Origin of the sequence: Arsenicicoccus piscis (genome assembly GCF_022568835.1) — a bacterium.
Lineage (GTDB): Bacteria > Actinomycetota > Actinomycetes > Actinomycetales > Dermatophilaceae > Arsenicicoccus > Arsenicicoccus piscis.
This window is the reverse complement of sequence record NZ_JAKZHV010000001.1, coordinates 167,758-224,046: the sequence shown is the minus strand read 5'-3', so window position 1 is coordinate 224,046 and position 56,289 is coordinate 167,758. Positions and strand designations below refer to the sequence as shown.

Here is a 56,289-nt window from a genome sequence, read left to right as displayed (position 1 = left end):
CCGCTCCATGGCCGCCGACAACACCTACGCCTTCTCCTGTCGTCGGGTCACCGGCAACCCGCTGTCGATGTCGCCGCACTCCTACGGTCAGTCGATCGACGTGAACACGGTCGAGAATCCCTACCGTCAGCCCAACGGCGTCTGGGTCCCCGCCAACGGTCGCGCGTACGTGAACCGATCGTGGGTGCGTCCGGGGATGCTGGTGCCCGGCGGCACGGTGCCGAAAGCGTTCGCCGCCAACGGTTTCCGCTGGTTGACCGGCTTCGACTGGCAGCACTTCCAGCTGTGAGGCCAACAGCCTGGGGTAGCCCGCTCGCTGAAGTGGCCGCGTCTGTCGCCGTGAGTCTCGCGCTGGTCGCGTGCTCGGCCGGCGACGCTGCGGTGGTCCCCACGGCTGCGGCATCCGGTGGCGGCGGGTCGGGTGGGCCGGTCGGTGCCGCCGCGACTTCGGCCGGGGTGGGTGCAGGGGCGGGTGCAGGGGGAGCGGCCCCCTCCGCCGACATGACCGCTCCGGAGTCGGTGGCCACCCCCGTGCCGGAGTTCACCGCGCCGACGACGGTCGCCGCCACCACCGCAGGACCGTTGTCCGCCAAGGACTTCCCCACCTTCCCGGGGTGGTCACGGGGGATCGGTGAGGGCGACGACGGCCGCTACCTGCCGAACGGCACCTGGGTGCACGACGTCGTCCCGCGTCTCGCCGTGGCCGACCTGATGGCGCAGGGTTGCGCCGAGCGCCCGGCTGACGTGCCCACGCCCACCGCCGCCCTCGGTGCCACCTACGTCGGTCCGAAGCAGCAACCCGGCACGGCCCTGGCGCTGGCGTTCGGGACGGCGGCCGAGGCACAGTCGTTCGCTGCGCTCTACCGATCTCGCGCGCAGGGGTGTGCGCGGAACCCGGCAGCGGGGCTGCCGACCACGGTGCTGTCCACCGCACCACGGCTGGTCGATCGCAAGGACCTCGGCACCGACGGGATGTGGGTGGAGCTCGCCCAGCCGCAGGGAGCACGCTTCGTCGTCGCGATGCTCGCCGACCCGGACGGGTCGCTCTGGCGTCGGGGCGCGGGCCTGGCGTCCTGGGGTGCCTGGTGACCTGGGGCGACTGGTGTGCCGCTTGATGCGATCCTGATGAGCTGCACTGCCTGGTGAGCGGTCTGTGCAGTGGCGTGGTGAACATCGTTGCGGCCGAACGCCTGCGGTTGACGCTCGGACGCTGCTGGTCGACCGTGACCACATGATCGCCCCCGCTCTGCCCGCCTCGCAGCGGCCACGTGTCGCCATCTGCGGCGCCGGGCTCATCGGCCGCGCCCACGCTCGCCTCGCCGCTGACTCCTCGACCGTGGACCTCGTCGCGATCGTCGACCCGACCCCAGCCGGCGTGGAGCTGGCCGCCGAGCACGGGGTCACGTCGTTCGTGAGCCTGGCCGAGCTGTTGGCCGCGGAGCAGACACCAGGACTCGGGGTCGTCCTCGCGACCCCCAACCACCTGCACGTCGACCAGGCCATCGAGTGCCTGGCCGCCGGCGTACCCGCGATCGTCGAGAAGCCGGTCGCCCACACGATCGAGGACGGCGAACGACTCGTCGCTGCCGCCTCCGCCGTCGGCCCCCACGTCCCCCTGCTCGTCGGTCACCACCGCCGGCACAGCCCGCTGGTCGCCGCCGCCCGCGAGACCGTAGCCAGCGGGGTGCTGGGTCGGATCGTCGCGGTCAACGGGATGGCCACGTTCTACAAGCCGGACGACTACTTCGACGTCGCCCCGTGGCGCACCCAGCCGGGTGGCGGGCCCATCCTTATCAACATGATTCACGAGGTGGACGACCTGCGCGCCATCTGCGGCGACGTCGTCGCGGTGCAGGCTGTCACGTCGAACGTCACCCGTGGCTTCGCCGTCGAGGACACCGCCGCCATCATCTTGACCTTCGCGTCCGGCGCGCTCGGGACCTTCCTCATCTCGGACGCCGCCGCCGGGCCGCGCTCGTGGGAGCAGACGTCGGGCGAGAACCCATCCTACGACCACGCCGACGACGAGGACTGCTACGTCATCACCGGCACTCGAGGCTCCCTCGGCGTGCCGACGATGCGGCTGCGCACGTACGCCGAGGGCGTCGTCCCCTCGTGGTGGAACCCGTTGACCCGCAGCGTGATCCCGGTCGAGCGCGTCGACCCGCTCGCCGCCCAGATGGAGCACTTCGGTGCCGTCGTCGCTGGACGCGCTGAGCCTTTGGTCACCGTCACCGAGGGCTTCGCCACCCTGCGCGTCACCGACGCCATCGCCCGTTCGGCTGCCACCGGAACGCCGGTCACCCTCGGCTGACGTCAGCGGGGCCGCGTGGTGTCAGCGAGTCCGGGTGACGTCCGGCTTCCGTGAGCGCGTCCCGGCCTCCGCGTGCGGCGCCGGCCGCCCCACCGCCGTCATGGTCATCACCTGCCAGTGCGGCGGAACCTGCAGCAGCTCCCTCACCGCGTCCCGGTCGAACGCCGCGAACTGCCGGCACGCCAACCCCATCGAGTGCGCCTGGATGGTGAGGTGCGCCACCGCCTGCCCGAGATCGTAGGCCGCGAACTCGCTGTAGTCCCAGTCCGTCTCCTCGACGAACCGGTGGCAGATGTTCACCACGATCAGGCTCGCGGCCGGCGCCCAACGCCGCGAGCTGGCGGCAAGCAGCGGCGCCATCTCGGAATGCTCGGCGCTGCCCCGTCGCGCTGCGTGAAACGCCCACGGCTGGGAGTTGCCCGCAGACGGGGCCCAGCGCGCTGCCTCGAGGAGGACGTCCACCTGGCTGCGCGTCAGCTCGTGGCTTGGGTCCCACTCGCGTGGGCTCCAGCGCCGGCGGAGCACCGGGAGCAGCTCGTCGGCTGGCTCTCCGTCTGTTGCGGCGCCTCCCGCGCGGTCGGCTGGGGTGTCCTCGGCCGGGTCGCTAAGCGAGGCGCCACCCGAACTTCCGGTCGCGTCACCACGGGCGGTGCTACCTGCGCCGCCGGCCGCGCCGGCGGTTGTTCGTTCGTCCGCGGCCGGTTCCGCGTCCGCCCGCCCACGCGCGTCGCGGGCTGGGTGGTCGGCGTCAGGCGGGTGCGGGCGCGCACTCGGGTCGGTGGGATTGGTGGCTGCTGGTCGTGGGGTCATGGCTCGGTTCCTGTCAGCCGGCGCGGGCGTCAGGCGGCGGCTGTCGTGGTGGTGGGGGGTGTGGTGGGTTGCCAGCCGGTCAGGGTGCGGGTGGTGTGCCAGGTGACATGGTCGGGGGTAGTGGTGGCGGTGATGCCGCGTTGGTGGACCAGGCGGTGGTGGTGGTCGCAGAGCAGGGCAAGGTTGTCCAGGCTCGCAGAGCGCCGGCTGGATGAGCGGATCCTGCTGGGTTCGCCTCCACGGTAAACATGACGCGGGTGCCGGCACCCCCGCCCAGCCTTACCTAGGCGGATCGAGCAGCGTTGCAGCGGAGGTGGATTCGCTGAGCCGAAGGAACGCACCCAGCTCAAGGAGCCCGGAGGCGCTGGCGGGGAGCGCGTCGGTGAGGGTGGTCGAGCGCACGATGATCGCCCGCCACTGGGCTCGGGAGAGGGCGACGTTGAGCCGGTTGCGGTTGAGCAGGAAGCCTGCGCCGCGCGGGGTCTCGCTCAGCCGTGACGCGGTCATGGACACGATGGCGACCGCAGCCTCCTGCCCCTGGTAGCGATCTACGGTGCCGACCCGCACACGGGGGAGGTCGGCCTCGTCGAGGGTGCGCCGGAGGAGGTCGACCTGGGCGTTGTAGGGCGCCACCACGATGATGTCGGCCTCGTCCAGCGGTCGAGTGGGCTCGTCTGCGCCGGGGCGCCAGGGGAGGCCCAGGTGGGACTGCACGAGCTCCAGGACAGCAGCGGCCTCCTCCGGTGACTGCCCACTGTTGCCCTCGTGCTCCACCCGGACGGTGGCCACCCCGGCCGGCACGCCGGTCAGGCTCCGGGACCCCGCGACCGCGGTGTGCGCGTGCAGCCGACCGTCGTAGGACAGCTGCGAGACCACCTCGCAGATCGCCGGGTGCAAGCGCCAGCTGGTGGGGAGGAAGTAGCCGAGCTCGGCCGGCAGGGCGTGGGCACCGTCGGCCAGCCAGCTCAGGGCGGACTGGTCCACCGGGGCAGGGTGGATGCCCTGGCTGACCTGGGGGAGCTGCTGCGGATCGCCCAGCAGCAGAAGCCGATTGGCCGCCCGTGCCGACGCCACCGTGTTGGCGAGGCTGAACTGGCCCGCCTCGTCCACCACCAGCAGGTCGAGCTCGGCATCGGCGAACTTCTTCGTGCTGCTGAAGTCCCAGGCCGTGCCGCCCACGACGCAGCCGACGTCGGCGCTGCGGTCGAGGAGGTCCCGCAGGTCACGCTCCTTGGCGAGGGCGGTCCAGGTGGGTGACTCGGACCTCGCCTTGAGCTTCCCCACGACCGCCGGGTCGACGCCGGCGCGGACGCAGGCGTCGAGGAGGTGCTCGACGGCGGCATGTCCCTGGGACACCACCCCCACGCGCCACCCCTGCTCCACCAGTCGCTTGATGACGTGCGAGGCGACGTAGGTCTTGCCGGTGCCGGGTGGGCCCTGGACGGCGAGGTAGGACCGGTCGAGCCCCAGCACCGCCGTCGTGATCGCCGTGATCAGGTCGTCGCCGTCCGGCTGGGGGAGCACTGCCGCTCCGGTCGCGCCCTGAGGGGCGCGTCGGGCGAGCACGTCGACCGCTGCCTCGCGCGGCAGCTCGGGCCAGCTGGCGTGCACCCGCTCGGCGAAGGCCAGGAGCGCGTCGTCGAGCGCGACGGCAGCGGGCGGCGCCCCCGGGGCTACGGCGCTCGGGAGCTCCGCGTAGGTGCGGCGATCCTTCGTGGTGCGCTCGTGCACGGTGAGAGCCACCCGGCCGTGCCGATCGCCCGATACGTCCTCGACGAGGGTGACGCTCGCCCTGCTGTGCCAGGCGCGCTCGCCCGGGCCGGTCGGGGCCAGCTCGGCCGGACCGGGGTGCTCGTAGAGCAGGTGCACGCTCGCGTCGCCCGCGCGCAGGATGCTCGACCCCGACTCGACGCGACCCTGCAGACGCAGGACACGGGTGAGCGTGAGGGCGCGACCGGACGCCGCCTCCCAGTCGGACACCACCTCGGCGCGCTCGACCACCAGCGCGGAGCGGTCGGCCCAGTCCTCGGGCTCACCGACCAACCGATCGAAGTGGCCCCACCAGAAGGGCTTGTGCTCGCGTACGTTGTAGCCCACCCCGGCAGCCGCCATGGCCGCGACCGTCTGCTCGGGGGTGCGCAGCTCGTCGCGCCCCACCTCGGCCCGCTCCATCAGCTCACGGACCACCCGATCCCGGTGTGCGGCAACGGGATCGATCTCGGCCTCCGAGTCGGCCGAGTCGCCCCCACCCGCGACATCAGCCTCCATGACGCTGCCATCCACAACCTGGTCACCGACAACGCCGCCATCGAGAGCCTCGCCGGCAGGCACCGGCTCCACGGCCGCCAGCCCCAGCAGCCAGTCGCGCAGCCGCAACGTGGACAGGCAGTCGTAGCGGTTGTAGTCGGCGATGGCGGTCAGCAGGGCGGCCGCGTCGTCGTGGCGGTCGGCGACGACGGCCTCGGTGAAGCGGTGGTACTCGACGATGGACTCGCCGGCCGTGGTGACGTCGCCGCCACGCAGCTGGTCGCCCATGTAGAGGGGCTCGAGCTTCTTGATGCTGTAGGAGGCCTGGCTGATGCGCACCGAGCGCTTCACCACGGAGTAGAGGTCGACGAACACGTGCTCGCGCACCAGCGTGTCGACCCGCTCCTCGCCGACGCCGTGTCGACCGGCGAGCCGCTTGAGGGCGCTCGTCTCGTAGGGCGCGTAGTGGTAGATGTGCATGCCGGGGTGCTGACGGCGGCGGGCCTCGACGTGGTCCAGGAAGTCGAGCAGCGCCTGCCGCTCCTGCGCCCGGTCGTGCGCCCAGAGCGGGGTGAAGGTCTCGTCGGTGTCCAGCAGCCCGAAGAGGTACTCCAGGCCGCGGGCGGACGATCCGGCCTCCTGCCACAGCGGATCGCCCTCGAAGTCGAAGAAGATGTCACCCGGATCGGGAGCGGGCAGCGCGTGCAGCATGCTCGCGTCGACCACCTCGTGCAGGACCCTGCCGGGAGTGGCCGCCACCTGCAGCCGGGCCTGGTGCCGGATCTTGTCGTAGGTGCGCGTGGACAGACCCTCGGGACGCTCGGACAGCGCGGCCAGCGCGTCGATGGTGTCGACCCCCGCCTCGTGCAGCACGGCGCGGTGGCGCGCTCGCACCCCGGCGACCATGAGCACGTCACGCGTCGCGGCCACCTGCTCGGCGCACTCGGCACACCGCCCGCAGGCCACGAGGTCCGGCTCACCCCACCGGATCGGCGACCCGGCCTCCTGGCGGCGACGGACGAGCGTCCGGAGGCGCCCGCGGCGCTCGCGATAGACGGGGAGGATCTCGGCGAGCGGGAAGCGCGGACGCGTCTGGTCACCCAGCACCAGGACCACGTCGTCACCCGGGTCGACCCCCATGGCCATCAGCTGGTCGGCGTAGGCCGCCAGCTGCAGCAGAGCGGTGACGCGCACGTGGTGGGCCAGCTTCGTGTCGTGGACGGTGTAGACCGGCCGGTCGCCCGACCAGCGCGGGTCCCGGACCAGGAAGTCGGCGAAGCCCACCAGCTCGCCGTCGAAGAAGGCCCCCTGACACACGACGTCGACGCCGTCCCGCAGCGCCTGCAGGGTGCGGTCCCGGGCGGCCGTGAGCGCGCCGGTCGTCCAGGGGGAGGGGCGGTCGATCGTGAGCACCCGACCCGTGCCGTGCTCGGCCCGCAGCCGGCGCAGCTCGGCCTGCTCGTGCGCATCCCCCAGCCGGGCCAGCTGGGCGAGCAGCGGGTCGGGATCCGCCGGCGCGCCCTCCAGGTGGCCGAGCTGCACGTCGAGGCCACGCATCGCGGCGAACTCGCACACCGACACCTGGGCCAGGTCGCTCGCGCTCCACACGACCGACCCGCCCGTCTCGTCGTCCCCCAGCAGGATCATCACGCCACCTCTCACCGTTGCGCCGAACGTAGCAGCGCCCTCCGACAGACCCCCTCTCGCGTGCAAGGATCGGGATCATGACGACGCCTGAGCAGCGGCTCCACCTGCGGCTTCGTCCTGCGACCCGGAGCGGCACGGGGGTCCTGCTCGTGGCCGGGTCCAGCGGCCGCATCGACGAGGGCCGGGCCCGGCTGCTCGCGGCGCACGGTGCCGACGTGCTCGTGCTGCGGTGGTTCGGCGCCCCGGGCCTGCAGCCGGGCCCGTTCGAGGTCCCGCTGGAGCTGTTCGTGGAGGCGCTCGACGACCTGGCGGTGGACAACGAGCGGCTCGCCGTCGTGGGGCTGTCGTTCGGTGCGGAGGCGGCGTTGCTCCTGGCGTCGAAGGACGCGCGGGTGGAGACGGTGGTCGCGTTCGCGCCTAGTGCCTACGTGTGGGCGGGCGTCCCCGACTCGGCACCCGGCCAGACCTCGCACTGGACCTGGGCGGGTCTACCGGTGCCGTTCGTGCCGTTCGTCGAGGAATGGGAGCCGACGAGGACCCACCGGCCTACACCCCGTTCTACGAGGCCTGTCTGGCCGCCGCAGACGCGCAGACGCTGGCCGCTGCGACGATCCCGGTCGACGGCCTCGCAGAGCTGGTGCTGGTCGCAGGCGGCGACGACCAGGTCTGGCCCGCAACGACTTTCGCGCGCGACATCACCGGCCGCCGCGCCGCTGCGGGTCTGCCGACGAGGCTCGTGGAGCACCCTGCTGCCGGTCATCGCGCCATCCTGCCCGGGGAGGCGCCGGTGGCCGCGGGCCGAGCGATGGCGCGCGGAGGCACCGAGACCGCCGATCGCGAGCTGGGCGCGAGGGCCTGGCCGCACCTGGTCCGCGTCCTTCGCCTGCACGGCTGAGCGCCGGCACGGCTGAGCAGCTGCACGGCTGAGCGCGGTCAGCCCGACCTCAGCAGCGGTCCGGTGCGATAGGGGATGACCCGCCGCAGGTAGATCGACGTCCGCGTGCGCACGATCCCGGGGCAGAGCCGGATCTCCTCGGAGACGCGGTAGAGGTCGTCGGGGGAGCGCGCGACGACCCGGCACAGCAGGTCGGTCTCGCCGGCGGGTGCGAAGCACTCGAGCACCTCGGGGATCCGCTCCAGCGCCTTCACGGCGTTGCGCAGCTGGTGCTGGTCCAGCTCCGCGGCGACCATCGCGCTGAGCTCTCGGCCGAGGCTCTGCGGCTCGACCCGGACGCTGTTGAGCCGCAGGATGCCCTCGGTGCGATAGCGCTCCAGCCGGGCGTGCACCGTCCCCCGCGCCAGCCCGCACCGCTCAGCCAGTGCCATGACCGTCATGCGCGGGTCCTCGTCGAGGGCCAGCAGGATCCGCCGGTCGGTCTCGTCCAGCTGATAGCTCATCCGCGTCGTCCCCTCGGTCAGGCTGCCGTCGTCGTGCCCCGAGCGCCGGTCAGCGTGATCACCCGTCACGGCGCTCGGCGGCCTTGGTTGATCATTCTGATCATCCTAGACGGTGCCACTTGCAGATGCTGTAGAGCATCTGGATAGATGATGATCACATCGCTCGACGACCTCACGAGGGAAGTCGGCCCGGCAGCTCGTTCGGCGCACACCACCGACCGGAGGAGCAGGTCGTCATCGCACCCGATGACATCGCGCCTGACACCTACGGAGCCCCCGTCCTGACCCACCGGTCAGCGGGGGCTCCGGCCTACCCGGCCAAGCCGCCGCACCGACGCCGGGACCTCGACCGTGTCCGCGAGCCAGGGCGCCGGCTCGGGCTCGCCGAAGGTGCGGTGCAGCGGCACCACCCCCTGCCAGGGCACGCCGCCGTCACCCTCTGCGGAGACACCGTCTGCGCCGGCACCGTCTGCGGAGGCAGCGTCCGCAGAAGACCCCTCGTCGGACGGAGCACTGGGCGGTCCGCTGCGCGCCTTCATGATCCAGCTGCCGTCGGTGATGGGCAGGGCGACGGCCAACGTGGCGGCGCGCTCCTTTGCGGTCATCTCCCGCACCTCGCTCACCCGGCCGGGAATCATCTTGTCGCTCAACAGGTTCAGCGCGTCCCAGCCATCCCGCGCGTCTAGCTGCTCGAGGCGACCGCGGATCACTGCCGAGCGGTAGTTGGCCGACGAGTCGAAGGTCGACGACGCGACCACGATGGCGTCCAGGGCGGTGACGCAGAGCGCCGCCGGGGCCCCCGCAGCCACCTGCCGCAACGCTCCCGCACCGGTCGACCCGTGCAAGATGATCCGGTCACCGTCGCGAGCGAAAAGCATGGGCACGACGAGAGGTTCGCCGTCGACGACGGTGCTGAGGGTGCCGGCCAGCTCGCCGTCGAGCAGCTGGTCGAGGGCGGCGCGGTCCGTCTGCTGACGGTCGGCGAGCCGGTGCAGGGCGTGGGTCTGGGGCGAGCGGGCCATGCCCGCAGCATGGCACGCCAGCACCGGCCCGGGTCCACCGCAATTCCGCGGCAGCCCCGGGCCGGCTCGAGCGCGAGGTCTCGGGATCGAGACCTCAGCCGTCGATCGCCTCGCTCAGGCGTCGGCGTTGTCCGGGTTCTGCGCCCACAGGTCGGGGCCGAACACCTCGTAGTTGATGTTCTCGGACGGGATCCCCTTGGCCATCAACACCTTCCGGGTGAGGCGCATGAACTCGAGCGGGCCGCACATGAACACGGTGGCGTCCGCCGGCACGTCGATGTCCGACAGGTCCATGAAGCCGGGGCGGGCGGGGTGCAGGGTCGGGGCGCTCTCGGCGTCCTGCTCGTACCAGTTCTGCGCCTTCGCGTCGTCCATGGCGAGGACCTGCCGGCGCAGGTGGGCGTAGAGCGCGTGGTTGGAGTGGGAGGTGTCGGCGTGGAAGATCCGCACCGTCCGAGCCGGCGCGCGCCGGGACAGGTCCTCCACGATCGCGGCGATCGGCGTGATGCCGATGCCCGCCGAGACCAGCACGAGCGGTCCGTCGGACTCGTCGTCGAGCACCAGGTCACCGGCCGGCTGCGAGACGTCGAGCACGGTGCCCGGCTTCGCGTTCTCGTGCAGCCAGGTGGACACCTGACCGTCCGGGTGCCCGTCGACGCCGTGAACTCGCTTGATGGTCACGCGGATCGAGTCGCCGCGCGGCCCGGACGAGATCGTGTACTGCCGGGGCTGACGCTCACCGTTGGGGAGGTCTACGGCGATGGCGACGTACTGGCCCGTGGTGTGGCTCGGCACGACACCGCTCACCGGCGCGAGGATCAGCGAGAAGATGTCGTCGGACTCCTCGAACCGCTCCACGACGCGGTACTTGCGCCACGGGTGCGCCGGGTCCGTCCCCGCCAGCGCGTAGAGCTTGCCCTCCTCCGCGATCAGCGCCGTCCCGAACAGCCAGTAGACCTCGTCCCAGGCCGCTGCGACCTCGGGGGTGACGGCGTCGCCGAGCACCGTTTTGACGGCCTTGAGCAGGTGGTGGCCGACGATGGTGTACTCCTGCGCCGCGATGCCGAGCGACACGTGCTTGTGCGCGATGCGCTTCAGGACCGGCGTGAAGTCCGGGGCGTCCGGGTCGATCAGGTTGACGGCGTAGGCGACGACCGAGGCCGCGAGGGCCTTGGGCTGCTCACCGATCGCCTGGTTGGCCTTGTTGAACACCCGCATCAGCTCGGGGTGCGCGGCGAACATGTCCGGGTAGAACGTCTTGGTGATGGCCTCGGCGTGCTCGGCCACGACCCCGGCTGTCGCCTTGACGATGGCCTCGGACTCGGGGGACAGCTTCATGCGCAGTGCCTTTCGTGGGGATCTTCGAGGGGGTCTTGCGAGGGATTTCGAGGGGGCAGGGGTTGACTGCGGCGCTCTTTTAGAGGACTACCGTGGCGAGTTTAGAGGACGAGCGGAGGCTTGTCATCGCCGGGACCCCCGGCAACGATCCGCGAGCGACCCAGCCACCATGTGACAAGGTGGGGGCATGGCTGGCTGGGTCGATCACGCAATCTTCTGGCACGTCTTCCCGCTGGGGTTCGTGGGTGCGGAGCACGAGCGCACGCAGGTCCCGGCGGGCGAGGTGCGGCACCGACTGCACCACCTGACGCGGTGGTTGGACTACGTCGTCGAGCTGGGCTGCTCCGGCCTCCTGCTCGCGCCGGTCTTCGAGTCCAGCTCGCACGGTTACGACACCCTCGACTACCGACGCATCGACCCGCGCCTCGGCGACGAGTCCGACTTCGAGGCGCTCGTGCAGGCCTGTCAGGAGCGTGGCCTGCGGCTGGTCCTCGACGGTGTCTTCAACCACGTCGGTCATGACCACCCCGCCTTCACCCAGGCCCTCGCCGAGGGCGAGGGGAGCGAGGCTGCCAAGCTGTTCCAGTTCTACTGGGAGTCGACCGACGACCAGGGCGAGCCGGCGCACGAGATGTTCGAGGGCCACCCGGGCCTCGTGACCCTCAACCACGAGAGCGACGCCGTCGTCGACCTGGTCGCCGACGTCATGTGCTACTGGCTCGCCAAGGGCATCGACGGCTGGCGCCTCGACGCGGCCTACGCCGTGCCGACGTCGTTCTGGCACAAGGTGATTCCGCGGGTGCGCGAGCAGTTCCCCGACGCCTACATCTTCGGTGAGGTGCTGCACGGTGACTACGCGGCGTTCGTGCGCGAGGCCGACCTCGACGCCGTCACCGAGTACGAGCTGTGGAAGGCCACCTGGTCGTCCATCGACACCGTCAACTTCCACGAGCTGGTGTGGACGCTCGGGCGCCACAACGACATGCTGGACTCCTTCGTCCCGCAGACCTTCATCGGCAACCACGACGTCACGCGCGTGGCCTCCCAGATCGCCGAGCAGCGACACCACGAGCACGCCTTCGTCATCCTGCTGACCGTCGGCGGCACCCCCTCGATCTACTACGGGGACGAGCAGGGTTACACCGGCGTCAAGGAGCAGCGGGCCGGCGGTGATGACCAGGTGCGTCCCGTCATGCCCGAATCCCCTGACCAGCTCAGCGATCTCGGGCGTGGCCTGCAGCACGTCGTGCAAGAGCTCATCGCCCTGCGTCGGCGCCACCCGTGGCTGCACCGCGCTCGCACGCAGGTCAACGACGTCGCCAACGGCACCATCACCTACGTCGCGACGGGCGAGGGCGGTGAGAGCGTCCGGGTCGGGCTCAACCTCACCGACGAGCCGTTCGTGCTCGGCTGCGACGACAGCGAGCGGGTCCTCGCCGGACACGCGGAGGTAGCGTCACGCGCAGCCACCGTGCCGCCGCACCGTTGGGTCGTGCTCGGCCAGGAGTAGCCCGTGGCTACAGTGGTGCCCGTGATCGAGCTTCGCCTCCCCGCGCGGCCGGCGCTGCTGACCGCCACGGTTGCTGCGCTCGGGCTGGCCCTGGCGGGGTGTGGTGGCGGCGCCCAGCCGGCCGCGACCATCCCGCAGAAGACGGTGCAGTCCAAGGTGCGTCAGCTGATGAAGGCCAAGACGGGCAAGGACTACTCGGTGACCTGTCCCGGGGACCTGACGGTCCGAGCCGGGGAGACCATGCGGTGCTACCAGAGCGACCGCAAGGGCAACACGCTCGGCCTCACGGTCGGCATCAAGAACGCCGACGCGGCCGACCCCACGCTCACCGTCAAGGCCGATCCCCGGACCACGCCGAAGGCCACCCCCAAGGCGACGTAGCATCGGGCCGAACCACGGGAGCCCGGGCACGGGCTGAGAGGGTGCTGACGCGGCGCCGACCGTCCACCTGATGCGGGTCGTGCCGCCGTAGGGAGCGTGTGATGGATCGTCCTTCGTCAGATCAGGGCCGCACCGGGCGCAAGGCCGTCACGGGGGCCGTGTGGGGCAACTTCGTCGACCAGGTCGACATCTTCCTGCCGGTGATCGCGCTGGCGCCCGCCGCCGCGAGGCTCTACGGGCCCGCCGGTGCCGCCGCGCAGACGGGCGTCGTGTTCGTGGCCACGCTGCTCGGGCGGCCGCTCGGCGCAGCGCTTTTCGGCCATCTCGCCGACCGCCACGGGCGCACCATGACCACTCAGGTCGCGATCGGTGGGGTGGCCGCGACCACGCTGGCGCTCGCCGCGGTGCCGGACCACACGGTGCTCGGCGCGGGCACCGTGTGGGCCTTCGTGGTGCTGCGCTTCCTCGGCGGCATCTTCCTCGGTGGGCAGTACACCGCCGCCGTGCCGCTCGCGATGGAGTGGAGCGCACCGCGTCGACGGGGGCTGGTCAGCGGCCTGGTCATGGCGATGTCACCGCTCGCCAACAGCGCCATCGCCGCCCTGACCCTGCTGCTGGTCGCGGTCCTCGGCGCCGACGGGTACGCGTCCGGCGGCTGGCGGATCTCGTTCGTCATCGGCGGCCTGCTCGCCGCGGTGATGCTCGGCTACTACCGCCGTGGGGTGCGTGACTCCGTCGTGGCGACGGCTGAACGGCCCGTGTCGACGAGCTCGTCGACGGCCGCCTCGAGAGCAACCAGCCCGTTCGTCGCGGTCGTCGCTGGGCCGTGGCGCCGTCAGCTGGCCCAGGTGGTGCTCCTGATGACGGGCCTGTGGCTCTACGTGCAGCTGACCATCCCGGTCCTCACGGCCGGCCTCAAGGTGCACCCCGGGCTCACGCCCGCCGACGTGCCGCTGATCATGCTCTTCGCGTCGCTGGCGCTCGTCCTCGGGATCGCGGTCGCGGGCGCGCTCTCGCAGGTTGTCGGGCGGCGCCGTCTGCTCGTCGGATTCGGCCTCGCCACAGCGGTGCTCGCGCCCGCGAGCTATCTCGCGGTGGGCTCGGCCCGGGGTCTGGTGGCCGTCACGGCGGCCGTCGTGGCGACGCAGCTGACGACGTCGTCCGGTTTCGGCCCGATCGGGGCCTACCTCAGCGAGCGGTTCCCCGGCGCGGTGCGCTCGACCGGCTACGGGGTGGGCTACAGCGTGTCCATCGTGCTGCCCTCGCTCTATCCGTTCTGGCTGCCGCCGCTGCAGGCGCGCCTCGGCGCCACGACCGCGGTGGCGGCGCTGCTCGTCCTCGGCGGACTGCTCATCGCGCTCGGCGCGGCCCTCGGCCCCGAGCCGGACCGGTCCGCGCCGCTGCCCGACTGAGATCCAGGGCGGTGCAACGGCGTTCGCGGCGCGCGTCAGGCCTGCCCGTCCAGCGACCGGATCTGCCGGAACAGCAGCGGCAGGACGGCGAGGCAGGTGATGGCGGCGAGGGTGACCCACAGCGCGGGCGCGTAGACCGACACGGACCGGGTGGCCCACGTCATCAGCGCGGGGGTGAAGCCCGCGAAGAAGATCGAGGCGATGTTGTAGGACAACGCCATCCCCGTAGACCGGACCGCGGCCGGGAACGCGCGCGCCAGGGTCGACGGGGCGATGCCGGCGAAGACCGACACGTTGGCGCAGAGGATCACGTGCACCGCGAGGAGCACGGGGATCGTGGGCTGCCGGTGCAGCCACCACAGCGCGGCGAGCGGCACGACGAGCATCGCCACGACACCCCAGGTGAGGACCCGTTGGGCGCCGAGCCGGTCGGCGGCACGCCCGGCGAGCACGCACCCGGCGACCAGCACGACGTTGCCGACGAGCGATGCGAGGAACGAGTCGCGCGACGTGAAGCCGAGCCCGATCCCCTTGGTGGAGTAGTAGGTCGGCAGGTAGATGATCAGCGCGTAGACGCAGACCGTCCACAGGATCGAGAAGACGGCGCCGGCGAGCAGCCGCGACAGGTGCGTGGTGAAGAGCGCCTTGAGCGGCTCGAGCGGCGACTCGTCGCCCTGCTCCGCGCTCAGCTGGGCGAAGGCCTCCGTCTCGGGGAGCCGCCGCCGCACGTAGAACCCGACCGGCACGATGAGCAGGCCGATGAGGAAGGGCAGCCGCCAGGCCCAGTCGTGGATGGTCGACGTGGACATCGTGGAGGTGATGGTGAAGCCGATGATGGCCGACATGAGGTTCGAGATGCCCATGCTCGCCTGCAGCCACGCGGCGTAGGTGCCGCGCTCGCTCGGTGGGGCGTGCTCTACGAGATAGGCTGCGGCGCCGCCGATCTCACCTCCGGCCGAGAAGCCCTGGAGGATGCGGCCGAGGACGAGCAGCGCCGGCGCGGCGACGCCGATCGCGGCGTAGGGCGGGGCGACCGCGATGATCAGGGTGCCGAGACCCATGAGCAGGATCGTGGTCGTGAGCGCCGCCTTGCGGCCGATCCGGTCGCCGTAGAGCCCGAGCACGATGGCACCGAGGGGCCGGGCGACGAAGCCGACGCCGAAGACCACGAAGGTGGACAGCAGCGCGGCCGTCGAGTCGCCGTCGGCGAAGAAGTTGGCGGCGATGAAGGTCGCGAAGAACGCGTAGACGCTGAAGTCGTACCGGCGGGTGAGACCTGCGGCTGGTCAGACGTATCCTGGAGGCTATGCCTGTTGACCTCGCCCCTGCCGCGTGGGTCGCTCGGATCAACGACGAGCGCCTGCGCCGCACGTGTGGCGAGGGGGCGCTCGAGCGTGGCACGGACTACTGGCGCAAGGGTCACGTGGTCGCCATCACGGTCACCCCGGACGGCGGCATCGTCCTCGGCACGGTGCGCGGCTCCCGCTCCTCGGACTACCAGGTCATCATCTCGCGGGTCGGCGTCGAGCCGCCCCCGCCCGCCGCTCCCGAGTGGCACGGACGCTGCTCCTGCCCGATGCAGTCCAGCTGCAAGCACGTCGTCGCGGTCGTCCTCGAGGCCCGGCGCCGCATCCAGGGCGCCCCCGACCCCAACGCGCTGGCCGACTGGGAGCGGGCCCTCGGCTGGGCGCTGCGTCCCGCCCGCGGGCAGGGCGTCGACCCCGACCTGCCCGAGATGGCGCTGCAGGCCTCGCTGGTCGACAACCGCGCCTCCGGTCGCGGCGGTGCGGCCCCGGGGCAGCGCGTCCAGCTCGTGCCGGTCGTGCGCAACAAGAAGGACAAGTGGGTCAAGACGGGGGTGACCTGGCCCGAGATCAGCCGCGGCTACGGCGTCCGGGCGCGCGCCGACCAGCTGCAGGTCGTCCAGGAGATCCGCACGGCGCACGACCGCACGCGCAACCAGTTCGCCTACGGCTACGGCAACCACCCGGTCTACCTGGACGACTTCGACGACTCCATCTGGCACCTGCTGGACCGCGCCCGCAAGGTGGGCGTCGGTCTCGTAGCCGCTTCGTCCACAGAGGAATTCGTCATCGGCGACCCCGTGCGCATCACCCTCGACGTCGACACCGTAGACCGTGCCGGTCCCCTCACGCTGCGCCCCACCGTCCTGGCCGCCGACGGGGAGCCCCTCTCGGGGCGCGTGTCGACGATCGGCCGACCGGTGCACGGCGTCATCCACGAGGTGCACCGCTCGACGACCGATCGCGAGGTCGTGCTGCACCCGGTCGAGAGCTCGGTGCCGGAGCAGGTGGCCAACTTCGTCGACGCCCACCGCACTCTGATGGTGCCGCCCGAGGAGGTCGATCGCTTCCTCGAGCAGTACTACCCGGCGCTCAGCCGGCAGGTGCCCGTCAGCGCCCGGTCCGGCAACGTCGAGCTGCCCCAGGTGCAGCCGCCGCACCTCGGTCTCGACATCACCCACCTCGACGGGCACCGAGCCGAGCTGCGTTGGTGCTACGTCTATCCCATGGCGTCCACGAGCGGCTCGCTCGCCCGCAGGGTGCCGATGGACTCGCCGCAGGCCGACGCCGCGCGAGACCTCGCTGCCGAGAGCGCCCTCGTGGAGGCGCTCGCGGCCGAGGACGCGCTGGACGCCGTCGAGCACCTGCGCTGGCGCTCGCCCACGGGCTACCGGCTGCGCGCAGCAGCGGCCACCTCGGGCATCGACAGCGCGACTCTCGTGCAGACCCTCGTCCCCTGGCTGGAGGAGCACGGGGTCGACGTGCAGGTGCACGGCGACGTGCCGGACTACGTCGAGGCGCAGGAGGATCCGGTCGTCTCGATCTCGGTCCGCGACTCCGACCAGCGCGACTGGTTCGACCTCGACGTCGCCGTGTCCATCGGCGAGGAGCAGGTGCCGCTGCCCGAGCTGCTGCGCGCCCTCGCCCAGCAGGAGAGCCACCTCATCCTCGACTCGGGCACCTACTTCTCGCTGGAGCGCCCCGAGCTCGACTCGCTGCGCGCTCTCGTCGAGGAGGCTCGGGACCTCGTCGACAAGGACAGCGACTCGCTGCGGCTCTCGGCCTTCCAGGCCGGCTGGTGGGAGGAGCTGCAGCGCCTCGGCGTGGTCGCCGAGCAGAGTGCCCGCTGGCAGGCCCGGATGGAAGCCCTTCTCACCCTAGGCAGCTCGCGTCCCGCCGAGATCCCGAAGGGCCTGCTGGCCGAGCTGCGGCACTACCAGGTCGACGGGTTCCGGTGGCTGTCGCTGCTGTGGGACGCGGGCCTCGGCGGGGTGCTCGCCGACGACATGGGCCTCGGCAAGACCCTGCAGACCCTCGCCATGGTCGCGCGGGCCAAGGAGACCGGCGACCTCGCCGACCCGGTGCTCGTGATCGCCCCCACGAGCGTCGTCGGCACCTGGGCGTCGGAGGCCGCCCGGTTCGCACCCGACCTGCGCGTGGTCGCCGTCACCGAGACCGAGAAGCGGCGGGAGGGCTCGCTCGCCGAGACCGTCGCCGGCGCCGACATCGTCGTCAGCTCCTACACGCTGGTGCGGCTCGACGACGAGGTCTACCGCGAGATCAGCTGGCGCGCAGTGGTGCTCGACGAGGCGCAGTTCGTCAAGAACCACCGCTCCAAGACCTATCTCGCGATCCGGCGGCTGCAGACGTCGTCCGTCTTCGCCATCACCGGCACCCCGCTCGAGAACTCCCTGATGGACCTCTGGTCGATCCTGTCGCTCGCGGCCCCCGGCATGTTCCCCGACCCGGGCAAGTTCGGCGACCGCTACCGCAAGCCGATCGAGAACGGCGACGCGCCCGAGCAGCTGGCCACGCTGCGCCGCCGCATCCGCCCGTTCGTCCTGCGCCGCACCAAGGACCAGGTCGCGTCCGACCTGCCGCCCAAGCAGGAGCAGGTGCTCACGGTGCCGCTCGCGCCGGCGCACCGCCGGATCTACGACCGGCACCTGCAGCGCGAGCGCCAGCGCATGCTCGGCCTGCTGGGGGACATGCAGAAGAACCGGGTAGCCATCCTGGCCGCGCTCACCCGGCTGCGGCAGCTCGCGCTCGACCCGGCGCTGGTCGACGAGGGCTATGAGGGCTCGGCCGAGTCGGCCAAGATCGACCTGCTCGTCGAGCATCTGCAGGAGCTCGCGGCCGAGGGCCACCGCGTCCTCGTCTTCAGCCAGTTCACCCGCTTCCTCACCCGGGTGCGCGGTCGCCTTGCGCGAGAAGGGATCTCGACGGTCTACCTCGACGGGCGCACGCGCAACCGCCCCGAGACGATCGCCGAGTTCAAGGACGGCGACGCGACGGCGTTCCTCATCTCGCTCAAGGCCGGTGGCTTCGGCCTCACCCTGACGGAGGCCGACTACGTCTACGTCCTCGACCCGTGGTGGAACCCGGCCGCGGAGTCGCAGGCCATCGACCGCACCCACCGCATCGGGCAGGACAAGCCGGTGATGGTCTACCGCCTGGTCTCCGAGGACACCATCGAGGAGAAGGTGCGCGCCCTGCAGGAGCGCAAGCGCGGCCTGTTCGACCAGGTCGTCGACGACGAGGGCGCGTTCGCGAAGGCGCTCGGCGCCTCCGACATCGCCGAGCTGCTGGGGGAGTAGGCTCCGGGCCAGGTGGACCGAGCGAGGGGAGCGGGGCGTGTTCGAGCTGGGACTTGTCGAAGGAGCTCTGCTGGTGGCGATCGGAGCCGTCGTCGTCAGCGTCCTGCGGGGGCGCCGTCGCCGGTAGGGGTCTGGCACCAGGTGTTCATCTGAGCGTCTTCTCAACGGATCGACCCCGGGGTAGTCTCCGCCGAGGAAGGCCCTGTGCCCGGCTGCTCACCGATGAGGAAACCCCATGCCCACCAGCCCTCGCCCCGCCCACCGCGCTGCTGCCCGTCCGACCCGCCGGACCGCAGTGCGCACCACGCTCACGACCCTCTCGGTCTCCGGCCTGATCGCGGCCGGCGTCGCCGTCGCCCCGGCCGGTGCGACACCGGCACCGGCTGCCGGTGACAAGAAGCCGCCGACCGCGGGGACCATGTCCTTGCAGCTGCTCAGCTTCAACGACTACCACGGCCACCTGGAGGCCGGCGACCCGCCGCTGCCGGCCGCCACCGACCCCAGCCAGACGAAGGTGGGTGGCGTCGAGTACCTCTCCAGCACCCTCAGCTCGCTGCGCGCCAAGGCGCCCAAGGGCAACACGCTGACCGTCGCGGCCGGTGACCTGATCGGCGGCTCGACCTTCCTGTCCGGCCTGTTCCACGACGAGCCCTCGGTCGAGAGCCTCAACACCCTCGGCCTCGACGTCTCGAGCGTCGGCAACCACGAGTTCGACGAGGGTACCGCCGAGCTGCTGCGCATGCAGAACGGCGGCTGCCACCCCGTCGACGGGTGCTACTTCCCGGGCCAGCCCTACGCCGGCGCCAACTTCCAGTGGCTCGCCGCCAACGTCGTGAAGAAGTCCGACGGTCAGTCCCTGCTCCCCGGCACCTCGATCAAGAAGGTCAACGGCGTCAACGTCGGCTTCATCGGCATGACGCTCAAGGCCACCCCGACCCTGGTCAGCCCGGGCGGGGTGTCGACGGTCGACTTCCTCGACGAGGTCACCACCGCCAACGCCGAGGCCGCCAAGCTGCGCAAGCGCGGCGTCGAGGCGATCGTCGTGCTGCTGCACGAGGGCGGCTACCAGAGCGGCACCTACAACTCCTGCCAGGGTATCTCCGGCCCGATCGTGCAGATCGCCTCCCAGCTCGACCCGTCGATCGACGAGGTCATCACGGGCCACACCCACCAGGCCTACGTCTGCAGCATCCCCGACCCGGCCGGCGCCCCGCGCCTCGTGACGAGCGCCGCGTCCTACGGGCAGATGGTGACCGAGTCCAACCTGGTCATCGACCGCCGCACCAAGGACGTCGTGCGCACCCTCTCGACCGCGCAGAACCACCTGGTCACCCAGACCACCAAGGACCCGGCCGAGACCCGCGTCATCGACAAGTGGAAGGCGCTGTCCGCACCCCGCGCCGGCCGCGTCGTCGGCACCATCGCCGAGGACATCACCGGTGACGCCAGCGGCAACCGCGGCATCGAGACGCCGATGGCCGACATGATCGCCGACGCCATCCTCGCGGGCACCTCGGGTGCCAACGGCGGCGCCCAGATCGCGTTCATGAACGTCGGCGGGGTCCGTGCCAGCCTGCTGCGCAACACCATCACCAACGGGGAGAAGGTCGGCGAGGTCACCTACGCCGAGGCCTACGCCACCTCGCCGTTCGGCAACCTGCTGGTCTCGCTCGACCTCACCGGCGCCCAGATCAAGCAGGTGCTCGAGCAGCAGTACCAGCCGGTCGCCGCCCGCGGGTCGCGCCCGATGCTCGCCCTGGGTGTCTCGAAGGGCTTCACCTACAGCTGGGACGCCTCCCAGCCGCAGGGCTCGCGGGCCATCAACCTCGCGCTGAACGGCGTGGCGATCGACCCGGCGAAGACCTACCGCGTCGGCACGCTGTCCTTCCTCGCCGAGGGCGGCGACCTGTTCACGGCGTTCAAGGATGGCAAGAACCTCGTCGGTGGTCCCGAGGACCTCGCCAACCTGGTCGCCTACCTCGGGGCCAACCCGGGCCTGACCGCGCCCGCCTCGCGCGTCGACGGCCTGTGATCCGGTAGACCCCTCCAAGCCTTCGCGTCACGGCGCGAGCCCCAGCCCCAGCCCCAGCCCGAAGAGTCTCGAGCACGCTGGAACCCGGCGCCCACGCGGCGCGTTGACAGCACATGGGAGTCATCCTCTCCGCCGTCATCGCCCTCGTGGGCGCCGGTCTGCTCGGCACCGGTGTCCTCTCCTACTTCCGCGCCCGGTTCGCCCGCCGCCGGGTCGTCCGCGGAGCTGTCCGCGGAGCCCCGCTCGACGGGGGCGCCAGCCGCCGGCCCCGCCTCGGCGTGCGCGCCAGCGTGGCGCTCACGGTCCTCGGCGCCGTCCTGGTGCTGCTGCCGGACGCGTTCGCCTCGCTCGTCGTGCCCGCAGCACCGGCCGGTGACGACACCGCAGCGACGCTTGGAGCGCTGGCCCTGTTCTTCTACCGCGTGGGTGTCGGCTCGGCCCTGGCGCTGGTCGGCCTCGCGATGGCGCTGTGCAGCGCCTTCGTCGTCGGCCGCGTTCGCGGTGCCACCGAGCAGGCGACCGACCGGCTGGTCACGCAGGTGCCCTTCCTCGCCGGTCGCGAGGCGCGGGCGCTCGCCGTGCCGGTCGACTTCCCGCGCGAGTGGCCGGCCCTGCTCGCCCTCGACAAGCAGCTGACCCGGCGCTTCCTGCGCTACGACGACGACCTGGAGGCCGCCGTCAACTTCCCGGTCATGCGCGACTACTCCGACCCGCTGACCCGCGCCGCCCTGGACGCCATGCTGCGCTGCGACCGGGTCCGCACCCCTGCGGCACCGGCCGGTGTCCGCGACGCCCGCCGCACGGACTACGCCCGCGCGGTCGCGCAGTTCCAGGTCGCCCTGGACGCGGCCGAGGCCAACGCGCAGCGGCTGATGTGGAGCACGTTCACCGATGACGAGCGGCGCACCCTCGAGTCCGCCGCCGCGGCGCTCGACTTCATGCGCACCAACACCACGACGCCCGGCGAGCGCGCCTCCGCCTATGCCCGTGTCCGGCAGCAGCTGGACGCGATGAGCGAGCAGGAGGCCGCTCGCCGGACCCCGAACGGCGACGCCGCGCGCCCGCACCCGTTCCACGACATCCACCGCCGCGCCGACGGCTGAGCGCAGCCACCTCACTCGCCGGTGAACCGCGGCTCCCGCTTGGCGAGGAACGCGTCCACGGCCTCGTGATGGTCGGCGGTGGCGTGGGCGAGGGGCTGCATGGCCGCAGCCAGCTGGAGGGCCTCGTCGAGGCGCTGGTGGGCCGCCTGACGCAGCAGCGCCTTGGCCATCCGCACCGCATGCGGCGGGTTGGCGGCGATCCGGTCGGCGAGCGCGTGCGCCTGCGCCAGGAGGTCGTCGGGGTCCACGACGCGTGACACCAGGCCCCACTCGAGCGCGGTCGCCGCGTCGATGGGGTCGCCCGTCAGGGTCATCTCGGCGGCACGCGCGGGGCCGACGGCGCGCTGCAGCAGCCAGGCCCCACCGTCGCCGGGGATCAGCCCGACCTTCACGAAGCTCTCGGCGAACCGGGCTCGGGTCGAGGCGATCCGCAGGTCGCAGAGCAGGGCGAGGTCGCAGCCCGCGCCCACGGCCGGGCCGTTCACCGCCGCGACGAGCGGCACCTCGAGCGCGTGCAGGGCCCGCGGGATCCGCTGGATCCCGTCGCGGTAGCCCGTGCGGCCGAGGTGCGGTGGCCCGCCGAACGGCGGCTCGTGGCGAGCCATCTCCTTGAGGTTGCCGCCCGCGCAGAAGGCCGGCCCGGCGCCGGTCAGCACGACCGCGCGCACCTCGGCGTCGCGCGCGACCCGGTCGGCCGCAGCCACGATGGCGTCGACCATCGGGGCGTCGGAGATCGGGTTGCGCAGCTCGGGGAGGTTGAGCGTCCAGGTCTCGACGTGGTCGCGGCGGTCGACGAGCAGGGGAGCGTCCATGACCCGCAATCTAGCCGTGCGTCAGCCGTGTGCCCGGAAGACCTTGCCGGGGTTGAGGATCCCGGCCGGGTCCATCGCGGACTTGATGGCTCGGTGCAGCTCGACCACCGGCGCGGACAGCTCGGCGTGCAGGCCGTCCATCTTGAGCAGACCCACGCCGTGCTCGCCGGTCACCGTGCCGCCGGCCGCGAGGGCTACGTCGATGATCTCGTGGAAGGCGAGCTGGGCCCGCTCGCGGGCCGCGGCGTCCCCGGGCTGGGTGATCAGCAGCGGGTGCAGGTTGCCGTCGCCCGCGTGGGCGATGTTGGCGATGACCGTGTCGTGCCGCGCCGCGATCGCCTGGATCTCGGCGAGGACGGGCGCGACCTGGGACTTCGGCACGCACACGTCCTCGGTGAGCACGTCACCGAGGCGCTCCAGCGCGGGGTAGGCCAGGCGCCTGGCTGCGAAGAGCAGCTCGGCCTCCTGCGGGTCGCTCGACACCACGGCGAAGCCGGCGCCGGAGTCGCTGAAGACCTGCTCCATCAGCGCGGCCTCCGCGTCGCCCTGAGCGCCCGGCGTGTCGATCCGGCCGAGCAGCACGGTGTCGGCCTCGGTCGACAGGCCCATGTTCTTCCAGTCGTCCACGGCCTGCAGGCAGGTGCGGTCGACCAGCTCCAGCGCGCTCGGCGTGAGCCCGGCGGCCGCGACGGCGGTCACGGCCCGCCCCGCCGACACCAGGTCGGGGAAGTAGCCCGCGATGGTGCGCTCGGGGTCGCGCAGCGGGCGGAGCTTGACGGTGATCTCGGTGATGATGCCGAGGGTGCCCTCCGAGCCGACGAGCAGCCCGACGAGGTCGTAGCCCACGACGCCCTTCGCGGTGCGTCGCCCGACCCGCACGAGATCGCCTGTGCCGGTGACGAACTCGAGCCCGATGACGTAGTCGCGAGTGACGCCGTACTTCACGCAGCACAGCCCGCCGGCGTTGGTCGCCGCGTTGCCGCCGATGGTGGACCAGGGCGAGCTGGCCGGGTCCGGGGGATACCAGAGGCCGCGCTCGGCGCAGGCCGCACGCAGGTCGTCGTTGACGACGCCCGGTTGCACCACGGCGATGCGCTCCAGCTCGTGGATCTCGACGATCTCCCTCATCAGCTCCAGGCTGAGCACGACCCCGCCGTCCAGGGCGTTCGCCCCACCCGACAACCCCGTCCCGGCGCCGCGCGCGACGACGGGCGCCCGGTGCTGGTGGCAGACCTGCACCACGGCCTGCGCGTCCTGGGCCGAGCGGGCCCGCACCACCGCGGCCGGCTTGCCGTAGGGCGCCCACTCGGCCTCGTCGTGCAGGTAGCTCGCCACCCGGTCCGGATCGGTGATCAGGGTGTCGGCGTCGAGCCGGGCCGTGAGGTCGTCGATCAGGGCGGTGGTGTCGATCGGCATGGGCGGCAGTCTCTTTCGTCGTCGAGTGGTGGACTTGGTCTGGTGACGTCGGTGCGGTGGCGGCGGTCTGGTGGCGTCGGCCACGTGAGTCAGCGGTCCAGGAACTCCAGGATCGCGGCGTTGAGCGCCTCGGGCTGATCGATGTTGGCGGCGTGACCGCAGTCCTCGATCACGTGGGCGCGCACGTGGGCGTTGCGTTCGGCCATCGCCGTCGCGTGCTCGCACGGCCACATCTGGCTGTCTCGGCCGGCGAGCATGAGCACGGGCACCTCGACCCGTTCTACGACATCGCGCCAGTCCTGCTGGGCGTGGTCGAAGAGCAGCGGGAGCGTCTCGGGCGTGATGCCACCGCGCAGCGCACCGGCCTTCGGCCCGAGCTTGTCGACGAGCCGCTGCAGGCCCACGAGCTGCTGCTCGACGGTGAAGCCGCGACCTGTCTGGGGGATGCTGCCCTGGAAGAACGTGCCGCAGTTGCTGTCGTCGAATCCGTAGTATCCGTAGGCCCATTCGTCGCTGTTGCGCATGCGCGGAGTCTGGTCGATGCTCACGATCGCGCGCACCCGGTCGGTGCCGTAGAGGTCCACGTAGGACCAGATCGTGCTGGCGCCCATCGAGCCGCCGACCAGGACGGCATCGCGCACGTCGAGAGCCTCGAGGACCTGGCGCACGTCCTGGGCGTGGCGCGCGACGCGCTGCCCGTGCGCAACCTTGTCCGACTCGCCGTGGTTGCGACGGTCGATCGCCACGACGCGATACCCGGCGTCCAGCAGCGCCTCACGCTGGAACGCCCACGTCGTCGCCGGCGCGGTGTAGCCCGCGATCAGCACGACGGCCTCGCCGTCGCCCTCGTCGGTGACGTGGAGCCCGACGCCGTCGTTGGTCGTGATCATGGGCCCATCCTGCCTGGCCCGACGGCCTGCCGTCTCGTCGGCTGCCGCCGGCGGCAGCGCTCAGTCGGTCTCGGCGACGTAGTCCCAGCCGGCCGCGGCCCGACTGCCACTCGGGTAGAACCGCACGAAGCCCTCGCCGCTCGGCAGAGTCGCCTGCAGCCGGACGACGGCCCGGCCCCCGGGGGTGATCGACCTGGGCCAGCCGGTGCCCGCGCCCGGCTTGAGCGGGTGGACCTTCCCGTCATGGGTGAGCACGTCGAAGTGCGCGGAACCCAGATCGTCCGCGCCAGTCGTGTCGGCGGCCGCGCTGAAGGTCACGGTGAACGTGCAGGGCACCTGGTCCGCGCCCACCTTCGTCGAGGCGGGGTAGGAAGGCCCGTCGAGGTCTACCCGGACCGCGGTCGATCCCAGCCGCACCAGCACGGGGGCGCCGGGGTAGGACACGGCCGGCTGGTCGACGCTGCCGGTGGCCATCGACGAAGTGGACGGGGACGGAAGGAAGCTCGGCCAGTCACCGATGCCGTCGGCGCCCGACCTCGCCCCCGGCGTCACCTCCGACGTGGTGCCGGTGGCCGACGCCTGGGGCCGGGCGTCGGCGGCACCGGAGCAGCCGGCCAGGGTGGCCGCGAGCGCGCCGGCGGTGAGCCCGAGGGCTACCGTCCGACGCGCTCGCGGGTGGTCGATCCTCACTGGCCGCCGTGCCCCTTGGTGGTGGCGGCAGCGGTGAAGACGTCGCGGCCGAACGGCATCAGGCCGGACTGGGCCGCGAAGCCCAGGTGACCGAGCTTGTCCAGCCCACCGCTGATCGTGCCGGCCGTGAGGGGCTCGTACGCCTGCCCGGACGACACCGAGAAGATGTCCTCCATGGTCCGCAGCCACGAGTAGTGGTTGTAGCTCGTGGTCGAGACGGTCCCCGGCTTGATGGCCGGCGAGATGAGCACCGACCCGGTGATGCCGCCGCCCGGGGTGGGCGTGCGGGCGTCGAAGGCCGCCGCGGGGGTCTGACCGGGGCTGAGGTGGCCGGGGACGCCGAGCGCGGAGAGCGTGATGCTCGTGACCGGGCCGGTCGTGGTGACCTTCTTGCCGCGGGCGTCGACCAGCGTGAACGAGCCCTTGCTGACCGGCTGGGTCGGGTCGGACACCATGACCGGGCCCGCGTTGACGACGGCGCCGATGTAGGAGCCGGAGGGGATGCCGGCACCGGTCACGGCCCGACCGATGTCGGTGGTGACCACGTTGGCGGCGATGGTGCTCGTCGCCGCGCCCGCGCTGGCGGTGATCGTCTTGGCGGGGGACAGCCCGTAGTCGCTACCGGTGTTCTTGGCGCCCGGGACGCAGTTGGTCTTGTCGGCGTTCACGAGCGCGAGATCCTGCTCGCACGAGGGCGGCCGGACGATGTAGCCGTTGTTGCCCGGCCCCGGGTAGAGCTGGTTGCCGTAGCGGTCCGTCGCGAGGGTGGAGTTCGGTCCGGTGGGCTCCCACGGGACGTTCTTGCCGTTGATGTTCTGACCCGCGCGGTCGGCCTTGAGGTAGTCCTGCGCGAGCGCGCCGCCCGCGGGGAACTGGTTGTCGCCGTAGCGCACGTAGCCGCCGGCCATGCTCTTCATGGTCGGGCTCTTGTACTGGTAGATCTCGTGCTTGGCAGCCGCCTTCGCCACCCGGGTCGGGTCGGTCGCGTTGTTGAACGACATGGTGCTGAACGGCGGGTTCGCCTCGTCGAAGGTGATGTCGATCAGGCCGCCGTCCTTGAACGCCGCGGACCGCTCGATGAGCGGCACGTAGTACTTCAGGAACAGGTCGGAGGCGTAGAGCCCGCCGGTGTGGTTGACGGGCGGGGTGCTGAGCGGCTTGCTGTAGTCCGGGTTGCCGTTGGCGTCGAACAGGCCGGACAGGTTGTTGCCCTTGCAGGTCGCGTCGTGGGCGTCCGAGCAGTTGTTGGGCGTGATCCAGCTGAACGCCGGCACCTGGTCGGCCGGCTTCTCGAGGTCGGCGATCAGGCCACCCGTGGCGTGGTCGAGGTTGGCGATGTGCGCCGCATCGGTGTCCGTGCCCCCACCCACCGGGGTGGTGAGCGCGTCGGTGCCGGTGTTGTCGTCCCCGACGATCGAGTGGAACCACGCGAACGGGAAGTGCTTGGCGACGTACTGATCGTTGGCCTGCGCCCCGGTGAACGACGTGATCCCGGCGGCCTTGTCGGCCGCCGTCGGCGCCATGACCCGGGGGTTGGTGGTCGGGGTGTTGGCCCGGCTGCCGGGTGCCCCGCCGAGCCCGTCCTCACGGCCGGGCTGGTTCCCGAGGTCCTGGGCGTATCCCTTCCAGCTCACGTTCGCGGCGTCCAGCTGGTTGAACAGCGTGGGCACGTGCTTGGGGAAGGTGCAGCCGTTCTTGCCGTCGGGAGCGTTGGGACCCGCGGGGGAGAGCACCTGGCCGTACTGGTCCGTGCGGCCGAACCGCGCGCCGGTGTGGGCGGCGATGATGTTGGCGTTGGTCCCGAGGTCGGTGTTGGCGACGTCGCAGTCCTCCTGCAGGTCCATCGACGGCGACTGGCCGGACACGAGGGAGGTGTAGTTGTCCTGGCTGTAGTGGCCGGTGCCGTAGTAGTTCTTCAGCAGCGCGCCCTGCGACGGCAGCGTCTTCCACAGGTAGCTGTTCTGGTTCAGCCCCGTGAACGTCGCGTCGTAGGACTTGTTCTCCAAGATGATGAGCCAGACGTGCTTGATCTGCCCCGGCGCGAGTCCGGTGCTCGTGATGGTGGTGTCCGTGCGGTGGCCGACCGGGTCGGCGAACGAGGGGCTGGTGAACCCGCTCAGGGCGACACCGGTGACGGCCACAGCAGCGACACCGGCAACACGTCGAGTGATCCTCATGGGGTCGTTCTATCCCCGTCTGTCCACGGCTGGGTGGACAAGACATGAATTGCCACGAAATCAATGAGAATTGGCTGTGAGAATTCTCAGAGTTATGTCGCGAATCCTCAGAATCTGTCTGAGAGCAGCTTGGTCTTGTCGGCGGGAACCTCGCGCAGGATCAGCCGGGAGTTGACCGAGGCGACGCCGTAGTCGCGCTTGAGCAGCTCGATGACCGACTCCAGCTCGGCGGTGTCGGCGCACACGATGTGCAGCTGGTAGTCGTAACGTCCGGTCAGCCGCAGCGCGCCGATCACCTGCGGCACCTGGGTCAACGACTCGGCGAAGGCCACCCGCTCGACGCCCTCGCGCAGCTCGATGTCGCTGAGCACCCCGAGCGTCTTGCCGAGCGCCTTCTCGTCCAGCACGGCGGTGAAGCCGGCGATCACCCCCTCGCGCTGCAGCCGCCGGACCCGGTCGGCGACGGTGTTGGCGGACATCCGGACCACCTGGCCGAGCTCGTGGAAGGTCGCCCGGCCGTTGTGCGACAGGGCCTCGATGAGGCGGGCGTCGATGCGATCCATGGCTACCCCTGCCCGCTCACTGCCGGCGGGTGACGACGTAGATGGCGAGGTTGGCGAGGCAGGCGATGATCCCGACGCCGAGCAGGAGCGTCCCGAAGGTCTGCGCGGTCGAGCCGTCGGAGGTCCGCAGATACCACCCGGCGAAGACCAGGACGAGACTCAGCGCGGCACCGACCAGGGGAGAGGTGGAGGAGGGCATGGTCTACTCGATTCTCGCGGGGGACAGGGCGACGGCGCCGGGTGAGGACGTGCTCACCCAGCGCCGTCGGGGCGTTGTCCAGCAGGGTTCAGCGGAGCTCAGCGTGCTGCGGCGCGCTCGGCCCGGTGGGACTCGATGGCGTCCAGGCGCATCTGCTGGTACTCCTCCTCGGGGACCGGGGTGGCTCCAGGCTCGCCCAGCTGGGCGCTGGGGATGCGGGAGGTCTCGGGGGAGAAGTAGGCGGCGATCGCGGCGATGATCGTGATCAGGAACGTGAGACCGCCGACCGTGAGGATGATCCGCGACTGCGAGGTGCCCGGCGGCACGATGGCCGCGAACACGATGGCCATGGCCGAGGAGGCGACGGTGCCGAGGTTCTGCGCGATCGCCATACCGGTGACGCGGGTCTTGGTCGGGAACTGCTCAGGGTAGAACGCCGGGAAGACCGCGTTGTAGCCCTGGTAGACGAAGCCCCACATGATCAGCGACAGCACGATGGCGAGCATCACGTTCTGCTGGCTGACGGCCCACAGGTAGGGGAACGACAACGCACCCGCGCCCACCGCGCCGGCCATGATGCAGGGACGCCGGCCGATCTTGTCCGAGAGGTTGCCGACGTAGGGGATGGTCAGCACGGCGACGATGTTGGACAGGATCGGGATCCACAGGTAGACGTCGGTGTCCATGCCTACGCCGTAGCCCTTGTTGGTCGCGTAGGTCGCACCGAAGACCGAGGTGGTGACCGCGACGATGTTCGTCAGCGCCATGCAGAACACGAGGAACATCGTCTTGCCGCTCTCGGAGAACGCCTGGGTGATGGGGGTCTTGGCGACCTCGCCCTCGGCGACCTCCTCCTGAAACGCGGGGGTCTCGTCGACCCGGCGGCGGATGATGTAGCCCGCGATGACCACACCGGCGCTGAGCAGGAACGGGATGCGCCAGCCCCAGCTCTGGAAGGCCTCGGGGGAGAGGAAGTAGGCGAGCGGCAGGATCACCAGCGCCGCGAAGATCTGACCGAACTGGGTGCCCTGCAGGGTGAAGCTGCCGAAGAAGCCGCGGCGGCCGAGCGGGGCGTACTCGAGGATCATCGACGAGGCGCCGGAGATCTCACCGGCGACGGCGAAGCCCTGGACCAGGCGCAGCGCGATCAGCAGCGCCGGCGCGAGGAAGCCGACCTGCTCGTAGGTGGGCAGCAGCGCGACCAGGAAGGTCGAGACACCCATCATGAGCATGCAGAGCACGAGCACGTTCTTGCGGCCGTGCTTGTCACCCCAGGACCCGAGCACGAACGCGCCGATGGGCCGGGCGACGTAGCCGACGACGTAGGTGCCGAGGGCGCCGATGACGCCCATCCGGGGGTCGGTCTTGTCGAAGAAGATGGCCGGGAAGACGAGTGCCGCGGCCTGGGCGTAGATGAAGAAGTCGTAGTACTCGAGGGCACTGCCGATCCACCCGCTGGCGGCGGCCTTCCCGGTGTTCTTGCCCTGTGGTGTCGTCGCTGACATGCGGTGCCTTTCGAGGCATCGGAGGGGGTAGGGGGGTGCCGACCAGGTCGTGATCGAGCCGAGTGCAGTTATGAACTAACTGGTTACTTCATGGAAGGGTAAGGATCGGGACCCGGAGGTGCAACGTGATCTACGTCTCACTGGGGGTCGCTGGCGGGAGACTACTGGGTCGCGCGCGGTGCGGCCGCTCGACGCGAGGCGTCTAGTCTGGATCGAGACCTTGCTTCGAGATCCTCGGCTGAAATCCGGATAGGCCGAGGAAGGCACGGTAGATCACCCGCCAGGGCCGTGAAGTCCGAGCCACCTGCGGCGCGATCTCGCCTAGCGTCGAAGGCATGTCGTTGCTCTTAGTCAAGGTCGCCCTCGCCCCGCTGATCATCCTCGCCGCGTCGCTGCTGGCCCACCGGCTCGCCCCCGCGCGGCCGGCCTGTTGATCGGTCTGCCCACCACCGCACTGCCGTTCCTGCTCACGATCTACCTCACCCACGGGTCGGTCGCGGCGCTGACGACGGCGGTGGGGAGCATCACCGGACAGGACGCTGGCGCTGCACAACCCCTACGTCACGGCGGTGATCGCCCTGGCGGTCGCCGTGGTCGGGATCGCGACCTGGCCGGCCGGCACCTCCGCGCGGGCCGCGACGGCGACCCCGGCGTGGTCGGTGCCGCTGCGCATGGTGCTGGTCACGTTGACGGTGGTGGGGCTGGCGGCCCTGGAGCCTCTCCTCGGTGTCGTGCTCGCCGGCGCGCTGGCCTCGCTGCCGACCATCCTGCTGGTCATGACGCCGGCGGTGCACTGGTCGCAGGGCCCCGCCGACGCGGTCACGCTGGTCTGGGGGACGCTGGTCTCGATCACGGGGACGGTGGTCTTCCTCGTGGTGCTCGTCGCGACCGCCCCCGCGCTCGGGCTGTGGCCGGCGCTCGCGCTGGCCCTGCTCGCCCTGCCGGTCGGCCCAGCCGCGACGCGCGCGTTGGCGTCCCGGCTGCGCCGGGCCGGGCTACTGCGTGGTCTGGTAGGCGTTGAGGTAGGAGTCCTCGCCCCGCCGCTGCATCGCCAACAGCTCGGCGTAGACCCCGCCGGAGTGCGCGAGCTGGGCCGGTGACCCGATCTCGTCGACGCACCCGTCCTTGATCGTCACGATCCGGTCGACACCGGCGATGGTGGAGAGCCGGTGCGCGATGACCAGGCTGGTGCGGCCGGCCATCAGGGCCTCGAGCCCCTCCTGGACGGCGCGCTCCGAGCGGGTGTCGAGGGCGCTGGTGGCCTCGTCGAGCACGAGCACCGAGGCGTCCTTGAGCATGGCGCGGGCGACCGAGATGCGCTGCTTCTGACCGCCCGAGAGCTTCAGGCCGCGCTCGCCGATCAACGCGTCGAACTCGCCGTCCAGGCCCTCGATGAAGCCGCTGGCGTTGGCCCGCGACGCAGCGAGGGCGACCTCGTCCGGCGTGGCGTGCGGGTGGCCGTAGCGGATGTTCTCAGCGACCGTGTCGGAGAACAGCGACGGGTCCTGGAAGACCAGCGAGATCCGCCGGCGCAGCTCCTGCGCCGGCAGCGTCGCGATGTCGATGCCGTCGAGGCGGATCGCGCCGCTGCGCAGCGGGTAGAGCCCGAGGAGCAGGTTGACCAGCGTGGTCTTGCCGCCGCCCGACTCGCTGACGAGCGCGACCCGCTCACCGCGGCGCACGTCGAAGGTGACGTCCTTGAGCACGTCCGGCCCGTCGCCGTAGCCGAACCGCACGTCCTCGAACTCCAGCACCGGCGCGTCCTCGCGGCGCTGCGGCAGCGCGGGCATCGCGGCGACGTGCTCGACCTCGGCGGACTCCATGACGCGGAAGTAGTCGCGTGACCCGGCCACCGCGCGCTGCGAGGCGTCGATGACCCAGCTCATCATCTCTACGGGCATGCGAGCCATCGCGATGAGCTGGATCAGCAGGACCATCTGGCCGACCGAGAACCCGCCCGAGAGGGTGCGGTAGAAGATGAGCAGGTACATCGCCGCGAACATCACGTTGAGCACCGCGCGACGCAGCACGTCCATCGAGTGCCAGTGCCGCGACTGCTCCTTGGTGGTGCTGTCGGTGCGGTCGAAGTGGCCGGTGAAGGTGTCCAGCTCGTGCCGCTCGCGGGTGAACGAGCGCACCACCCGGATCTGTCCGATGACCTCGGCGAAGCGACCGCCGGCGGAGTCGACATGGTGGTTCTTGTCGGCCTCGAGCCGCTGCCAGGTGCGTGAGGTGAGCCCGGTCAGCCAGACGTAGATCGGGAAGATCACCGCCAGCATCACCGCCAGCGGCCAGTAGTAGATCGCGCTGATGACGAGCACCGCGGCGGTTTGGATCAAGATCGTGAAGAAGGTGTTGGCCATCGACTTGGCGAAGTTGGAGACCTCGGCGATCGAGCGGTTCAGCCGCGAGACGATCGTGCCGGTCATCTCGTCGTCGAACCAGCTCTGCGGCAGCCGCAGCAGCTTGTCGAGGTAGCGCGTCGACAAGATCGCGCGGATCTTGTTGCTGAGCACGTCACCGGTGTAGCCGCCGATGTTGGAGACCACCGTGCTGAGCAGCTCGGCCGCAAGGATCGCGAGCGTCAGCCAGACCAGTGTGGGCAGCGCGCCGGTGCCCCGGCCGTCCTGCACCGCCGAGACGATGACGTCGGTGGCCCGCCCGACGATGAACGGCGTGGCCAGGCCCGCTGCGGCCGTGACGATCGCGCTCGCCGCCACGACCAGGTAGTACGGGCGCAGCTCGCCCGTGAACCGGACGATCCGCGCCAGGGTGGCGAATGTGCCCTCGTCGTGGGCAGGGCGGGCGGCGTCGGCCGGTCTGGCGCTGGCGCTCATGGGGGACTCCTCCGGGTCTTGCTTCGGTGGTGCGGTGCGTCGGATGACTCGGCGGCGCGTGGTGATGCCAGCAGACATCATCAAGTGGACGTGAGGTCAACACCACCCGGCACGCGGCTCTTCCCCGGTGGATACTGGGGCCATGAGCGAGCCACGAGGCATGAGCGAGCTGCGAGCGGTCACCGACGCCGCGCGCCTGCGACAGATCATCGGCGAGCCCGCCGAGCGGGCCCGGCACAAGGTCCGGCCCCGGCTCGACGACGCGGACCGTCGGTGGCTGGCCGCCTCGACGCTCTGCTTCATCGCCACCAGCGGCGCCGACGGGCGCTGCGACACCTCGCCCAAGGGTGACCCCGCCGGGTCGCTGGTGCACGTCCTGGACGACACGACGCTAGCCATCGCGGAACGCCCCGGGAACCGGCGCGTCGATGGCTACCTCAATGTCCTGGAGAACCCGCACGTCGGCATCGTGTTCATCGTCCCCGGCCGCTCGGACACGCTGCGCGTCAACGGCCGGGCACACCTCGTCGAGGACGCACCGTGGTTCGACGACCTCGTCGTGCAGGGCAAGCGCCCGGTGCTCGCCCTCGTCGTCGAGGTCGAGGAGGTGTTCGGCCACTGCGCCAAGGCGTTGGTGCGCGCGCAGGTGTGGCACCCCGAGACGTGGCGATCGAACGACGTGACCGACGTCAGCGCCAGTGCCCGCGAGCGCCGTGCCCAGGGCCTGCCGGACCTGCACGCCGGCGCCGAGGACCTCGCCGCCCTCGAACGGGCGCAGGTCGAGTCCTACGACGTGGGGCTCTACTGACGTCTCGTCGTGGCTGCTAGGCCGCTCGGTGATAGTGACGGTCTGCACGTCACATCTGACCAGCAGACTGCCACCATCTTCGCGGCGGGCAGCCGGGGACACGACGACGACGCCTCGGCTGACGACCCAGAGTGGGCTCAGGCGTCGAAACCGGTGCTGCGCAAGGCATTTGCTGGGACGCCGGCCACGATGGTGTTGGCGGGGACGTCCTTGGTGACGACGGAGCCGGCGCCGACGATGGCGCCGTCGCCGATCGTGACGCCGGGGACCACCGTGACCGAGGCGCCGAGCCAGACCTTGCGGCCGATGCTGATCGGCTTGGGCTCCATGTCAGCGCGTCGGTCCGGGTCGACGCTGTGGTTGAGGGTGGTCAGGGTGCAGCCGTGGCCGATCAACGCGCCGTCCCCGATGGTGATGCCGCCGGTGTCCTGGAAGCGACAGCCGAGGTTGATGAAGACGTCCTTGCCGAGGCGCAGGTTCTTGCCGAACTCGCTGTAGAACGGTGGGAACACCATGACGGACTCGTCGATCGCAGTGCCGGTGAGCTCGCTCAGCAGGTCGCGGATCTCGTCGGGGGTGCGATACCCGTCGTTGATCTGGGCCGTGATGCGGAAGGCATCCTGCGAGGCACCGTGCATGAACTCGTGCTCCGGGGAGCCGCCGATGATCGGCGATCCGCTGCGGACGTGGGTGAGGAACTCCTGCAGATCCATGCGCACCACCCTGCCATCCGTGGGCACGAGGTCGCGGGGAACGGCGTCCGACCCGAAAGGGCGGGAAGGACGAGAACGACGAAGGCCCCTGCCGGCGCTTGCGCCAGCCAGGGGCCTTCGTCAACCGGTCGGGGTGACAGGATTTGAACCTGCGACCTCTTCGTCCCGAACGAAGCGCGCTACCAAGCTGCGCCACACCCCGGTTGAACCTCAACGAGGATACCGGACGGGCGTCGCGTTCACCCAATCGCGCTCACGGGCGCGGCGTGAGGGTCAGCAGGGTCGCTTCCGGGCGGCAGGCGAAGCGCATCGGCGCGTACGGCGAGGTGCCGAACCCGGCCGACACGTGCATCCACGCGGCGTCGTCCGGCGCCTGCTCGGAGGGCGCGTTGGCGCACCCGGGCCACCAGCGCGAGACCCCCTTGGCGCGCTTGCGCTCCAGGTCGCAGTTGGTGACCAGAGCGCCGTAGAACGGGAGCGCCAGCTGTCCGCCGTGGGTGTGGCCGGCGAGGATCAGCTGGGCGCCGTCGGCCACGAACGCGTCGAGCGCGCGGGTGTAGGGGGCGTGCACCACCCCGACGGTGAGCGTCGCGGACGGGTCTGCCGGCCCGGCCACCTCGGCGTAGCGGTCGCGCTTGATGTGCGGGTCGTCGAGCCCGATCAGCTCGAGCTCGCTGCCCTCGACCTTGACCCGGTCGCGCCGGTTGTTGAGGTTGATCCACCCCGCCGACTCGAAGCCCGCGATGAGCTCGTGGGTGGGCAGGTGCTGGTGCTCACCCTTGCGCTGGGCGTGCTTCTTGGTGAGGTAGCGCGCGGGGTTCTTCCCCTTGGGTGCGAAGTAGTCGTTGGACCCCATCACGAACACCCCGGGACGCTCCAGCAGCGGCTCCAGCGCCTCGAGCGCGTAGGGCACGGCGGCCAGGTCCGCGAGGTTGTCGCCGGTGTTGACGACCAGGTCAGGCTCGGTCTCGGCGAGCGACTGCACCCAGGCGATCTTGCGCTTCTGGCGGGGGACCAGGTGCATGTCCGACAGGCACAGGACTCGCAGCGGGTCCGTGCCGGCAGGCAGTACGGGCACCGAGAAGTGCCGCAGCGTGAAGGCGTAGCGCTCGATCAGCGAGCCGTAGGCGACGGCGGTCGCGCCAGCGGCGACGGTGCCGAGCGCGGTCCGGGCGAGGGTACGGGTCACGGTGCTCATCGGACCATCTTCCCATCGAAATCCAGGGGAGGGCACCTGCGCGCAGGTGGGACAATCACGAGCATGAGCACCCTCAAGGAGACCCTGCACGACGACCTCACCGAGGCCATCCGGGCCCGCGACCAGGTCCGTTCGGCCACCTTGCGGATGGCCCTCACCGCCGTCACGAACGCCGAGGTGGCCGGCACCGAGGCGCACGAGCTGACCGACGACGAGGTGCTGAAGGTGCTGGCCAAGGAGGCCAAGAAGCGCCGCGAGGCCGCCGAGGCCTACCGCGGAGCGCGCCGACTCGAGCTCGCCGAGGTGGAGGACGCCGAGCTCGCCGTCCTCGAGGTCTACCTCCCCAAGCAGCTGACCGACGACGAGATCACCGAGATCGTCCGCGCCGCCGTCGCCGAGACCGGTGCCACCGGCATGAAGCAGATGGGTCAGGTGATGAAGGTCGCGAACGCCACCGTCGCCGGTCGCGCCGAGGGCGGCCGGGTCGCCGCCGCGGTGCGCGCGGCGCTCACCCCCGCCTAGGGCTTCGCAGCGGAGGCCGCCGGCGCCGGCGCGGTGGCCGCGGGTTTCGCCGGCGTGGCTGCGGGCTTCGCCTGCTGGGCAGGCTGGGCAGGCTGAGCCGGCTGGGCCTGCCCAGCCGATCTCGTCGGCGCCGCGCCTTGGGTGGCCGCGGCGCGGGGACGCACCCCGGCCGAGATCCGCAGCGTCACGGTGCTGCCCTTGAGGGCCCGGTCGCCGGGGTAGGCGTAGGACACCAGCCCGCGGCCGATGTAGTTCGAGTAGACCCTGCGGCCCACCTGCGCCTGGAAGCCCGCGGACTGCAGCGCGCTGGTGGCCTCGGAGACCGACATGCCAGCGACCTTCGGGACGTCGGTGTAGTCGCCGTTGGTCACCGGCGTGCTGGACGCGGTGCCGAACTGCACGATCGGCAGGTCCTGGCTGGCGGCGTTCATGATGCCCTGCCAGATCGGTCCGGCGACCTTGTAACCCTGCAGCTTGCCGTAGTAGCGGGTGCCGTCCGAGCCGTGCAGGCGGGCGTTGTTGAAGCGGTACTCGAGGCCACCGGCGCGGTCGCCGTTGGGGGTGCCGACCCACACGGCGGTGGAGTACTGCGGGGTGGCGCCGACGAACCAGGTCTCGTTGCCGTCGTCGGTGCCGGTCTTGCCGATCGACGGGCGCCCACCGGCGAGCTGGACGGTGCGGCCGGTGCCGTCGGTCATGACGGACTGCAGCAGGTTCGACGTCTGGTCGGCGACCTGCTTGCTGATCACCTGCTTGCAGCCGGGCAGGTTGAGGTTGAGCTTCTTGCCGGCGGAGTCGGTGACCGACTCGATCGGGTTCATCGGGCAGTACTTGCCCTCGCCGCCGAACGTCGCGTAGCTGAGCGACATGGTCATCGGCGAGATGTTGGCCGAGCCCAGGCTGATGGCGGCGGGAGACGGGACCATCTGGTCGCTCATCTTGCCCTCCTGCATCTGCGGGCGCCCGAGGTGGATGCCGAGGCGGGTCTCCATCTCGCGCACCTTGCAGGCGCCGAGCTGCTGGACCAGCTTGACGAACGCGGTGTTGACCGAGTTGCGGGTGGCGTCGCGCAGGGTCATGACCCGGCCGTTCTCGTCGCCCTCGACGTTGCGCACGACCCACGGGGCGGTGGGCCCGCAGCCGTTGAAGTCGGAGGCGTACCAGGTCGCCGGGGCGGGGCGGATCCCGCTGATGGTGTAGTCCGGGCCGAAGCCCGCCTCCATCGCGGTCGCGATCGCGAACGCCTTGATGGTCGAGCCGACGTTGAACCCGCCGCCACCGCCGTAGGTGGAGTCGACGGCCCAGTTGACGCTGGTCTTGCCGTCGCCGCCCTTGAGGCTGTAGCCGGACGACTGCACCATGGCGCGCACCTTGCCGGTGCCGACCTCGGTCGTGACGGCGGCCGACCCGAACGGCGGGAAGTCCTGCTGGCCGACGCGGCGCGCGATCGACTCCTGAGCGGCCTTCTGCAGGTCGGGGTCCAGCGTGGTGACGATCTTGTAGCCGCCGGTGCGGACCCGACCCTCGCGCTCGTTGCCCGTCTTGCCGAAGGCCGGCTGGGTGCGCGCCCAGTTGACGATGAAGTCGCAGAAGTAGGGGTAGGGCGAGACCGCGCACGAGTTGGTGGGGTTGTAGGGCTTGGTGCCGAGCGGGGCCTTGACCGCCGCCTGGTACTGCGCGTCGGTGATGATCCCCTCGCCGTGCATGACGCCGAGCACCACGTTGCGGCGCTTCAGCGACGCCTGCGGGTGGTTGATCGGGTCGGTGGTGCTGGGGTTCTGGACGAGCCCCGCCAGCGTGGCCGCCTGGGTGAGGGTCAGCTTGGCGGCGGTGGTGTGGAAGTAGTGCCGGGCGGCGGCCTCGATGCCGTAGGTGCGGTCGCCGAAGTAGACCAGGTTGAGGTAGTCCTGCAGGATCTCGTCCTTGGTCTTGACCTTCTCGACCTGCGCGGCGTACTTCAGCTCCTGGAGCTTGCGGCCCAAGGTGACCTCGGACGCGGCCTTGACGGCCTCGCTGTCGCCGCGGCGCTCGGCCGCGGTCTCGAGGGTGACCTTGACGTACTGCTGGGTGAGGGTCGAGGCGCCGCGCACCGCGCCGCCGCCGACCTTGCCGGCCACGGCCGCCGCGATGCCCCGCAGGTCGACGCCGCCGTGCTCGTAGAAGCGCTTGTCCTCGATCGCCACCTGCGCCTTGCGCATGATCGGGGCGATCTGGGACAGCGGCACGACCACGCGGTTCTGGTCGTAGAGCGTGGCGATCTCGGTCTTGCCGTCCGAGGCGTAGACCGTGGTCTGCTGGTTGGGGACCACCGACTGGAAGTCGGCCGGCAGCGAGTCGTAGGCGCCGACGCCGGTCTTGACCGAGGCGCCGAACATGGCCACACCCGGGATGACCAGCGCGGATGCGACGATCCCGGTCGCCACGGCGATGGCGAAGAACGCCGCCAACAGGCTCGTGACGTTGGGGATGCTCGCGATCCGTCCCTGCTTCATAGGTACGAGGGTAACTTCTCGAACTTTGCCCGTAACCCAAGCCGGGGTCGCGCGTTTACAGCATGTACACGCGATGGAGACCAGGTCGTGTGACTAGTCCCGAGGACGACGGTATACCCCTCCGGCTAGCCATTGGCCTCGCTTCGAAGACTACTTACCCTTTCGGGGGAAGATCCAGGGGAGGAACCTCATGACCGTCCACACCGAGACCTCGGTAGAGCGGCCCGTCCAGGCTCAGTGGATCCAGGAGTGGGCGCCGCTCGGCGCCTGCGTCAACGGCGACCCGGACGCGTTGTTCGTCCAGGGTGCGGCGCAGCAGCAGGCCAAGCAGATCTGCGTGGGCTGCCCCGTCATCGCCGAGTGCCTGGCCGACGCGCTGGACAACCGCACCGAGTTCGGCGTGTGGGGCGGGATGACCGAGCGCGAGCGTCGCTCGCTGCTCAAGCGTCGTCCCGAGGTCACCTCCTGGCGCCCGGTCCTCGATGCCGTCCGCGCCCGAGGCACCCGCGTCGCCTGAAGGGGCGAGCGGCCCTGACGCCGGCTTCCCCGCAGGAGCCTCACCGCAGGATCTGCCGCAAACCCTCCAGGTCGTGCACGTCCGTCGGCGCTGCCGCCACGACCGCCACCGGCACCCCCGGGTGCGCCGCCGCGAACCCGCGCAGCGCCGCCCGGTGCCGAGCGGCCAGCGCCCCGACACTCGCCTGAAGCCGTAGCGCCGCCGCCGCGGCCCGCTCCGCCGCTCCCGACTCCTCCCCGTCGGTGAGCTGCAGGGCGGCCCCGAGCGCACGGTCTACGCCGATGGGGCCGGGCTGGGCCACCCGGTTGAGCACGAGACCCGCGAGCGGCATCTGGTCGTGGGCGAGCCGCTCGACGAAGTAGCGCGCCTCCCGCAGCGCGTCGCGCTCCGGCGCGGCGACCACGAGGAAGGCCGTGCCCGGCTCGCTGAGCAGGGCGTACGTCGCGTCGGCCCGCTCCCGGAACCCGCCGAACATCGTGTCCAGCGCCGCGACGAAGGTCTGCACGTCGCGCAGCAGCTGGGCCCCGAGGAGCTTGTCGAGCACCTTGGTGGCGACCGCCACGCCGCCGGCGAGCGCCTTGACCGAGGCGCGGCCACCCACCTTCGCGGGGGCGGCCAGCAGCCGCACGAACCGCCCGTCGAGGAAGCTGCCGAGCCGCTTCGGCGCGTCGAGGAAGTCCAGCGCGGAGCGCGACGGCGGGGTGTCGACGACGATCAGGTCCCAGCGACCCGTGCGGTCGGCCTCGGCGCGCAGCTGCCCCAGCTTCTCCATCGCCATGTACTCCTGGGTGCCCGCGAACGAGCTGGACACCGACTGGTAGAACGGGTTGGCGATGATCTGCGCGGCCCGCTGCGGGTCGGCGTGGGCGTGCACGACGTCGTCGAACGTCCGCTTCATGTCCAGCATCATCGCATCGAGCCGACCGCCGCCCGCCCCGACGCCGGGCACCGTGCGAGGGGTGTTGTCGAGCTCACCGACCCCGAGGGACTGGGCCAGCCGGCGCGCCGGGTCGATGGTGAGCACGACGACGGACCGCCCGGCCTCGGCCGCGTGGACCGCGAGCGCCGCCGCCGTCGTGGTCTTGCCGACGCCGCCGGAGCCGCAGCAGACGACGATCCGGGTCGCCGGGTCCGTCACCAAGGCGGGCAGGTCGAGCGTGGTCGGGGTGCGGCTCATCGCGCGAGTCCGTTCTCGGGCAGGTCGAGCTGTCCTGCGTCCTCGTCCGGCTCCGGGTCCAGCTCCTCGGCGAGCAGGTCCGCGAGCTCGGCGAGCGCACCGCCGTCGATGCCGTCGGGCAGCAGCGGCAGCAGCACGAGCGGGAGGCCGAGCTGCTCGAGCAGGTCGTACTGCGCGGCCTCCAGGTCGAGCCGGTCCCGGTAGCCCCGGGCCGTATCGAGCAGCGAGCCCGCCACCCGCTGCGGGTCGTCGATCCCGACCGAGCCGACCGCGTCGGCGACGGCCGGGACGTCGATGGTCCCGTCTGCCAGCGCCAGCAGTGCCACCTCGTCGGGCTCGTCGAGCAGGGCGGCGCGCGCCTGGTTGACGACGACGGCACCGACGGGCAGCCCTGCCTCGCGCAGCTCGGCCACCGCGTCCACGGTCTCCTGCACGGGCATCTCCTCGAGCAGCGTGACGACGTGGACGCGCGTCTGATCCGAGTGCAGCAGGGTCGTGATCGCGCCGGCCTGGGAGTGGATCGGTCCGGCCTTCGCCAGGTCGGCGACCTGCTCGTTGACGGACAGGAACCGGGTGATCCGTCCCGTCGGCGGGGCGTCCAGCACGATCGCGTCGTAGTGCTCGGGCGTGCCCTTCGGGTGCGGCCGGCCGCTGGTGCGCCGGGTCGCCTCGAAGACCTTGCCGATCAGCAGCACGTCCCGCACCCCGGGGGCGATGGTCGTGGCGAAATCGATCGCGCCGACCTTCTCCAGGACCGAACCCGCGCGGCCGAGCCGGTAGAACTGCTGGAGGTACTCGAGCAGCGAGGCCCGGGCCTCGACGGACAGCGCCCACAGCGCGGCGCCGCCGGGGCCGTCGGCGACCCGACGCTCTACGGGGCCAAGGGGTGGGGTGTCGAGCGTCTGGGCGAGGCCCTGGCGCTCCTCGACCTCGACGAGCAGGACGGTGCGCCCGTCGCGGGCCAGCGCCATCGCGAGGGCGGTCGCCACGGTCGTCTTGCCCGAGCCGCCCTTGCCGGTCACGACGTGCAGCCGGACGCGGTCCGGCGAAGGAGTCATGCGGCCAGGGTAGAGGCTGGGGCTAGAGTCGGGACCATGACTGAGAAGACCACGTGGGAGTACGCCACGGTCCCCCTGATCGTGCACGCGACCAAGCAGATCCTCGACCAGTGGGGCTCCGACGGGTGGGAGCTCGTCCAGGTGCTCGTCATGCCCGAGGGCAACCTCGTGGCCTACCTCAAGCGCCCGAAGGCCTGACGTGGGCGCCGTCGAGGACCGGCTCGCCGAGCTGGGGCTGACCCTGCCGCCCGTGGTCGCGCCGGTGGCGGCCTACGTGCCCGCGCTGCTCGACGGCCGACGGGTCTACACCTCGGGGCAGCTGCCGATGGTCGGGGGAGCCCTGCAGGTCACCGGCAAGGTCGGGTCCGACGTCACGCCGGAGACCGCCAAGGAGCTAGCCGCCACCTGCGCCCTCAACGCGCTCGCCGCCGTGAAGTCGGTGGTCGGCGACCTGGACCGGGTGGCCCAGGTGGTCAAGGTCGTGGGCTTCGTCGCCAGCGACCCGTCCTTCACCGGCCAGCCGAGCGTGATCAACGGCGCCAGCGAGCTGCTCGGCGAGGTGTTCGGCGACCGTGGCCGGCACGCGCGGTCCGCGGTCGGCGTCGCGGTGCTCCCGCTCGACGCGCCGGTCGAGCTCGAGCTGCTCGTCGCCCTCGCGGACGACTGAGGGCGGTCCCGATGGGCGAGCTGGGGCACTGGCGCGACTTCCCGACCGGTGAGCTGGGGGAGCGGGCCGCGGCCTGGCTCGCCCTCCCGGGCGATCAGCGGGTCGGCCCGGACACCCGGCTCGCGGCGACGGTCATGCTGCTGCGGGACCGGGTCGCCGCTGCTGGCGACGGTCTCGAGGTGTTCCTGCTGCGCCGGGTCCCCTCGATGGCGTTCGCACCCCGGATGACCGTCTTCCCCGGCGGTGGCGTAGACCTCCGCGACCGGCACGCGGTCGACCTCCCCTGGGTCGGGCCGGGTCCCTCGGAGTGGGCCGAGCGGCTCGGGTGCGGTGAATCCGACGCGCGCGGGCTGGTCGTGGCGGCCGTGCGCGAGGTGTTCGAGGAGTGCGGCGTGCTGCTCGCCGGCTCCGGCGCCGACGACGTGGTGGCCGACGTGGCCGACGACTCCTACCGGGCCGACCGCGCCGCGCTGGAGGCCCGCGAGCTGTCCTTCGCCGAGATGCTGACCCGCCGCGGGCTGGTGCTGCGCGCCGACCTGCTGTCGCTGCGGGGCCGCTGGATCACGCCGCCGTTCGAGTCGCGCCGCTACGACACGGCGTTCTTCGCGGCGCTGCTGCCGAGCGGGCAGCACCCCGACGACTGCACGACCGAGACCGACCTGGCCGGGTGGTACGTCCCGGCCGACGTCCTCGCGGCCCACGACCGCGCCGAGGTGCTTCTGCTGCCGCCGACGATCGTCAGTCTCGAGGAGCTGGCCGACGCCGGCGCTGACGCCGGCACCGATGCCGGCGCCGCGGCCGCCGTCGTGGCCCAGCAGCCGCCCGTGTGGCCGATCGAGCCCGAGCTGGTGCCCGGGCGTGCCGGCGCCGACCCGGTGCTGCGCGCCCGCGTGCCGAGAACCTCCCGCGGTGCTGACGCCGACGCCCGGGCCGGCACGGGCGAGCACGGGGTGGCGCGGTGAGCGGACGAGTCGCACCACCGGCACCGACGGCTGCCCCGGGCGAGTGGCGCGGTGGCCGCGTCACGGCCCGGGCTCGGTGCGTGCTCGCCCCGAACCCCGGCCCGATGACGCTCGACGGCACCAACACCTGGGTGGTGGCCGAGCCCGGCGCCTCGGGCGTCGCCGTGATCGACCCCGGGCCGCTCGACGAGGCCCACCTGCAGGCGGTGCTGGCCGACGTGGCCGGCCACGACCAGCACGTCGAGCAGGTCCTGCTCACCCACGGGCACCCCGACCACGCCGAGGGAGCCGGGCGGTTCGCCGAGCTGACCGGTGCGCCCGTGCGGGCCATCGGGCGAGGCGGCGACGACCTCGCCGAGGGGGAGCGGCTGCAGGTCGGTGGCCTCGAGATCGCGGTGCTCGCGACGCCCGGGCACACCGGCGACAGCGTGAGCTTCGTCCTCCCCGCCGAGAACGCCGTGCTGACCGGTGACACCATCCTCGGCCGCGGCACCACCGTGGTCGCCCACCCCGACGGCGTGCTGGCCGACTACCTCGACAGCCTCGCGCGGCTCAAGGCGCGGACCGGCTCGGGCGAGCTGACCCAGATCCTGCCCGGCCACGGACCCACCGTGAGCGAGGCGGACGAGCTGGTCTCGTTCTACCTCGTCCATCGCGCGGAGCGGCTCGACCAGGTGCGCGAGGCGCTCGCTGCGGGTGCCGAGGGTGCCGACGAGGTCGTGAAGCGGGTCTACGCGGACGTGCCGCGTGCGGTGTGGCCCGCGGCGCGGCTGAGCGTGCTGGCCCAGCTCGCCTACCTCGAGGGGCCCGGCGCGCGCTAGCGGCCGGCGGCAGCGCTCGACCGGCCGAGTGGGCTACCGCGAGCGGCGCTGCAGGCGCTCGATGTCGAGCAGGACGACGGCGCGGTTCTCGACCCGGATCCAGCCGCGGGTGGCGAAGTCGGCGAGCGACTTGTTGACGGTCTCGCGGGACGCGCCGACGAGCTGCGCGAGCTCCTCCTGGGTGAGGCCGTGCGCGACGAGGATGCCCTCGTCGGCGGGGCGACCGAACCGCTGGGCGAGGTCCACCAGGGCCTTGGCGACGCGGCCGGGCACGTCGGTGAACACCATGTCGGCGAGCAGCTCGTTGGTGCGGCGCAGCCGGCGGGCGATCGCGGTGAGCATGGTCATCGACACGTCGGGCCGCTGACGGACCCAGGCGCGCAGCTGGTCGTGACCGAGCCCGACCAGGCGGGTGTCGGCGACGGCGGTCGCCGTGAGCGTGCGGGGGCCGGGGTCGAAGAGGGACAGCTCGCCGAACATCTCGCCGGGGCCGAGGACGGCGTAGAGGTTCTCGCGGCCGTCGCTGCTCGTGCGACCGAGCTTCACCTTGCCGTCGATGATGATGTAGAGCGCGTCGCCGCGGACCCCCTCGTGGAACAGCACCTCGCCCCGGGTGAGCCGGGTGGGCGTCATCATGGCCTGCAGGGCGGCGGCAGCCTCGTCGTCCAGCGCCGCGAACAGTGGGGAGCGGCGCACCACGTTGTTGTCCACGAAGGGCATCATGCCACGCGGGTGGCACCGCTGCTGATCACTCGCCGATCACTCACCGATCACCTGCCGGGTCTTACGGGCGACACTCAGCCAACGCCCCTACCCTGACGACGTGCTCCAGCCCCCGACCCAGCCCCCGACCCCGGCTGCCGCCGCCCGTGCCCGGAATCGGTTCGCGGTCGAGACCCCGGTCGCGCGCACCCGCAGGGCGCGCCGGATGTATCGGATCCTGCACGACACCTACCCCTACGCCCGCGCGGAGCTCGACTTCACGAGCCCGCTCGAGCTCCTCGTCGCGACGGTGCTGTCCGCGCAGACCACGGACGTGGGGGTCAACAAGGTGACGCCGACGCTGTTCACCCGCTACCCGACGGCCGCGGACTACGCCGCCGCGGACCGCGCCGAGCTGGAGACGCTCATCGCCCCCACCGGGTTCTTCCGCGCCAAGGCCGACGCCCTGATCAAGCTCGGGGAGCGCTCGTGGAGCGCTTCGGCGGCGAGGTCCCGAGCGCGATGGCCGACCTGGTGACCCTCCCCGGCGTGGGGCGCAAGACCGCGAACGTGGTGCTGGGCAACGCCTTCGGCGTGCCGGGCCTGACCGTCGACACGCACTTCGGGCGACTGGTGCGTCGCTTCGGCTGGACCGAGGAGACCGACCCGGTCAAGGTCGAGGCGGCCGTCGCGCAGCTGCTGCCGCGCCGCGACTGGACCATGGCCAGCCACGTCATCATCTTCCACGGCCGGCGGATCTGCCACGCCCGCAAGCCCGCCTGTGGGGTGTGCCCGATCGCCGGTCTGTGCCCGTCCTACGGCGAGGGCGAGACCGACCCGGTCAAGGCGGCCCGCCTGCTGAAGTTCGAGCTGGCGCCCGGCCAGCCGCTCGCCCCGGTGGTCGGATGAACGCGCCCGTCCCCGACTGGCTGCAGACGCTCAGCCAGCGCCTCCAGGAGACCCCGGCCGAGGGCTACAGCGCCCACCTGCCGCCGCGGGAGGGGGCCCGCCGCCGCGCCGCCGTGCTGGTGCTGGTGGCCCCGAACGAGCAGGACGCGCAGCGTCAGGACGTCGTGCTCACCGAGCGGGCCCACACCATGCGCAGCCACCCCGGCCAGGTCGCCTTCCCCGGCGGCTCCATCGACCCGGGTGACACCGGACCGGTCGCCGCTGCGCTGCGCGAGGCCCGCGAGGAGGTCGGCCTGCACGACGACACCGTCGAGGTCCTCTCGACCCTCCCCGAGCTCTACATGCCGCACCGGTTCTTCGGCGTCACGCCGGTGCTCGGGTGGTGGCAGCAGCCGCACCCGATCGGCCCGGCCCAGCCGGAGGAGGTCGCCAGCGTCTTCCGCGCGCCCATCGACGAGCTCGTGGACCCGGCGTCCCGGTTCACCGTCACGCACCCGAGCGGCTACGTCGGACCGGCGTTCGAGATCGACGGCCTGCTCGTGTGGGGCTTCACCGCGGGGGTGATCTCGCGGCTGCTCACCTTCGCCGGTCTCGAGCAGCAGTGGGACAGCAACCGGCGCGAGGTGCTCCCGGAGAGGTTCTGGTCATGACCTCCGGTGTGCTCGACGTCATCCTCGTCCTCGTGCTCGTGTCCTACGCGGTCACCGGCTGGCGCTCGGGCCTGGTCGCCGGCGCCCTCGGCATGATCGGCCTCGTGGGCGGCGGTGTCCTCGCCATGAGTCTGCTCCCGACTCTGCTCGACCGCGCCACGGTGCTGCAGGGGAGCCCGATGCTGCGGGCCGTCGTGGTCCTGGTCGCCGTCGTGATGGGTGCCTGCATCGGCCAGGCGATCCTCGGCACGATCGGCCGGCGGCTGCGCGACGCCAACCGGATCGGGGCGCTGCGCTGGGTCGACTCGCTGCTCGGCTCGGTCGCCACCTTCCTGGTGGTCGGCGTGGCCGTGTGGTTCCTCGGCAACGCGCTGCGCCCCGCCGTCCCGCGCTCGGCCACCACCGTCATCGCCGGCTCCAAGGTGCTGTCCGCCCTGGACGACGTCATGCCTGCGCAGGGCAGTGCGCTGTTCTCCAGCTTCCGCAACGCCCTGGACATCGCGGAGTTCCCCCGGGTGTTCGATGGGCTCGGGCCGGAGCCGATCACCCCGGTGACCGCGCCCGACCCGGGCGTCACCCGCACCCCGGGCATCACGGCGGCCGCCGCGAGCGTCGTCAAGATCACCTCGGACTCGACCACCTGCCGCCGGGTCCAGGAGGGCAGCGGGTGGGTCGTGGCCCGGCACCGGGTCGTCACCAACGCCCACGTCGTCGCCGGGTCGAGCGAGGTCACCCTGCGGGTCGGCGGGCAGGGCCGTGCGGTGCCGGCGACGGTCGTGCACTTCGACCCCGAGCTCGACGTCGCCGTGCTCGACGCGCCCACCCTCGACGCGCCGGCGCTGGACCGAGCCCCGTCGGTGCTGCCCGCCCGCACCAGCGCGGTCGTCGCGGGCTTCCCGCTGGACGGGCCCTATCACCTCAGCTCCGCGCGGTGCGCTCCACCCTGGTGGCCACCGGCAACGACATCTACGGGGGCGCGGGCGTGACACGCCGGGTCTACTCGATCTATGCGGCGGTCAAGCCGGGCAACTCCGGCGGTCCGCTGCTCACGACCGACGGACGGGTCGCGGGCACGATCTTCGCCCGCTCGCTGGACGACGCGTCCACGGGCTATGCGCTCACCGACGCCGCGATCGCCCCGACCCTGGACCGGGCCGCCACCATGAGCGAGCCCGTCGGCACCGGCCGGTGCGCCAACGGGTAGACCCCGCAGCGAGACCTGGGCAGGACGCGCGAAGGGCCGCCCCGGTCGGGGCGGCCCTTCGCGCGTCGGCCTGATGGCCTGGTGCGTGGCCCGGCCGTAGCGGGGCGGGGGCGTCAGGCCGTGCGGGACAGCTCGGGACGGTCGTTGTTGGTGGTGGCCGCCACCTTGACCGCGTCGACGGTCTCCTGCGCGTTGCGGATGGTGCGCTCGGGCTTGCCCTTGATGCCGGACAGGGCCTTCTTGCCCACGAGGCCGAGGATGCCGGCGACCACGAGCAGCACGACGGCGACGATGAGGAAGGACAGCCAGGCCGCGAGACCGGCGGCGGTCAGGCCGTAGGCAGCCGCGATGAGCAGCAGGATCAGGGCGAGGAAGGCGAAGACGCCAGCACCCGCGAGCAGGCCCGCGCCCTTGCCCGCCTTCGCCGCGTCCACCTTGACCTCGGCCTTGGCCAGCTGGATCTCGTTGTGGACGATCGTCGACAGGTCCTGCGTGGCGTCGGCGACGAGCTGGCCGAAGCTGCGGGCCTGCGGGTCGGTCTCGTTGATCATGGTCTTCTCTCCCTGAGGATGTCTCGGGTCGGTCGCGGGTGACATGGCGGATCTACTCCGAGAATACCCACTTCTCGTCGTTCTACCGGCTATCCGGCCGGGCCGGGGGTGCGGACTGCTCGGGCTGGTAGACGTCCGGGATGCCGTCGTCGTCGAGGTCCTCGGCCTCGCGCAGCGCGATCTGGGCGTAGACCCTGTTGCGGGCTCGCAGCACCACGGCGGCGAGGACGGCGGCCGCGAGGGAGCCGGTGAGGACGGCCACCTTGACGTGGTCGTCGCGCGGGGAGCCGGCGCCGAAGGCCAGCTCGCCGATCAGCAGCGACACGGTGAACCCGACGCCCGCGAGCAGCGAGACGCCGAGCATGTCCGACCAGGTGAGGTCCTCGTCGAGCCGGGCCTTGGTGAAGGTCGCCATCGCGAAGGTGCCGCCGAGGACGCCGACGAGCTTGCCGAGGACCAGCCCGAGGGCGATGCCGAGGGCGGCCGGGTCGTGCCAGGCCGCCCCGAGCCCTCCGCCGACGACGGTGACGCCGGCCGCCATGAAGGCGAAGACCGGCACGGCGAACCCGGCCGACACCGGGCGCAGGTGGTGCTCCATCCGGCTCCCGACACTGGTCTGGACGACCTGCTCGGCGTGCTCGCGCAGCGGGTGGTCGGTCGGGACCTCCCGCTCGAGCCGCTCGATGTTGGGTGCTTGGTACTTCCTGCTCACCACGCTCGGCACGAGCAGGCCCATGATGACGCCGGCGACGGTCGCGTGGATGCCGGACGCGTGGACGAGCGCCCAGGCGGCGAAGGCCAGCGGCCCGAGCAGCCACCAGTAGGTGCGGCGGCGCTGCACCGCGATCCCGAACAGCGCCAGCGGGACGACGGCGAGTGCGAGCAGGGTGAGGTCGAGCGAGCTGGTGTAGAAGATCGCGATGATGGTGATGGCGATCAGGTCGTCGACGACGGCGAGCGTCAGCAGGAAGGCCCGCAGGCCGCTCGGCAGCGAGCTGCCGATGACGGCGAGCACGGCCAGCGCGAAGGCGATGTCCGTGGCGGTCGGGATCGCCCACCCGCGCATCGCGTCACCGCCCACCCCGGAGGTGGCGACCACCACCGCGTAGACGATCGCCGGCACCGCGACGCCGCACGCCGCCGCCACGATCGGCACCGCGGCCTTGCGCGGGTCGCGCAGCGTGCCGGCGACGAACTCGTGCTTGAGCTCGAGCCCGGCGACGAAGAAGAAGATCGCGAGCAGGCCGTCCGCCGCCCAGGTGGCGAGCGACAGGTCCAGGTGGAGGGCGTGCGGGCCGACCGTGACGTCCCGCAGCGCGAAGTAGCCGTCGCGCCAGGGCGAGTTCGCCCACACCAGGGCGAGCGCGGCGGCTGCGAGCAGGAGGGCGCCACCGACGGTCTCGGTGCGCAGGAGGGCCGTCACCCGCTGCGCCTCGGGCCACGTGGACCGGGGGAGCAGGCGGGGGGACGTCGGGGGAAGCAGGGCCATGAGTCACTTTCGGGACGAGGAAAGGGGTCGGCAAGGCCGACGCCGACCAGACTTCCCGGCACACCACTGCTGTTGCCCCCACTCTACCCGCTGCGCAGGACAACCTTTGTGGGGAGGATGGGCGTCCACAGGAGGTGAGCACCATGCCCGAGCAGGTGGCGAGGGAGCCGTTCGACGAGTTCGTCGCGGCCCGCGGGCCGGTGCTCTACGCCCAGGCCCTGCGCCTCGCCGACGGACGCGAGGACGTCGCCGAGGACCAGCTGCGTCGTGCCCTGGTCGCCCTGCGTGCCCACTGGGACCGGGTGGGCGACGAGGAGGGTCCGGAGGCGTTCGTCCGCGACCGGCTCGGTCGGCGCCGGTTGCGCGGTGCGAGCGACCTCGCCTTCCCCGACGTCGTAGACCACCCGCACGGTCACGACGACGAGTCCCGTCCGCTGCCGGACGGGTTCGCCGAGTCGCTGGCGGCCGGCGTCTCGGCCGGGCGCGGCCGGCGGAGGGTGGCGCTGGGGGCGGCCGCCCTCGTGGCGCTCGCCGGAGTGGGGGTGGGGGGCTACGCCCTCTGGCAGCAGCAGGACCGGGCCAGCCGGGCTACGGCCGACTCGGTGCACCTCGAGACGATCGCGCCAGGCCCGACCCAGCCGAGCCCGACCGCCCCCACGGCGCCGCCCACCGATCAGGCCTACCGCAACACGCTCGCGTTCCTCACCGCGGTCGACGCCCTGCCGCAGGGACCTGCGGTGCGGCTGCCGCCGTCGATGCGGTCCGCGTCGAACGGGACCTACCTGGACCTGGCCGACGGCACGGTGCTGCTCCCGAACCCGTGGAGCCCGTCCGGCCCTGCGGTGCGCACGGCCCTCGGGGTGGCGCTGGTGGCGTTCGGTCTTGACGCCGGTGACTCGAGCGGCGCGATCCCGCGGACCCACCTGGTGCTCGTCCGGCCGGACGGCACCGTGCGCGACCTGGCCAGCGGTCCGCTGACCGATCTCGTCGGAGGTCCCACCAGCGGCCGCGTGCTGCTCGGCGTCGGGCCGGCCAACACCTCCGGCGATGCGATCCGCACCGTGGCGTACTCCGTCCGCGACCTCGCCACCGGCGAAGAGGTGGCTCGGGTCCCCGTCGAGGGGGCGATCGCGCCCGCCGGCGCGATGGGGATGCGCGCCTCGGGACGCTACGCGACGGGGTGGTGGTTGCAGCCCCACACCCAGGACGTCGCCGCCACCGTCACCTCCCAGGTGCCCACCGTGCTGCTCGGCGACGACGGGTCCCAGCGGGTGGTGAAGCGCCCCCTCGTGCTGCAGTCAGATGCCGGGTGGCTGCTCACGGACCCCGGGGGAGCGGAGCCGGGCGGCCTGGCCCGCACCACCCCGGACGCCTTCGTCGCGGGCAGCCCGCCGCCCGTGGTCGTGCCGCTGGGTGACGGGTCCTCGCAGTGGCGGCCGATGGCCGTCGATCCCTCCGGTCAGCTCGTCGCGCTCCTCGCCAGCGTCGCCGGTGACGTCGGCGTCGATGGTGGTGGCTGGGGGCCGCTGCGGATCGCCGACCTGCGGAACGGGACGTCGCGGGTGCTCCTGAGCGAGCAGGCGCCGCTGCTGCGCGCGCGGTTCGGCCACCTGCTCGGCTGGTCCGACGCCGGGCACGTCGTACTGCGCGTCGGGGGCAACGGCCCCTCCAGCGACGGGGCCGAGGGCGCGAACTGGGTGAACGTTCGGGTGGACGTCACGACCGGCTCGATGGACCGGGTGAACGTCGAAGGGATCGGTCCGCAGAGCTGACTGCCTCCGTAGAGCGGGATCGGCCGGGTAGGTTGGGATCGGCGGGGCGCCACGCACCACCGACGGACGGGCGAGCGCCCGGGATCTTCCGGACCGGCACACGCGTTGGACCCCGCGACCGATCTTCCTCGAAGGAGAGCCGATGTCCGACACCGCCCAGCCGAACCCCCAGTCGTCCGCGACACCGGACGACGGTGGGGACCCGACCCGCACGAGCACCGCGCCGGCCGACACCACCGTGGCCGGCGGCGACTCCGGCCTCGACCTGTCGGTGACTGCCCCGACCACCGCGAGCGCCGGCACCAACGTCGCGGACGCGCCGCAGGTCTCTACCGACCTCATGCTGGTGCCGCCCGCCGCGGTGCCGCCGGTGGCTCCGGCGAAGGTGTCAAGCATGGTGCCGCTCGACCCGGCCAAGGCCGAGGCGCTGGCCGCACGCGCCCAGACGTTCGTCGAGTCGCTGACGGCGATGGACCCGCGCCAGCCCGAGTTCGCCGCCAAGGTCCGCGACATCTCGGCCATGGGCAACGCCGAGATCCGGGCCTCGTCCGAGGTCTCCAACCGGATGCTCGAGCGTCCCGTGCGCGCCCTCAAGGCCGCGAAGGGCCAGGAGGGCGAGCCGCAGAAGTTCGTCGCCGACTCGCTGGTCGACCTGCGCCAGAAGATCCAGGACCTGGACCCCTCCAAGATCAACAAGCCGCAGAAGAAGCTGCTCGGGATCATCCCCTACGGCGACCGGCTGCGGGACTACTTCGACGACTACCGCGACAGCCAGGGCCACCTCAACGCCATCGTCGAGTCGCTGAAGAACGGCCAGGACGAGCTGCGCAAGGACAACGCCGCCATCGAGGGCGAGAAGGTCAACCTCTGGCAGACCATGCAGAAGCTCCAGGAGTACACCGTGCTCGCCGGGGCGATCGACAAGGCGCTCGAGGCCAAGGCCGACCAGGTCGCGCTGGAGGACCCCGAGCGGGCCGACGCGATCCGCTCCGACATGCTCTTCGCGGTGCGCCAGAAGCACCAGGACCTGCTGACCCAGATGGCGGTCTCGGCCCAGGGCTACCTCGCCCTCGACATGGTGCGCCGCAACAACGGCGAGCTGATCAAGGGTGTCGAGCGGGCCACCACCACGACCGTCGCGGCGCTGCGCACCGCCGTGATCGTGGCGCAGGCGCTCGCCAACCAGAAGCTCGTGCTCGACCAGATCAGCGCGCTCAACGAGACGACGTCCGGGCTGATCGTGGCCACCTCGGAGATGCTCAAGCAGCAGACCACCGAGATCCACAACCAGGCCGCGTCCACCTCGGTGTCGCTCGACTCGCTCAAGCAGGCGTTCAACAACATCTACGCGACGATGGACGCCATCGACACCTTCAAGGTGCAGGCCCTGGACAACATGGGCCAGACCGTCTCTGCGCTGGAGACCGAGCTGACCCGCTCCAAGGCCTACCTCGAGCGGGCGCACACCCGCTCCGAGAACGAAGCCACCGCGCTCAAGGGCCTCGGCACCCAGCCGGGTCAGATCGAGCGCTGAGATGGGCGTGCTGCGGCGCCTGTTCGGTGGACCCGCTCCGAAGGGCACCACGGCGGACAACGCCGAGGAGCGGGCCTATCAGGAGCGACAGGCGCTGCAGAAGCTCGTCGACCGCATCGACAAGGCCAGCGCTCGGCTGCCGCGCGAGGCCTACGCGAGCTTCTCGCGGATCAAGGTCGTGCTGCGCGCCTGCCTGGACCGGGCGCCGCAGCTGGCTGCCTCGCAGGACAACCTGCACGTCGTGTCCCGCACGATCCGCGACTACCTGCCCACGGCCCTGGAGACCTACCTCGACCTGCCGCGGCAGTACGCCGAGCAGGTCGACGTCCAGGGCCGGGGCACGCCCGCGCAGCAGCTGGTCGACCAGCTCCACCTGCTGGAGGAGCGGCTCGAGCAGGTGAAGCAGGCGCTCTACGTCGGCGATGCCAACGCCCTCGCCAACCACGGGCGCTTCCTCGAGGAGAAGTTCCACGCCTCCGGTCTGGAGCCACCGGACCGAATCTGAGCCGTTCTGCTCACCCGGCCAGCTCGGTGAGCTTGTCGATGGCGAGCTGGGCGTAGACCGCGGCGCCGTCGGCGAGCACGCCGTCGTCGAACGTGGCTCGTGGGGAGTGGTTGTAGTCGGCAGTCCGCGGGTCGACGCCGGGAGCCGTGGCACCGAGGCCGACGAACGCGCAGGGCACCTCGCGCAGCACGAACGAGAAGTCCTCGGACCCGGCGAGCGGGTCGACCCAGCGGGTGTGCCGGTGCGGCTCGCCGGCAAACAGGGTCTCGATGGTGCGGCGCGCGAGGTCGGCCTCGGCCGGCGTGTTGGCGGTGACGGGGTACTCCTCGACGTAGCGCACGTCGATCTCCAGCCCGTGGGCGGCGGCGATGCCCTCGGCGATCCGCGGCAAGGTCGCGGCGGCGAGGTCGCGCTGCTCGCGGCTGAAGTGCGCACGGTCGCCTCGAGGCGGGCCTCGTCGGGGATGACGTTGGCCTTGGTGCCGGCCTGGAGCAGGCCGACGGTGACCACGACCGGGTCGAACACGCTGAAGGTCCGCGTGACGGCGGTCTGGAGCGCGGTCACCGGCTCGGCGGCCGCGGGCACCGGGTCCTGCGCCAGGTGCGGGGCCGAGCCGTGCCCGCCGCGTCCGCGCAGGGTCACGAAGAACCCGTCCGAGGCGGCGAGCATCGGGCCGGGCTTGGTCACGAACGTGCCGAACGGCTCGATCGCGCTGAAGACGTGCATCCCGTACGCCGCGTCGACCCGCCGACCGGCGGCGTCCAGCACCCCCTCCTCGACGGCAGCGCGTCCAGGTCCGCGCGCAGCAGCACCACCGGCCGGTCGCCGGCCGCACCAGCCGCGCCATCCGCTCTACCCGCACTGCCCGTCCTACCGGCACCGCCGCGCAGCACCGACGTGACCGAGGTGGTGCGGGTGCCGGTGCTGGTCTCGAGGGCGAGGCCGTCGAGGGCGGCGAGCACCTTCTCCTGGGTGCGCGGCAGGTCCAGACCGATCTCCGGCTCCTGGTGCATCGCGCGGCGGAACGCGCGCAGGTCGTCGTGCAGCTGGTGGTCGTCGTCGAGCAGGGTCATGACGGTCCTTCGTCGCGGTCCGGGGACGACGCGACCCTGGCACGGCCCGGGTCGGCGGGCACGCCGGGCCTCCCGCTGCCGTAGCCCCCGCTGCCGTAGCCCCAGCCCCGGCAGGGGCTACGGCTTGGTGGCGAAGGAGCCGAACAGGTCCATCGCCCGCCGCTCGGCCGAGACCAGCGTGCTGCGGCCGAGCAGCGCCAGCGCGAAGGCGAGGAACGCGGCGAGCACCGGCACGAGGAACGCCCGGGACGCGCCGTAGGCGTCGATCATCCCGCCGGCGGCCGACGATCCGAGGGCGATGCCGATGAGCAGGCCGGTCATGACGATGGTCATGCCCTCGTTGATCTGCGACTCGGGGACCAGCCGCTGGGCGAGCATCATGGCGGTGATGAGGGTCGGGGCGATCGCGGAGCCGGCGACGAGCAGGACGGCCGCGAGGACCGGCAGCTGGTCGACGACGAGCACGGGCAGCAGCAGCACCGACATGGCGAGGGTGCTCCACAGCAACCGCTGGGCGATGGCGTCGGCCGCCGGCCGGGTCCCGTAGACCAGTCCGCCGACGAGCGAGCCCAGCGCGAAGCACCCGAGGGTGGCACCGCCCCAGGCGGCGGCCTGGTGCTCGGCGGCGAACGCGACGACGATCACGTCGGCCGCACCGAAGATCGTGCCGGTGAGCGCCAAGGTGGCGGCCAGCAGCAGCAGCCCGGGCGCCTGCCAGGCCCGGCCCGTGTGGTGCTCGTGCTGCGGCTGGACCGGCGGCTCGGTGCGCCGCTGCAGCGCGAGCCCGATCACGCCGGTGGTGTAGAGCAGGAGCGCGAGCAGCATGCCCGCCTCCGGGAAGAACAAGGTGGCGAGCGCCGCACCGAGGGCCGGCCCCATCATGAAGCAGGACTCGTCGAGGACCTGCTCGAACGAGTTGGCCGTGTGCAGCATCCCCGCCTCGCCGCGCAGCAGGTGCGCCCACCGGGCCCGGATCAGCGTGCCCGCCTGGGGCATGATCGCGTTGCCGAGGTTGGCGAGGACGAGCACCCAGACGGGTGCCCCGAGGTAGGTGGCGAGGACCAGCGAGAGCAGCGCGGCTGCCGACATGAGGGCGAGCGGCACCGCCACCCGCCGCTGTCCGTGCCGGTCGATCAGCCGCCCGACGGTGGGTCCGAGCGAGGCGACGCCGACGAGGCCGATCGAGCTGATGATCCCGGCGAGGGAGTAGGACCCGCGACGGGTCGCGATCATGACGATGATCGACACCCCGAACATCGCGCCGCCGAGGCGGGCGAGGTAGCCGAACGCGGTGAAGCGCAACGCTCCAGGGGTGGCGAGCAGGGCGCGGTAGGGGGTGAGCACGATGCCCCACGCTATCGGTTCCGAGCGGGTCCTCAGCCCCAGCCGAGGGCACGGGTGGCCGCTGCGGCGGCGGCCCCGAGGATGACGACGACGATGAACGGCGCCCGCAGCCACAGGGCGAGCGAGGCGACGGCGAGGGACACCACGCGGGCGTCCACGGTGAGGTGCCCCTCGGCGACGAAGGTGTTGGTGGCGACCAGGGCCGCAAGCAGCCCGGCCGTCATGGTCGCCGACGCGGCTCCCACCAGCGGGTGCTCGAGGTGGCGGTCCGGCACGAGGAAGCCGACCAGCTTGGTGGCGTAGCAGAGCAGGCAGGACAGCAGCAGGGCGTTCGTCAGGCTCATGAGTCCTCCCGGTGCGGGTGCTGGACGTGCTCCGGCGGGTGGTGCGGCAGATCGGACAGGTCGTCGTCCTCGTCGCGGCGGGTGCCGCGCCGCTGCTGCAGCACCGCCACCCCGAACGCCACCACGGCGGCCACGATGATCGGCAGCCCGGCGGCGAGCACCGGCGTGACGAGCAGGGTGACGACCGCGCACAGGGCCGCGATCGCTCTACCGTCACGTCGGCGCAGCCGGGGCCAGAGCAGGCCGAGGAAGCCGGCGACCGCTGCCCCGTCGAGGCCGTACCTGCTGGGGTCGCCGAGGGAGTTGCCGAGCAGAGCGCCGCACAGGGTGAAGGAGTTCCACAGCACGAACAC

Annotated in this window: 50 protein-coding genes, 1 tRNA gene and 4 pseudogenes (2 of these 55 cut by a window edge); 25 read left to right on the top strand and 30 right to left on the bottom strand. The window is 71.8% G+C overall.

Annotated elements, in window-relative coordinates; translation table 11 throughout:
* From MM440_RS17165 to MM440_RS01120, 3 genes are all read left to right on the top strand, one after another.
* Positions 1–289, top strand: the 3' portion of a protein-coding gene (locus MM440_RS17165) for a M15 family metallopeptidase (protein WP_241441367.1). 983 nt of this gene lie to the left of the window's left edge; 289 of the gene's 1,272 nt are visible here — the last part of the coding sequence; its start codon lies off the left edge, out of view; it ends in the stop codon at positions 287–289.
* Between the two features lie 50 nt (positions 290–339).
* Positions 340–1,089: a hypothetical protein gene (locus MM440_RS01125; protein ID WP_241441366.1), complete on the top strand. Its 750-nt coding sequence runs from the start codon at positions 340–342 to the stop codon at positions 1,087–1,089.
* 142 nt (positions 1,090–1,231) lie between these two features.
* Positions 1,232–2,314 (top strand): Gfo/Idh/MocA family protein, encoded by a 1,083-nt coding sequence (locus MM440_RS01120; RefSeq protein ID WP_241441365.1) that lies wholly within the window; start codon positions 1,232–1,234, stop codon positions 2,312–2,314.
* Positions 2,315–2,335: 21 nt separating this feature from the next.
* Here the strand turns inward: MM440_RS01120 and MM440_RS01115 are convergent, their stop codons facing one another.
* The gene (locus tag MM440_RS01115) at positions 2,336–3,124 is read right to left on the bottom strand and encodes a nitroreductase family protein (protein ID WP_241441364.1); all 789 of its coding nucleotides are present in this window, start codon (positions 3,122–3,124) and stop codon (positions 2,336–2,338) included.
* Positions 3,125–3,403: 279 nt separating this feature from the next.
* On the bottom strand, positions 3,404–7,018 hold the full coding sequence (locus MM440_RS01110; RefSeq protein ID WP_241441363.1) for a TM0106 family RecB-like putative nuclease: 3,615 nt from the start codon (positions 7,016–7,018) through the stop codon (positions 3,404–3,406).
* 77 nt (positions 7,019–7,095) lie between these two features.
* On the opposite strand from MM440_RS01110, the gene MM440_RS01105 reads away from it, so the two are divergent.
* Positions 7,096–7,929: a dienelactone hydrolase family protein gene (locus MM440_RS01105; RefSeq protein WP_241441362.1), complete on the top strand. Its 834-nt coding sequence runs from the start codon at positions 7,096–7,098 to the stop codon at positions 7,927–7,929.
* A gap of 22 nt (positions 7,930–7,951) precedes the next feature.
* On the opposite strand, the gene MM440_RS01100 is transcribed toward MM440_RS01105, so the two are convergent.
* The 3 genes from MM440_RS01100 to MM440_RS01090 form a co-directional block, all read right to left on the bottom strand.
* Complete coding sequence (locus MM440_RS01100) at positions 7,952–8,416, bottom strand: Lrp/AsnC family transcriptional regulator (RefSeq protein WP_241441711.1); 465 nt, start codon at positions 8,414–8,416, stop codon at positions 7,952–7,954.
* Between the two features lie 293 nt (positions 8,417–8,709).
* On the bottom strand, positions 8,710–9,438 hold the full coding sequence (locus tag MM440_RS01095) for a pyridoxamine 5'-phosphate oxidase family protein (protein WP_241441361.1): 729 nt from the start codon (positions 9,436–9,438) through the stop codon (positions 8,710–8,712).
* Between the two features lie 114 nt (positions 9,439–9,552).
* Positions 9,553–10,776, bottom strand: a complete 1,224-nt coding sequence (locus tag MM440_RS01090; protein WP_241441360.1) for a globin domain-containing protein — start codon at positions 10,774–10,776, stop codon at positions 9,553–9,555.
* 187 nt (positions 10,777–10,963) lie between these two features.
* Between MM440_RS01090 and MM440_RS01085 the strand changes: the two genes are divergently transcribed.
* The 3 genes from MM440_RS01085 to MM440_RS01075 all read left to right on the top strand — a co-directional run bounded on the left by MM440_RS01085 (position 10,964) and on the right by MM440_RS01075 (position 14,079).
* Positions 10,964–12,286, top strand: a complete 1,323-nt coding sequence (locus MM440_RS01085; RefSeq protein WP_241441359.1) for an alpha-amylase family protein — start codon at positions 10,964–10,966, stop codon at positions 12,284–12,286.
* 21 nt (positions 12,287–12,307) lie between these two features.
* Entirely contained in the window at positions 12,308–12,667 is a 360-nt protein-coding gene (locus MM440_RS01080) for a DUF4333 domain-containing protein (protein WP_241441358.1), read from the top strand.
* Between the two features lie 101 nt (positions 12,668–12,768).
* Positions 12,769–14,079, top strand: coding sequence for an MFS transporter (locus MM440_RS01075; protein ID WP_241441357.1), 1,311 nt, complete (start codon positions 12,769–12,771; stop codon positions 14,077–14,079).
* 35 nt (positions 14,080–14,114) lie between these two features.
* Here MM440_RS01075 and MM440_RS01070 read toward each other — a convergent pair.
* A pseudogene (locus tag MM440_RS01070) lies at positions 14,115–15,344 on the bottom strand (MFS transporter); the annotation flags it as partial.
* Positions 15,345–15,385: 41 nt separating this feature from the next.
* On the opposite strand from MM440_RS01070, the gene MM440_RS01065 reads away from it, so the two are divergent.
* The 3 genes from MM440_RS01065 (at position 15,386) to MM440_RS01055 (ending at position 21,835) form a co-directional block, all read left to right on the top strand.
* Positions 15,386–18,700: a DEAD/DEAH box helicase gene (locus MM440_RS01065; protein ID WP_241441356.1), complete on the top strand. Its 3,315-nt coding sequence runs from the start codon at positions 15,386–15,388 to the stop codon at positions 18,698–18,700.
* A 235-nt stretch (positions 18,701–18,935) separates the two neighbouring features.
* Complete coding sequence (locus MM440_RS01060) at positions 18,936–20,732, top strand: bifunctional metallophosphatase/5'-nucleotidase (RefSeq protein ID WP_241441355.1); 1,797 nt, start codon at positions 18,936–18,938, stop codon at positions 20,730–20,732.
* Between the two features lie 113 nt (positions 20,733–20,845).
* A complete protein-coding gene (locus tag MM440_RS01055) occupies positions 20,846–21,835 on the top strand; it encodes a hypothetical protein (RefSeq protein ID WP_241441354.1) in 990 nt (329 codons plus the stop codon).
* A gap of 11 nt (positions 21,836–21,846) precedes the next feature.
* On the opposite strand, the gene MM440_RS01050 is transcribed toward MM440_RS01055, so the two are convergent.
* The 8 genes from MM440_RS01050 to MM440_RS01015 form a co-directional block, all read right to left on the bottom strand.
* Positions 21,847–22,647 carry a crotonase/enoyl-CoA hydratase family protein gene (locus tag MM440_RS01050; protein ID WP_241441353.1) on the bottom strand — a complete coding sequence of 267 codons (801 nt, stop codon included), beginning with the start codon at positions 22,645–22,647 and terminating at the stop codon, positions 21,847–21,849.
* A 21-nt stretch (positions 22,648–22,668) separates the two neighbouring features.
* On the bottom strand, positions 22,669–24,063 hold the full coding sequence (locus MM440_RS01045) for an FAD-binding oxidoreductase (RefSeq protein ID WP_241441352.1): 1,395 nt from the start codon (positions 24,061–24,063) through the stop codon (positions 22,669–22,671).
* Between the two features lie 89 nt (positions 24,064–24,152).
* Positions 24,153–24,953 carry an alpha/beta fold hydrolase gene (locus tag MM440_RS01040; RefSeq protein WP_241441351.1) on the bottom strand — a complete coding sequence of 267 codons (801 nt, stop codon included), beginning with the start codon at positions 24,951–24,953 and terminating at the stop codon, positions 24,153–24,155.
* A gap of 60 nt (positions 24,954–25,013) precedes the next feature.
* A complete protein-coding gene (locus MM440_RS01035) occupies positions 25,014–25,643 on the bottom strand; it encodes a hypothetical protein (RefSeq protein WP_241441350.1) in 630 nt (209 codons plus the stop codon).
* Positions 25,640–27,820: an alkaline phosphatase family protein gene (locus MM440_RS01030; RefSeq protein ID WP_241441349.1), complete on the bottom strand. Its 2,181-nt coding sequence runs from the start codon at positions 27,818–27,820 to the stop codon at positions 25,640–25,642. Before MM440_RS01030 ends, MM440_RS01035 begins: the two co-directional genes overlap by 4 nt.
* A gap of 107 nt (positions 27,821–27,927) precedes the next feature.
* A complete protein-coding gene (locus tag MM440_RS01025) occupies positions 27,928–28,383 on the bottom strand; it encodes an Lrp/AsnC family transcriptional regulator (RefSeq protein ID WP_241441348.1) in 456 nt (151 codons plus the stop codon).
* 16 nt (positions 28,384–28,399) lie between these two features.
* A complete protein-coding gene (locus MM440_RS01020; RefSeq protein ID WP_241441347.1) occupies positions 28,400–28,582 on the bottom strand; it encodes a hypothetical protein in 183 nt (60 codons plus the stop codon).
* Positions 28,583–28,680: 98 nt separating this feature from the next.
* Positions 28,681–30,087, bottom strand: coding sequence for an MFS transporter (locus MM440_RS01015; protein ID WP_241441346.1), 1,407 nt, complete (start codon positions 30,085–30,087; stop codon positions 28,681–28,683).
* A gap of 569 nt (positions 30,088–30,656) precedes the next feature.
* Here MM440_RS01015 and MM440_RS01010 point away from each other — a divergent pair.
* Positions 30,657–31,187 (top strand): hypothetical protein, encoded by a 531-nt coding sequence (locus MM440_RS01010; RefSeq protein ID WP_241441345.1) that lies wholly within the window; start codon positions 30,657–30,659, stop codon positions 31,185–31,187.
* On the opposite strand, the gene MM440_RS01005 is transcribed toward MM440_RS01010, so the two are convergent.
* Positions 31,083–32,924, bottom strand: coding sequence for an ABC transporter ATP-binding protein (locus MM440_RS01005; RefSeq protein ID WP_241441344.1), 1,842 nt, complete (start codon positions 32,922–32,924; stop codon positions 31,083–31,085). The genes MM440_RS01010 and MM440_RS01005 overlap by 105 nt on opposite strands.
* 142 nt (positions 32,925–33,066) lie before the next feature.
* Between MM440_RS01005 and MM440_RS01000 the strand changes: the two genes are divergently transcribed.
* The gene (locus MM440_RS01000) at positions 33,067–33,732 is read left to right on the top strand and encodes an MSMEG_1061 family FMN-dependent PPOX-type flavoprotein (protein ID WP_241441343.1); all 666 of its coding nucleotides are present in this window, start codon (positions 33,067–33,069) and stop codon (positions 33,730–33,732) included.
* Positions 33,733–33,869: 137 nt separating this feature from the next.
* Here MM440_RS01000 and MM440_RS00995 read toward each other — a convergent pair whose 3' ends face one another.
* From MM440_RS00995 to MM440_RS00985, 3 genes are all read right to left on the bottom strand, one after another.
* Entirely contained in the window at positions 33,870–34,445 is a 576-nt protein-coding gene (locus tag MM440_RS00995) for a sugar O-acetyltransferase (RefSeq protein WP_241441342.1), read from the bottom strand.
* Between the two features lie 128 nt (positions 34,446–34,573).
* Positions 34,574–34,647, bottom strand: a tRNA-Pro gene (locus tag MM440_RS00990).
* Positions 34,648–34,698: 51 nt separating this feature from the next.
* A complete protein-coding gene (locus tag MM440_RS00985; RefSeq protein ID WP_241441341.1) occupies positions 34,699–35,643 on the bottom strand; it encodes a metallophosphoesterase in 945 nt (314 codons plus the stop codon).
* A gap of 63 nt (positions 35,644–35,706) precedes the next feature.
* Between MM440_RS00985 and MM440_RS00980 the strand changes: the two genes are divergently transcribed.
* Positions 35,707–36,165, top strand: coding sequence for a GatB/YqeY domain-containing protein (locus MM440_RS00980; protein WP_241441340.1), 459 nt, complete (start codon positions 35,707–35,709; stop codon positions 36,163–36,165).
* Here the strand turns inward: MM440_RS00980 and MM440_RS00975 are convergent.
* Positions 36,162–38,657: a transglycosylase domain-containing protein gene (locus MM440_RS00975; RefSeq protein WP_241441339.1), complete on the bottom strand. Its 2,496-nt coding sequence runs from the start codon at positions 38,655–38,657 to the stop codon at positions 36,162–36,164. The genes MM440_RS00980 and MM440_RS00975 overlap by 4 nt on opposite strands.
* Positions 38,658–38,847: 190 nt before the next feature.
* On the opposite strand from MM440_RS00975, the gene MM440_RS00970 reads away from it, so the two are divergent.
* On the top strand, positions 38,848–39,174 hold the full coding sequence (locus MM440_RS00970; protein ID WP_241441338.1) for a WhiB family transcriptional regulator: 327 nt from the start codon (positions 38,848–38,850) through the stop codon (positions 39,172–39,174).
* Positions 39,175–39,214: 40 nt separating this feature from the next.
* Here MM440_RS00970 and bagB read toward each other — a convergent pair whose 3' ends face one another.
* Positions 39,215–40,351 carry an ArsA family ATPase gene (gene bagB, locus MM440_RS00965; protein WP_241441337.1) on the bottom strand — a complete coding sequence of 379 codons (1,137 nt, stop codon included), beginning with the start codon at positions 40,349–40,351 and terminating at the stop codon, positions 39,215–39,217.
* Complete coding sequence (gene bagA / locus MM440_RS00960; protein WP_241441336.1) at positions 40,348–41,409, bottom strand: ATPase BagA; 1,062 nt, start codon at positions 41,407–41,409, stop codon at positions 40,348–40,350. The genes bagB and bagA overlap by 4 nt, the downstream gene beginning before the upstream one ends.
* A 36-nt stretch (positions 41,410–41,445) precedes the next feature.
* Here bagA and MM440_RS00955 point away from each other — a divergent pair, with 36 nt between their 5' ends.
* The 4 genes from MM440_RS00955 (at position 41,446) to MM440_RS00940 (ending at position 43,859) form a co-directional block, all read left to right on the top strand.
* Positions 41,446–41,607, top strand: coding sequence for a Sp36 family protein (locus tag MM440_RS00955; RefSeq protein WP_241441335.1), 162 nt, complete (start codon positions 41,446–41,448; stop codon positions 41,605–41,607).
* Between the two features lies 1 nt (position 41,608).
* Positions 41,609–42,076: a RidA family protein gene (locus tag MM440_RS00950; RefSeq protein WP_241441334.1), complete on the top strand. Its 468-nt coding sequence runs from the start codon at positions 41,609–41,611 to the stop codon at positions 42,074–42,076.
* Between the two features lie 11 nt (positions 42,077–42,087).
* Entirely contained in the window at positions 42,088–43,038 is a 951-nt protein-coding gene (locus MM440_RS00945; protein ID WP_241441333.1) for an NUDIX hydrolase, read from the top strand.
* An 80-nt stretch (positions 43,039–43,118) separates the two neighbouring features.
* Positions 43,119–43,859 carry an MBL fold metallo-hydrolase gene (locus tag MM440_RS00940; protein WP_241441332.1) on the top strand — a complete coding sequence of 247 codons (741 nt, stop codon included), beginning with the start codon at positions 43,119–43,121 and terminating at the stop codon, positions 43,857–43,859.
* A gap of 33 nt (positions 43,860–43,892) precedes the next feature.
* On the opposite strand, the gene MM440_RS00935 is transcribed toward MM440_RS00940, so the two are convergent.
* Positions 43,893–44,570: a Crp/Fnr family transcriptional regulator gene (locus MM440_RS00935; protein ID WP_338155598.1), complete on the bottom strand. Its 678-nt coding sequence runs from the start codon at positions 44,568–44,570 to the stop codon at positions 43,893–43,895.
* A 217-nt stretch (positions 44,571–44,787) separates the two neighbouring features.
* Between MM440_RS00935 and nth the strand changes: the two are divergent.
* The 4 genes and pseudogenes from nth (at position 44,788) to MM440_RS00915 (ending at position 47,324) form a co-directional block, all read left to right on the top strand.
* Positions 44,788–45,470: pseudogene (nth, locus tag MM440_RS00930) on the top strand (endonuclease III).
* Complete coding sequence (locus tag MM440_RS00925; protein WP_241441331.1) at positions 45,467–46,120, top strand: NUDIX hydrolase; 654 nt, start codon at positions 45,467–45,469, stop codon at positions 46,118–46,120. Before nth ends, MM440_RS00925 begins: the two are co-directional and overlap by 4 nt.
* Positions 46,117–47,106: a MarP family serine protease gene (locus MM440_RS00920; protein WP_241441330.1), complete on the top strand. Its 990-nt coding sequence runs from the start codon at positions 46,117–46,119 to the stop codon at positions 47,104–47,106. The genes MM440_RS00925 and MM440_RS00920 overlap by 4 nt, the downstream gene beginning before the upstream one ends.
* A complete protein-coding gene (locus tag MM440_RS00915) occupies positions 47,067–47,324 on the top strand; it encodes a MarP family serine protease (RefSeq protein ID WP_241441329.1) in 258 nt (85 codons plus the stop codon). The genes MM440_RS00920 and MM440_RS00915 overlap by 40 nt, the downstream gene beginning before the upstream one ends.
* A gap of 113 nt (positions 47,325–47,437) precedes the next feature.
* Here MM440_RS00915 and MM440_RS00910 read toward each other — a convergent pair whose 3' ends face one another.
* Both MM440_RS00910 and nhaA read right to left on the bottom strand, forming a co-directional pair.
* The gene (locus tag MM440_RS00910; protein ID WP_241441328.1) at positions 47,438–47,875 is read right to left on the bottom strand and encodes a phage holin family protein; all 438 of its coding nucleotides are present in this window, start codon (positions 47,873–47,875) and stop codon (positions 47,438–47,440) included.
* Between the two features lie 82 nt (positions 47,876–47,957).
* On the bottom strand, positions 47,958–49,364 hold the full coding sequence (nhaA, locus tag MM440_RS00905) for a Na+/H+ antiporter NhaA (RefSeq protein ID WP_241441327.1): 1,407 nt from the start codon (positions 49,362–49,364) through the stop codon (positions 47,958–47,960).
* 143 nt (positions 49,365–49,507) lie between these two features.
* Between nhaA and MM440_RS00900 the strand changes: the two genes are divergently transcribed.
* The 3 genes from MM440_RS00900 (at position 49,508) to MM440_RS00890 (ending at position 53,175) form a co-directional block, all read left to right on the top strand.
* Positions 49,508–51,136: a SigE family RNA polymerase sigma factor gene (locus tag MM440_RS00900; RefSeq protein ID WP_241441326.1), complete on the top strand. Its 1,629-nt coding sequence runs from the start codon at positions 49,508–49,510 to the stop codon at positions 51,134–51,136.
* Positions 51,137–51,278: 142 nt separating this feature from the next.
* Positions 51,279–52,670 carry a toxic anion resistance protein gene (locus MM440_RS00895; protein ID WP_241441325.1) on the top strand — a complete coding sequence of 464 codons (1,392 nt, stop codon included), beginning with the start codon at positions 51,279–51,281 and terminating at the stop codon, positions 52,668–52,670.
* Position 52,671: 1 nt separating this feature from the next.
* Entirely contained in the window at positions 52,672–53,175 is a 504-nt protein-coding gene (locus MM440_RS00890; protein WP_241441324.1) for a hypothetical protein, read from the top strand.
* A 10-nt stretch (positions 53,176–53,185) separates the two neighbouring features.
* On the opposite strand, the pseudogene MM440_RS00885 reads toward MM440_RS00890, so the two are convergent.
* From MM440_RS00885 to MM440_RS00860, 6 genes and pseudogenes are all read right to left on the bottom strand, one after another.
* Positions 53,186–53,713, bottom strand: a pseudogene (locus MM440_RS00885) (M20/M25/M40 family metallo-hydrolase); the annotation flags it as partial.
* Positions 53,650–53,844 (bottom strand): annotated as a pseudogene (locus MM440_RS00880) (amidohydrolase); the annotation flags it as partial. The pseudogenes MM440_RS00880 and MM440_RS00885, both read right to left, overlap by 64 nt.
* A 14-nt stretch (positions 53,845–53,858) precedes the next feature.
* Positions 53,859–54,248 (bottom strand): hypothetical protein, encoded by a 390-nt coding sequence (locus tag MM440_RS00875; RefSeq protein WP_241441323.1) that lies wholly within the window; start codon positions 54,246–54,248, stop codon positions 53,859–53,861.
* 117 nt (positions 54,249–54,365) lie between these two features.
* Complete coding sequence (locus tag MM440_RS00870; protein WP_241441322.1) at positions 54,366–55,592, bottom strand: MFS transporter; 1,227 nt, start codon at positions 55,590–55,592, stop codon at positions 54,366–54,368.
* 32 nt (positions 55,593–55,624) lie between these two features.
* A complete protein-coding gene (locus MM440_RS00865) occupies positions 55,625–55,936 on the bottom strand; it encodes an AzlD domain-containing protein (RefSeq protein WP_241441321.1) in 312 nt (103 codons plus the stop codon).
* On the bottom strand, positions 55,933–56,289 hold the final stretch of the coding sequence (locus tag MM440_RS00860) for an AzlC family ABC transporter permease (protein WP_241441320.1). 399 nt of this gene lie beyond the right edge of the window; the window shows 357 of its 756 coding nt (coding positions 400–756); its start codon lies beyond the right edge, outside the window; it ends in the stop codon at positions 55,933–55,935. The genes MM440_RS00865 and MM440_RS00860 overlap by 4 nt, the downstream gene beginning before the upstream one ends.

Coding starts and splice junctions, on each gene's coding strand:
- MM440_RS01120 (WP_241441365.1), top strand. CDS start 1,232: ATGATCGCCCCCGCTCTGCCCGCCTCGCAGCGGCCACGTGTCGCCATC.
- MM440_RS01115 (WP_241441364.1), bottom strand. CDS start 3,124: ATGACCCCACGACCAGCAGCCACCAATCCCACCGACCCGAGTGCGCGC.
- MM440_RS01110 (WP_241441363.1), bottom strand. CDS start 7,018: ATGATCCTGCTGGGGGACGACGAGACGGGCGGGTCGGTCGTGTGGAGC.
- MM440_RS01105 (WP_241441362.1), top strand. CDS start 7,096: ATGACGACGCCTGAGCAGCGGCTCCACCTGCGGCTTCGTCCTGCGACC.
- MM440_RS01100 (WP_241441711.1), bottom strand. CDS start 8,416: ATGAGCTATCAGCTGGACGAGACCGACCGGCGGATCCTGCTGGCCCTC.
- MM440_RS01095 (WP_241441361.1), bottom strand. CDS start 9,438: ATGGCCCGCTCGCCCCAGACCCACGCCCTGCACCGGCTCGCCGACCGT.
- MM440_RS01090 (WP_241441360.1), bottom strand. CDS start 10,776: ATGAAGCTGTCCCCCGAGTCCGAGGCCATCGTCAAGGCGACAGCCGGG.
- MM440_RS01085 (WP_241441359.1), top strand. CDS start 10,964: ATGGCTGGCTGGGTCGATCACGCAATCTTCTGGCACGTCTTCCCGCTG.
- MM440_RS01075 (WP_241441357.1), top strand. CDS start 12,769: ATGGATCGTCCTTCGTCAGATCAGGGCCGCACCGGGCGCAAGGCCGTC.
- MM440_RS01065 (WP_241441356.1), top strand. CDS start 15,386: ATGCCTGTTGACCTCGCCCCTGCCGCGTGGGTCGCTCGGATCAACGAC.
- MM440_RS01060 (WP_241441355.1), top strand. CDS start 18,936: ATGCCCACCAGCCCTCGCCCCGCCCACCGCGCTGCTGCCCGTCCGACC.
- MM440_RS01055 (WP_241441354.1), top strand. CDS start 20,846: ATGGGAGTCATCCTCTCCGCCGTCATCGCCCTCGTGGGCGCCGGTCTG.
- MM440_RS01050 (WP_241441353.1), bottom strand. CDS start 22,647: ATGGACGCTCCCCTGCTCGTCGACCGCCGCGACCACGTCGAGACCTGG.
- MM440_RS01045 (WP_241441352.1), bottom strand. CDS start 24,063: ATGCCGATCGACACCACCGCCCTGATCGACGACCTCACGGCCCGGCTC.
- MM440_RS01040 (WP_241441351.1), bottom strand. CDS start 24,953: ATGATCACGACCAACGACGGCGTCGGGCTCCACGTCACCGACGAGGGC.
- MM440_RS01030 (WP_241441349.1), bottom strand. CDS start 27,820: ATGAGGATCACTCGACGTGTTGCCGGTGTCGCTGCTGTGGCCGTCACC.
- MM440_RS01025 (WP_241441348.1), bottom strand. CDS start 28,383: ATGGATCGCATCGACGCCCGCCTCATCGAGGCCCTGTCGCACAACGGC.
- MM440_RS01020 (WP_241441347.1), bottom strand. CDS start 28,582: ATGCCCTCCTCCACCTCTCCCCTGGTCGGTGCCGCGCTGAGTCTCGTC.
- MM440_RS01015 (WP_241441346.1), bottom strand. CDS start 30,087: ATGTCAGCGACGACACCACAGGGCAAGAACACCGGGAAGGCCGCCGCC.
- MM440_RS01005 (WP_241441344.1), bottom strand. CDS start 32,924: ATGAGCGCCAGCGCCAGACCGGCCGACGCCGCCCGCCCTGCCCACGAC.
- MM440_RS01000 (WP_241441343.1), top strand. CDS start 33,067: ATGAGCGAGCCACGAGGCATGAGCGAGCTGCGAGCGGTCACCGACGCC.
- MM440_RS00995 (WP_241441342.1), bottom strand. CDS start 34,445: ATGGATCTGCAGGAGTTCCTCACCCACGTCCGCAGCGGATCGCCGATC.
- MM440_RS00985 (WP_241441341.1), bottom strand. CDS start 35,643: ATGAGCACCGTGACCCGTACCCTCGCCCGGACCGCGCTCGGCACCGTC.
- MM440_RS00980 (WP_241441340.1), top strand. CDS start 35,707: ATGAGCACCCTCAAGGAGACCCTGCACGACGACCTCACCGAGGCCATC.
- MM440_RS00975 (WP_241441339.1), bottom strand. CDS start 38,657: ATGAAGCAGGGACGGATCGCGAGCATCCCCAACGTCACGAGCCTGTTG.
- MM440_RS00970 (WP_241441338.1), top strand. CDS start 38,848: ATGACCGTCCACACCGAGACCTCGGTAGAGCGGCCCGTCCAGGCTCAG.
- bagB (WP_241441337.1), bottom strand. CDS start 40,351: ATGAGCCGCACCCCGACCACGCTCGACCTGCCCGCCTTGGTGACGGAC.
- bagA (WP_241441336.1), bottom strand. CDS start 41,409: ATGACTCCTTCGCCGGACCGCGTCCGGCTGCACGTCGTGACCGGCAAG.
- MM440_RS00955 (WP_241441335.1), top strand. CDS start 41,446: ATGACTGAGAAGACCACGTGGGAGTACGCCACGGTCCCCCTGATCGTG.
- MM440_RS00945 (WP_241441333.1), top strand. CDS start 42,088: ATGGGCGAGCTGGGGCACTGGCGCGACTTCCCGACCGGTGAGCTGGGG.
- MM440_RS00925 (WP_241441331.1), top strand. CDS start 45,467: ATGAACGCGCCCGTCCCCGACTGGCTGCAGACGCTCAGCCAGCGCCTC.
- MM440_RS00920 (WP_241441330.1), top strand. CDS start 46,117: ATGACCTCCGGTGTGCTCGACGTCATCCTCGTCCTCGTGCTCGTGTCC.
- MM440_RS00910 (WP_241441328.1), bottom strand. CDS start 47,875: ATGATCAACGAGACCGACCCGCAGGCCCGCAGCTTCGGCCAGCTCGTC.
- nhaA (WP_241441327.1), bottom strand. CDS start 49,364: ATGGCCCTGCTTCCCCCGACGTCCCCCCGCCTGCTCCCCCGGTCCACG.
- MM440_RS00900 (WP_241441326.1), top strand. CDS start 49,508: ATGCCCGAGCAGGTGGCGAGGGAGCCGTTCGACGAGTTCGTCGCGGCC.
- MM440_RS00895 (WP_241441325.1), top strand. CDS start 51,279: ATGTCCGACACCGCCCAGCCGAACCCCCAGTCGTCCGCGACACCGGAC.
- MM440_RS00890 (WP_241441324.1), top strand. CDS start 52,672: ATGGGCGTGCTGCGGCGCCTGTTCGGTGGACCCGCTCCGAAGGGCACC.
- MM440_RS00875 (WP_241441323.1), bottom strand. CDS start 54,248: ATGACCCTGCTCGACGACGACCACCAGCTGCACGACGACCTGCGCGCG.
- MM440_RS00865 (WP_241441321.1), bottom strand. CDS start 55,936: ATGAGCCTGACGAACGCCCTGCTGCTGTCCTGCCTGCTCTGCTACGCC.